Source organism: Glutamicibacter sp. NPDC087344 (assembly GCF_044744225.1).
Lineage (GTDB): Bacteria > Actinomycetota > Actinomycetes > Actinomycetales > Micrococcaceae > Glutamicibacter.
On sequence record NZ_JBIUXY010000013.1, the window covers coordinates 57,672 to 105,267 of the forward strand.

Annotated in this window: 52 protein-coding genes and 1 tRNA gene (1 of these 53 running past the window's edge); 33 read left to right on the plus strand and 20 right to left on the minus strand. The window is 59.9% G+C overall.

Annotated elements, in window-relative coordinates; all coding sequences use genetic code 11:
• The 3 genes from ACIOWL_RS18830 to ACIOWL_RS18840 all read left to right on the plus strand — a co-directional run.
• Positions 1-398, plus strand: partial view of a dienelactone hydrolase family protein gene (locus ACIOWL_RS18830; RefSeq protein ID WP_400388717.1) — the 3' portion only. It extends 190 nt beyond the left edge of the window; the window shows 398 of its 588 coding nt (coding positions 191-588); its start codon lies beyond the left edge, outside the window; it ends in the stop codon at positions 396-398.
• A gap of 46 nt (positions 399-444) precedes the next feature.
• Complete coding sequence (locus tag ACIOWL_RS18835; RefSeq protein ID WP_400388720.1) at positions 445-2,181, plus strand: MOSC domain-containing protein; 1,737 nt, start codon at positions 445-447, stop codon at positions 2,179-2,181.
• Positions 2,182-2,338: 157 nt separating this feature from the next.
• Positions 2,339-2,716 carry a hypothetical protein gene (locus ACIOWL_RS18840; protein ID WP_400388723.1) on the plus strand — a complete coding sequence of 126 codons (378 nt, stop codon included), beginning with the start codon at positions 2,339-2,341 and terminating at the stop codon, positions 2,714-2,716.
• Between the two features lie 509 nt (positions 2,717-3,225).
• Here ACIOWL_RS18840 and ACIOWL_RS18845 read toward each other — a convergent pair.
• The 3 genes from ACIOWL_RS18845 to ACIOWL_RS18855 all read right to left on the minus strand — a co-directional run bounded on the left by ACIOWL_RS18845 (position 3,226) and on the right by ACIOWL_RS18855 (position 5,768).
• Positions 3,226-3,567 (minus strand): hypothetical protein, encoded by a 342-nt coding sequence (locus tag ACIOWL_RS18845; RefSeq protein ID WP_400388725.1) that lies wholly within the window; start codon positions 3,565-3,567, stop codon positions 3,226-3,228.
• Positions 3,568-4,448: 881 nt separating this feature from the next.
• Positions 4,449-5,549, minus strand: coding sequence for a tyrosine-type recombinase/integrase (locus ACIOWL_RS18850; protein ID WP_400388727.1), 1,101 nt, complete (start codon positions 5,547-5,549; stop codon positions 4,449-4,451).
• Positions 5,550-5,630: 81 nt separating this feature from the next.
• On the minus strand, positions 5,631-5,768 hold the full coding sequence (locus ACIOWL_RS18855; RefSeq protein WP_400388730.1) for a hypothetical protein: 138 nt from the start codon (positions 5,766-5,768) through the stop codon (positions 5,631-5,633).
• Positions 5,769-6,424: 656 nt separating this feature from the next.
• On the opposite strand from ACIOWL_RS18855, the gene ACIOWL_RS18860 reads away from it, so the two are divergent.
• The 8 genes from ACIOWL_RS18860 to ACIOWL_RS18895 all read left to right on the plus strand — a co-directional run bounded on the left by ACIOWL_RS18860 (position 6,425) and on the right by ACIOWL_RS18895 (position 9,866).
• Positions 6,425-6,637: a helix-turn-helix transcriptional regulator gene (locus ACIOWL_RS18860; protein ID WP_400388732.1), complete on the plus strand. Its 213-nt coding sequence runs from the start codon at positions 6,425-6,427 to the stop codon at positions 6,635-6,637.
• Positions 6,627-6,860 (plus strand): helix-turn-helix transcriptional regulator, encoded by a 234-nt coding sequence (locus tag ACIOWL_RS18865; protein ID WP_400388735.1) that lies wholly within the window; start codon positions 6,627-6,629, stop codon positions 6,858-6,860. The genes ACIOWL_RS18860 and ACIOWL_RS18865 overlap by 11 nt, the downstream gene beginning before the upstream one ends.
• Positions 6,857-7,159 (plus strand): hypothetical protein, encoded by a 303-nt coding sequence (locus tag ACIOWL_RS18870; protein ID WP_400388738.1) that lies wholly within the window; start codon positions 6,857-6,859, stop codon positions 7,157-7,159. The genes ACIOWL_RS18865 and ACIOWL_RS18870 overlap by 4 nt, the downstream gene beginning before the upstream one ends.
• Positions 7,160-7,472: 313 nt before the next feature.
• On the plus strand, positions 7,473-7,658 hold the full coding sequence (locus ACIOWL_RS18875; RefSeq protein ID WP_400388740.1) for a hypothetical protein: 186 nt from the start codon (positions 7,473-7,475) through the stop codon (positions 7,656-7,658).
• 2 nt (positions 7,659-7,660) lie between these two features.
• Entirely contained in the window at positions 7,661-8,005 is a 345-nt protein-coding gene (locus ACIOWL_RS18880; protein ID WP_400388742.1) for a hypothetical protein, read from the plus strand.
• Positions 8,006-8,227: 222 nt separating this feature from the next.
• Positions 8,228-8,971, plus strand: a complete 744-nt coding sequence (locus tag ACIOWL_RS18885) for a hypothetical protein (protein ID WP_400388745.1) — start codon at positions 8,228-8,230, stop codon at positions 8,969-8,971.
• On the plus strand, positions 8,968-9,438 hold the full coding sequence (locus ACIOWL_RS18890; RefSeq protein WP_400388747.1) for a hypothetical protein: 471 nt from the start codon (positions 8,968-8,970) through the stop codon (positions 9,436-9,438). The genes ACIOWL_RS18885 and ACIOWL_RS18890 overlap by 4 nt, the downstream gene beginning before the upstream one ends.
• Positions 9,435-9,866 carry a helix-turn-helix domain-containing protein gene (locus ACIOWL_RS18895; protein WP_400388749.1) on the plus strand — a complete coding sequence of 144 codons (432 nt, stop codon included), beginning with the start codon at positions 9,435-9,437 and terminating at the stop codon, positions 9,864-9,866. The genes ACIOWL_RS18890 and ACIOWL_RS18895 overlap by 4 nt, the downstream gene beginning before the upstream one ends.
• A 203-nt stretch (positions 9,867-10,069) precedes the next feature.
• Here the strand turns inward: ACIOWL_RS18895 and ACIOWL_RS18900 are convergent, their stop codons facing one another.
• A complete protein-coding gene (locus ACIOWL_RS18900; protein WP_400388752.1) occupies positions 10,070-10,303 on the minus strand; it encodes a DUF2188 domain-containing protein in 234 nt (77 codons plus the stop codon).
• Between the two features lie 701 nt (positions 10,304-11,004).
• Positions 11,005-11,205, minus strand: a complete 201-nt coding sequence (locus ACIOWL_RS18905) for a helix-turn-helix domain-containing protein (RefSeq protein ID WP_400388755.1) — start codon at positions 11,203-11,205, stop codon at positions 11,005-11,007.
• Positions 11,206-11,952: 747 nt separating this feature from the next.
• Between ACIOWL_RS18905 and ACIOWL_RS18910 the strand changes: the two genes are divergently transcribed.
• From ACIOWL_RS18910 to ACIOWL_RS18935, 6 genes are all read left to right on the plus strand, one after another.
• Complete coding sequence (locus tag ACIOWL_RS18910; RefSeq protein ID WP_400388758.1) at positions 11,953-12,417, plus strand: hypothetical protein; 465 nt, start codon at positions 11,953-11,955, stop codon at positions 12,415-12,417.
• Positions 12,414-12,773 (plus strand): hypothetical protein, encoded by a 360-nt coding sequence (locus tag ACIOWL_RS18915; RefSeq protein ID WP_400388761.1) that lies wholly within the window; start codon positions 12,414-12,416, stop codon positions 12,771-12,773. The genes ACIOWL_RS18910 and ACIOWL_RS18915 overlap by 4 nt, the downstream gene beginning before the upstream one ends.
• Positions 12,770-13,312 (plus strand): hypothetical protein, encoded by a 543-nt coding sequence (locus tag ACIOWL_RS18920; protein ID WP_400388764.1) that lies wholly within the window; start codon positions 12,770-12,772, stop codon positions 13,310-13,312. The genes ACIOWL_RS18915 and ACIOWL_RS18920 overlap by 4 nt, the downstream gene beginning before the upstream one ends.
• A gap of 182 nt (positions 13,313-13,494) precedes the next feature.
• The gene (locus ACIOWL_RS18925; protein ID WP_400388767.1) at positions 13,495-14,157 is read left to right on the plus strand and encodes a hypothetical protein; all 663 of its coding nucleotides are present in this window, start codon (positions 13,495-13,497) and stop codon (positions 14,155-14,157) included.
• The gene (locus tag ACIOWL_RS18930; RefSeq protein ID WP_400388769.1) at positions 14,154-14,528 is read left to right on the plus strand and encodes an HK97-gp10 family putative phage morphogenesis protein; all 375 of its coding nucleotides are present in this window, start codon (positions 14,154-14,156) and stop codon (positions 14,526-14,528) included. Before ACIOWL_RS18925 ends, ACIOWL_RS18930 begins: the two co-directional genes overlap by 4 nt.
• A gap of 9 nt (positions 14,529-14,537) precedes the next feature.
• A complete protein-coding gene (locus ACIOWL_RS18935; protein WP_400388772.1) occupies positions 14,538-14,702 on the plus strand; it encodes a hypothetical protein in 165 nt (54 codons plus the stop codon).
• Positions 14,703-14,709: 7 nt separating this feature from the next.
• Here the strand turns inward: ACIOWL_RS18935 and ACIOWL_RS18940 are convergent, their stop codons facing one another.
• Positions 14,710-15,066: a hypothetical protein gene (locus tag ACIOWL_RS18940; protein ID WP_400388775.1), complete on the minus strand. Its 357-nt coding sequence runs from the start codon at positions 15,064-15,066 to the stop codon at positions 14,710-14,712.
• Positions 15,067-15,244: 178 nt separating this feature from the next.
• Here ACIOWL_RS18940 and ACIOWL_RS18945 point away from each other — a divergent pair, with 178 nt between their 5' ends.
• The 3 genes from ACIOWL_RS18945 (at position 15,245) to ACIOWL_RS18955 (ending at position 21,092) form a co-directional block, all read left to right on the plus strand.
• A complete protein-coding gene (locus ACIOWL_RS18945; protein WP_400388778.1) occupies positions 15,245-15,841 on the plus strand; it encodes a recombinase family protein in 597 nt (198 codons plus the stop codon).
• Positions 15,842-15,935: 94 nt separating this feature from the next.
• On the plus strand, positions 15,936-16,436 hold the full coding sequence (locus tag ACIOWL_RS18950; protein WP_400388781.1) for a hypothetical protein: 501 nt from the start codon (positions 15,936-15,938) through the stop codon (positions 16,434-16,436).
• A 99-nt stretch (positions 16,437-16,535) separates the two neighbouring features.
• Complete coding sequence (locus ACIOWL_RS18955) at positions 16,536-21,092, plus strand: phage tail tape measure protein (RefSeq protein WP_400388784.1); 4,557 nt, start codon at positions 16,536-16,538, stop codon at positions 21,090-21,092.
• Between the two features lie 117 nt (positions 21,093-21,209).
• Here the strand turns inward: ACIOWL_RS18955 and ACIOWL_RS18960 are convergent.
• Positions 21,210-21,282: transfer RNA gene (locus tag ACIOWL_RS18960), tRNA-Lys, on the minus strand.
• Positions 21,283-21,395: 113 nt separating this feature from the next.
• On the opposite strand from ACIOWL_RS18960, the gene ACIOWL_RS18965 reads away from it, so the two are divergent.
• From ACIOWL_RS18965 to ACIOWL_RS18985, 5 genes are all read left to right on the plus strand, one after another.
• The gene (locus ACIOWL_RS18965) at positions 21,396-22,061 is read left to right on the plus strand and encodes a hypothetical protein (RefSeq protein ID WP_400388787.1); all 666 of its coding nucleotides are present in this window, start codon (positions 21,396-21,398) and stop codon (positions 22,059-22,061) included.
• A gap of 73 nt (positions 22,062-22,134) precedes the next feature.
• The gene (locus ACIOWL_RS18970) at positions 22,135-23,346 is read left to right on the plus strand and encodes an MFS transporter (protein WP_400388790.1); all 1,212 of its coding nucleotides are present in this window, start codon (positions 22,135-22,137) and stop codon (positions 23,344-23,346) included.
• Between the two features lie 241 nt (positions 23,347-23,587).
• Positions 23,588-24,202 carry a hypothetical protein gene (locus ACIOWL_RS18975; RefSeq protein WP_400388793.1) on the plus strand — a complete coding sequence of 205 codons (615 nt, stop codon included), beginning with the start codon at positions 23,588-23,590 and terminating at the stop codon, positions 24,200-24,202.
• 5 nt (positions 24,203-24,207) lie between these two features.
• Complete coding sequence (locus ACIOWL_RS18980; RefSeq protein ID WP_400388796.1) at positions 24,208-25,227, plus strand: anion permease; 1,020 nt, start codon at positions 24,208-24,210, stop codon at positions 25,225-25,227.
• Positions 25,228-25,439: 212 nt separating this feature from the next.
• Complete coding sequence (locus tag ACIOWL_RS18985; RefSeq protein ID WP_400388799.1) at positions 25,440-25,718, plus strand: hypothetical protein; 279 nt, start codon at positions 25,440-25,442, stop codon at positions 25,716-25,718.
• 114 nt (positions 25,719-25,832) lie between these two features.
• On the opposite strand, the gene pstB is transcribed toward ACIOWL_RS18985, so the two are convergent.
• The 4 genes from pstB to pstS form a co-directional block, all read right to left on the minus strand.
• Positions 25,833-26,612 carry a phosphate ABC transporter ATP-binding protein PstB gene (gene pstB, locus ACIOWL_RS18990; protein ID WP_400388802.1) on the minus strand — a complete coding sequence of 260 codons (780 nt, stop codon included), beginning with the start codon at positions 26,610-26,612 and terminating at the stop codon, positions 25,833-25,835.
• 49 nt (positions 26,613-26,661) lie between these two features.
• A complete protein-coding gene (gene pstA, locus ACIOWL_RS18995) occupies positions 26,662-27,804 on the minus strand; it encodes a phosphate ABC transporter permease PstA (RefSeq protein ID WP_400388806.1) in 1,143 nt (380 codons plus the stop codon).
• Positions 27,804-28,739 carry a phosphate ABC transporter permease subunit PstC gene (gene pstC, locus ACIOWL_RS19000; RefSeq protein WP_400388809.1) on the minus strand — a complete coding sequence of 312 codons (936 nt, stop codon included), beginning with the start codon at positions 28,737-28,739 and terminating at the stop codon, positions 27,804-27,806. Before pstC ends, pstA begins: the two co-directional genes overlap by 1 nt.
• Before the next feature lie 112 nt (positions 28,740-28,851).
• Positions 28,852-29,973: a phosphate ABC transporter substrate-binding protein PstS gene (gene pstS, locus ACIOWL_RS19005; protein WP_400388812.1), complete on the minus strand. Its 1,122-nt coding sequence runs from the start codon at positions 29,971-29,973 to the stop codon at positions 28,852-28,854.
• A gap of 217 nt (positions 29,974-30,190) precedes the next feature.
• Between pstS and ACIOWL_RS19010 the strand changes: the two genes are divergently transcribed.
• Genes ACIOWL_RS19010 through disA form a run of 3 tightly spaced genes read left to right on the plus strand, consistent with a single transcriptional unit; the run spans position 30,191 to position 33,855 of the window.
• A complete protein-coding gene (locus tag ACIOWL_RS19010; protein ID WP_400388815.1) occupies positions 30,191-31,333 on the plus strand; it encodes an aromatic acid exporter family protein in 1,143 nt (380 codons plus the stop codon).
• A gap of 20 nt (positions 31,334-31,353) precedes the next feature.
• Entirely contained in the window at positions 31,354-32,748 is a 1,395-nt protein-coding gene (gene radA / locus ACIOWL_RS19015) for a DNA repair protein RadA (protein WP_400388818.1), read from the plus strand.
• 33 nt (positions 32,749-32,781) lie between these two features.
• Positions 32,782-33,855, plus strand: coding sequence for a DNA integrity scanning diadenylate cyclase DisA (disA, locus tag ACIOWL_RS19020; protein ID WP_400388820.1), 1,074 nt, complete (start codon positions 32,782-32,784; stop codon positions 33,853-33,855).
• A 4-nt stretch (positions 33,856-33,859) separates the two neighbouring features.
• Here the strand turns inward: disA and ACIOWL_RS19025 are convergent, their stop codons facing one another.
• A complete protein-coding gene (locus ACIOWL_RS19025) occupies positions 33,860-34,462 on the minus strand; it encodes a hypothetical protein (RefSeq protein WP_400388822.1) in 603 nt (200 codons plus the stop codon).
• Between the two features lie 84 nt (positions 34,463-34,546).
• On the opposite strand from ACIOWL_RS19025, the gene ACIOWL_RS19030 reads away from it, so the two are divergent.
• Entirely contained in the window at positions 34,547-35,455 is a 909-nt protein-coding gene (locus ACIOWL_RS19030; protein WP_400388825.1) for an A/G-specific adenine glycosylase, read from the plus strand.
• A gap of 24 nt (positions 35,456-35,479) precedes the next feature.
• Here ACIOWL_RS19030 and ACIOWL_RS19035 read toward each other — a convergent pair whose 3' ends face one another.
• The gene (locus ACIOWL_RS19035) at positions 35,480-35,986 is read right to left on the minus strand and encodes an amino-acid N-acetyltransferase (protein ID WP_400388828.1); all 507 of its coding nucleotides are present in this window, start codon (positions 35,984-35,986) and stop codon (positions 35,480-35,482) included.
• A gap of 131 nt (positions 35,987-36,117) precedes the next feature.
• On the opposite strand from ACIOWL_RS19035, the gene ACIOWL_RS19040 reads away from it, so the two are divergent.
• The 4 genes from ACIOWL_RS19040 to ACIOWL_RS19055 are packed head-to-tail and all read left to right on the plus strand — an operon-like array spanning position 36,118 to position 38,644.
• Positions 36,118-37,329 carry an MFS transporter gene (locus ACIOWL_RS19040; protein ID WP_400388831.1) on the plus strand — a complete coding sequence of 404 codons (1,212 nt, stop codon included), beginning with the start codon at positions 36,118-36,120 and terminating at the stop codon, positions 37,327-37,329.
• Between the two features lie 57 nt (positions 37,330-37,386).
• On the plus strand, positions 37,387-37,731 hold the full coding sequence (locus tag ACIOWL_RS19045; RefSeq protein ID WP_400388863.1) for a helix-turn-helix domain-containing protein: 345 nt from the start codon (positions 37,387-37,389) through the stop codon (positions 37,729-37,731).
• 47 nt (positions 37,732-37,778) lie between these two features.
• Positions 37,779-38,186 (plus strand): VOC family protein, encoded by a 408-nt coding sequence (locus ACIOWL_RS19050; protein ID WP_400388834.1) that lies wholly within the window; start codon positions 37,779-37,781, stop codon positions 38,184-38,186.
• 11 nt (positions 38,187-38,197) lie between these two features.
• Positions 38,198-38,644 carry an iron chaperone gene (locus ACIOWL_RS19055; RefSeq protein ID WP_400388837.1) on the plus strand — a complete coding sequence of 149 codons (447 nt, stop codon included), beginning with the start codon at positions 38,198-38,200 and terminating at the stop codon, positions 38,642-38,644.
• Here ACIOWL_RS19055 and ACIOWL_RS19060 read toward each other — a convergent pair.
• The 7 genes from ACIOWL_RS19060 to ACIOWL_RS19090 form a co-directional block, all read right to left on the minus strand.
• Positions 38,641-39,105 (minus strand): hypothetical protein, encoded by a 465-nt coding sequence (locus tag ACIOWL_RS19060; protein WP_400388840.1) that lies wholly within the window; start codon positions 39,103-39,105, stop codon positions 38,641-38,643. The genes ACIOWL_RS19055 and ACIOWL_RS19060 overlap by 4 nt on opposite strands.
• Positions 39,106-39,191: 86 nt before the next feature.
• The gene (locus ACIOWL_RS19065; protein ID WP_400388843.1) at positions 39,192-41,705 is read right to left on the minus strand and encodes an ATP-dependent Clp protease ATP-binding subunit; all 2,514 of its coding nucleotides are present in this window, start codon (positions 41,703-41,705) and stop codon (positions 39,192-39,194) included.
• Positions 41,706-41,973: 268 nt separating this feature from the next.
• A complete protein-coding gene (locus tag ACIOWL_RS19070) occupies positions 41,974-42,294 on the minus strand; it encodes an Lsr2 family protein (protein WP_400388846.1) in 321 nt (106 codons plus the stop codon).
• Positions 42,295-42,430: 136 nt separating this feature from the next.
• On the minus strand, positions 42,431-42,598 hold the full coding sequence (locus ACIOWL_RS19075; RefSeq protein WP_400388849.1) for a hypothetical protein: 168 nt from the start codon (positions 42,596-42,598) through the stop codon (positions 42,431-42,433).
• A 5-nt stretch (positions 42,599-42,603) separates the two neighbouring features.
• Positions 42,604-44,163, minus strand: a complete 1,560-nt coding sequence (lysS, locus tag ACIOWL_RS19080) for a lysine--tRNA ligase (RefSeq protein WP_400388852.1) — start codon at positions 44,161-44,163, stop codon at positions 42,604-42,606.
• Positions 44,164-44,238: 75 nt separating this feature from the next.
• Positions 44,239-46,212, minus strand: coding sequence for a M13 family metallopeptidase (locus ACIOWL_RS19085; RefSeq protein ID WP_400388855.1), 1,974 nt, complete (start codon positions 46,210-46,212; stop codon positions 44,239-44,241).
• 178 nt (positions 46,213-46,390) lie between these two features.
• Complete coding sequence (locus ACIOWL_RS19090; RefSeq protein ID WP_400388858.1) at positions 46,391-47,173, minus strand: SDR family oxidoreductase; 783 nt, start codon at positions 47,171-47,173, stop codon at positions 46,391-46,393.
• Between the last annotated feature and the right edge of the window lie 423 nt (positions 47,174-47,596).

Sequence of the window (47,596 nt, forward strand, 5' to 3'; positions counted from 1 at the left end):
TGGACAAGCTGTTCAAGAACTTGCCCGACGAATTGGTATACATCGGCACCTCGTGGGGTGCCGCCCTGGCTCAGCAGTGCGTCCAGCAACGCCCCGGAGCCCTGGGGGCGGTCCTGCTTGAATCCTTTGTTGATCTGGATGCCGAATGGAGCTTCGGCCCCTGGCCGACAGCTGTCCCGGTACAAATCCACGGCATGGACGACGACCCGTTTTTCGCCCACGAGGGAGACTTGGAAGCGGCCGAACGTTTTGTCAGCGACCAGGGTGAGGGGCTTGCCGAGTTGTTCACCTACCCCGGTGACCAGCACCTGTTTACCGACAGCTCCCTCCCTTCGCATGACCCGCAGGCACGTGCCCTGGTGATGGAGCGCATCAAAAAGTTCCTGGCCGAGCTCTAAGCTCCTCGACCTGCACGCCAAATACCCAGCCGACTAGACTCTTAATATGCGAATTGAGCGCCTGTTCCGTTTCCCCGTCAAGGGACTTCCCGCCGAAGAACTATCAAGCGCGACGGCGAGTGTTGCTGACGGGCTTCGTGGCGACCGTGCCGTCGCACTGGGAAACGGAAGCGTCCAGGTCGAGGATGGGGTTTGGCAGTCCTGCGGCACCTTTACCGCATTAAAAAACGACGTATCCTTGCAAAAATGGCAGGTCAGCTCGGCCCCGCCGTTCATCACGGTGACAGCTCCGGCAGGCAGCGGCGCCGAGCCGCTGACCTTTAATTCCGCTGATCCTGAGGATCGCCGCCTCGCGGCGGAGTACCTGAGCGGCCATATCCCCGCACAGGGTGGCTACCAGCGCACCCTGGTCGCGGCCTCCCAAGGCATGTTCGATTCACGGCTCGCCGGAATTTCCTTGATCAATCCCCGCACCGTTGAGGTCCTCTCCCGGGCCGCGGGAGTTGAACTGGATCCGCTGCGTTACCGTGGCAACATCTTGCTGGAGGGCGTGCCGGCGTTTGGCGAGTTCGACCTGATCGGCAAGGTGGTGCGGGTTGGAACTGCACGGATCGCCATCACCAAATCCATCGAACGTTGCCCCGCGACGTCCGTGAACCCCAGCACCACACAGGTGGATGTGAACGGCCCACGGCTGCTGGCAAGCCATTTCGGGCACCTGCACTGTGGCATCTACGGCACCGTTTTAGAGGCCGGAGCCTTCCAGGCCGGAGACGAAATCCACGTCGATCCCGAAGATTCCCGGGCGCTGGGCTTGGTTGGTTCCAAGCGCACCCCGCGATTCCTAGAGGTTGTTGAACGTCGCGCGCTGGATTCGGATGCCGTTCAGCTCTCGCTGCGTGATCCGCACGGGTGGATTCAAGATAATGACGAGCCTGGAACCCATCTGCGGGTTCATCTGCCGGACCCGTTGTGGCGTAATTACACCATTACTTCGGTGCACCAGGACATCATCACGATCGCCGTGCACACCGCAGGAACCGTGTCGCAAAGAATGGCGCAGCTTCAGCCCGGGGACAAACTCCTGGTCTCCGGTCCGCACGGCACCATGACCGCCAGCCGGGTGCTGACCGGACGTACCGCGCTGCTCACCGCGGGTATCGGCATCACCCCCACGCTGGCGTTGCTCCGTGGCGCGGACCAGGCACCCGAGCTGCGCGAGCTTCACCTGTTCCATACCGAACGCAGCCCCGGAGGCGAATTGTTCACCCAGGCGAGCGCACTCGCCCGGGAAACGCTGGCCGACGCTCGGATCACTCACGTCAACACCCGTGAACGCCGCCCAACGCTGACCGAGCTGGCGGAAGCCGTCGCAACGTGTGACAGCGTGATGATCTGCGGCCCTGCCGGTTTCACGGACCTGGCGCTTGCCGCCTGCCAGCAGGCGGGGATCGCCCCGGAGAATATCCACCGGGAGACCTTTGTTTCCCCCACGGCGGATCTGACCGAGCTCCTGGAGCAGTACACACCTGCACAAATTTCCTTCTCCTCCGGAGCAGCCGAGTTCACCTGGCGCCCGCAGGAAGGCACGTTGCTTGAATCCTTGGAATCCCACGGACTCAAGCCGAAAAATTCCTGCCGGGCCGGAGCCTGCGGCGAATGCGCGCTCACGGTGCGCCGTGGGAGCGTGAGCTATCTGTTGGACCCCAGCGCCAGGGTGCAAGGCAACCAGATTCTGGCCTGCGTAGCGGCGCCCACCGAAGATTTGGAGCTACAGCTCTAACCACGCAAAAGGGTACGAAGCGAGGAACTCCCGGCGGTGAATGCATAGCTTCACCTGTCTTCTAAACGTCGGTTCATTCAGGCAGTATGAGATCAGAGCGACTTCGCCCTGACAACAAACGGTCTGCAGACCGACTGACTGGAAAAGGTGCCACCGCATGGGTGCATGGGGAACAAAACTTTGGGAAAACGACGACGCAGCGGACTGGTTCACTAGTTTTTTCGACGGGATCGACGTTGGTTCCCGCATCAAGGCGACGCTGGAAGTCGAGGACGAGTACGACGAGATCCGGGCCGCGTGTTATATGCTCAGCGCACTCGGCCGGACCTATGTTTGGCCGGGAGATCTGGTAGTACTCGACGAACTTCTGGAACGCGGAGTCCAGCTGCTCTCTGCAATGCTCGAACCAGGCTCGGAATTCCGAGAGCTCTGGGAAGATGACGAGGAAGTGCTCGCCGACGTTGCGCAGGAGCTCGCAGACCTTCAAAACAGGCTCAATCCAAACGGCGCCGGCCAAGTTATCGTGGAGGGTTAGCCCGACGTTGACCGCACCTGTTTTCGATACCGATCGTGAATTCAATATCCATGGCCGGTAGCTTCGCAGGGACCAGATTCCGCATCCGCCAAAGAGCACACGATCCCACATCTCAGTTATTGGCACAGAAGAATTGCTCGTAGCCTGATACCGGTACTGCTGTTCATCGACCGCCAAGTTTGACGGCTCGGCGAGCGCATCATCATTGGTTACAGGGGAAGATTACGGTCAGTATTGACGCTGACCCTGATAAAAACCCGCCTTTCGCTTATCTTCCAAGTGAACAGTGGGATTTTCTGAGCGCACTCCCGGTGCCGAACCTGCAGGCAATGAACACTCAAGGCCTGACAGATCTGATGGACCGCGAAACCGCGCTGCCTTTACTGATCGATAAAACCTGAGAGTACGAGATAGCGAACGTCGGTCAGTTCAAGCTAAGAATCCGAATAAAAGCCCCGTATAAAAATGCCCCTATCTCGCTATGGATAGGGGCATTTGCTACTGAGTTGTTATTGCGACACCAACAGACGCTTTTGCGATGATTCGTCTACCTGGATTCGAGTTTCCCACCCGGAGACGGATCCACCAGCACTCCCGACGGCTTCGTGGACAAGCGCAAGGGCGAGCTTGCTAGCGCCTTCAAAGGTATCGGCCTGCAATGTCATTTCTATTTCAAGCGTCCGAGTGCCCGAATCGGCTCCAACGGTGGAGTCAAGCAGGCCATCATTCGAATCTTCCAAGTCGACCAGAGCGTCTGCCACCCCGAGTGCATGAGCTTCGAATTCGTCGTCGGGTCCATTGCCTTTGATGGTCAGAGAAGTTGTGTATTCGTAAAGCATAATTTCATCCATCTCCTTCGTAGCAAGGTTGACATTCCAGGTATTTGATTCTATTTAGAGCATAACGAGGGCTGCTGGGAGTAAGACGCACGGTTGTCATGTGGTGCCCGCAAGGGCACTTCAATTTGTGGTACTTGCTCCCTCGCTCAATTCTCCAGCCCTGACGATGGAAGAGATCTAGTAGCTCTTCAAGCTCTTTGACTGGGTGCTTTTCCAGTAACCCATTACGAGTGCCTCCCCAACCATCTTGGGCATGAAGTGTACGCCAACAGTGTGATATCCGTCATGCATCTTGCGGAAAGCCAATGAGGGCACTCCTAGCATTCGATAGTCGACGGGGGCAAGAGATTTTTCGATCAATAACGCATGAACGGGGCCAGCTAATGAGCCCCCGCGCAGTTCCACTTTTACGAAGAGCCCGGAGGGCTGGTTTCAGCGTACGGCTGGCGCTTCGTCACCGTCCGATACTTTCGGAATGCACGAAAGTCCTGGCTACTGACAATGGAACGCATCGCGTCCGATAACCGTGCGGTTGGGGCTTCCGGAGTCGACGCGGCCGCAACCTTCAAATGCGGCCTCTCTAGCTGACCGCTTGAACGTCCGACAAGCCGGAGCCTGAAATATAAATTGTGGTGGAATGGTGGTGTAAATCGGTCTTGTGCCGACAAAGAAGAAACCCGTCGTTCACTTGTTTTACCAAGTGAACGGCGGGTTTTGCTTGTGCGCCCTGCGGGGGTCGAACCCGCGACCAATGGAATAGCGAATCGTTCATAACGCTAGCTCACGCTGAAGCTCAAAATAACGACTTGACATGGGCATCAGGCCGCCAGTGAAGAGCAAGAGTAATCATTGATATACAACGGTAATAATAGTTTCCGCTGGGTAAACGCTGGCTAGCCGTCGCCAGTCGAACCGAACGCCTGCAGGATCTCAGCATGGTCCGGCGCCGCCAAGCTACGCTCCACATAGTGCCGCGACGTAATGGCCGTCGACGAGTGGCCCAACTGCGCAGCCGCGGCATCGATGCCGCTGGAATTGGCCAGGATGGTGCCCACAGACTTGCGGAAGGTGTGCGGCGTGACCCATGCGAACCCGAGATCTTCGCGCGCCTTGTTCCACTGCTTCCTGTAATTACTGGGGTCGCGCAACGTCCCCGTAGCCGAGGGGAACACGACATCGTAGGGATTCCTCACGACTTCCGTAGACCGCCTGAACAGCATGTCCCGGGCGAATGCCGGCAGCGAGTAAGTCAGTCGGGAACCTTCACTCTTTGGGTGGGCCTGCCACTTGAGCCCCTGTCCCTTGGCGAAGATAACCGTCCCATTGATTGTTGCAGTTGCCGGCGTGCTGGCCAGATCAATATCAGACCAGCGCAACGCCATCGCTTCCCCGATGCGACAGCCGGTCGCCAGCATCACATCGATCACGTCAAGGAGATCTTGCGGACGGGCGCGACCTGCGGCGTTCTTGCCTTCCTGCCAGATCTGCAACCCAGCACGCAGGGCGCGGGCCTCGTCAACGGTCAGAGCCCGCACCGCCTTGGAGTCAGTACGGATTGGTGAAACGTCGCGCAGCGGGTTCGCGTCGAGCGCGCCATGCCGGACAGCGAGACCCAGCATTCCGGACAGGATCGACTTGGCATGCTTAGCCGTGGACTTGCCGCTACTCGCGCTCAGCGTCTTGAGAAACCGATCTATGGCGGGGACTGTCGCCTCGCGCATGCGCAAGTTCCCTACGCCAGGGATAATGTGGTTATCCACAACGTCGGTGTACCGGTCGCGGGTCCTGTCGGCAAGGTTCTTTTCGCCTTGCTCGCCCCACCAGAGCGGCACGATGGAACTCAGGCGGCTCTCGCGGGTGATGTCAGCGCCGACGCTATTAGCACGGTCTAGCAGCTCGGCGACGAGCGCGCGCTCGGCAGCGGCGCCATTCTTGCCGGGCACCCGCCGTTCTACCTGGCGCGTCTTTCCGTCGAAGTCGCGGAAGCGGGCCATGGCGCGCCAGATTCCTGGCTCCACCTCTTTGCGGCTAATTCTTCCCCATGCGCCTATCGGCAACGGTGGCCTCGCCATGTCCTAACCCTCAATTCTTTCCCGTGGATTACTTGCCGCGCATTTCTTCCGCATGCATTGACGCATACCAGTCGCCGGCAGCCTCGATTTCATTTGGGCTTGGAGTTTCGTCATGCTCAGACTGGCCCTTTTCAACTGCACTCTCTACCGTCAGCTTAGAAACGTCACCAACGGAGCGGCGCGTCCAATCAGCAACACTTTCGGCGCGCGACGGTGCTTGAGTCATGTTTGCTTGCGAGCCACCGATGCCCTTGGCGCGCCGCGTGATTCTCGTTTCAGCTATCGGCGGGAGATCTTCAAGGCTAACCCTGTCCATTTTTTCGCGCATTGCATCATGGCTGGCTAGCAGTTGTTGGATAGCCCAAACAGTGTTCTCCCATTTTTCGCGAACAGTTGCGAACGCACTTTTCAGCTCCCGGGTTGCATGGAGTTCAGCTGGAACAGCCCAGAGCGAATCGACGGTGACACCCGGCTCGTCCAAAATGGCGACGATTTCCAGTGCCTCAGTCAGGCGTAGCGGACGCTTTCCGCGCTCCACATCCCACACAGTAGCTTGCGACCATTTGAAACCCCGCTGGCGCATCTTCTCACCTAGCTCCTGCTGGGTGACCGGCCCGCGCAATGTCGCCAGGTTTTTTCCAATTTGGTCGTCACTCGGTATCTGCATAAATCAACGATATACGTCAGATCAAAACAAATCTAGTCAAAACTAGTTGACTCAGACTAATTTTCCCTGTCATAGTTGAACTAGGAAAGACGATATGCGTCTTACCAGAAAATCTAGTTTGGAGGCTCGGGTGAACCAAGGACAAGCCGCACAGCTCCTCACCATGAAGGATGTTTCGGCGATGACCCAAATCTCAGAATCGACACTTCGCTACTACCGCAACCTTGGCAATAAAGGTCCGGCATCTGCACTACTCGGCGGCAAGATCATGTACCGCAAGCAAGACGTGGAGAAGTGGATCAATGAGCAATTCGAAAAGGAGGAAAAGAGCCATGGCCACTGACTTATCCACAGACGCACTGAATGAGCTGCAGACAGTTCATCTGTCCCCGGCCCAGCTCGCGGAACGTCTTAACATGAGCGTCCGGACGATCTACAACGTTCGTTCTCGTGGTGGTGATTTACCGCGGGCGATGTTTTATGGCGGACGGCCGCGCTGGCGCCTCTCGGACGTTATCGCATGGGAAGAGTCCCAGCTTGAGCCAATGAAAGGAACTCAGCCGTGAACAAGCAAAACTCCGGCATTGAAAAAGGCCGCAGCATCTCCGACCAAGAATCTGCTACGACCTCCGCCGAAACCCATAGCAAGGAAACGACTCACAGCCATTCTAACGCGCGGCGTTCGACGCAGTGCCGGATCCGTACATGCAGTGAAGTCTCGCAGTTTCGACTGACTACCCAAGGGCACCCCAACGGCGATATAGACGAGCTCTACTGCGCCGACCACGCCACGCTACCTGTGTGGGGAGAATCCCCAAAGCAGTACACGATCACCATCACCGGTCCGCTCGGCGGCACAAAATGAGCGCCGGCAAGAACTGGATCATCTGCCCACACTGCGACGTGTCATATCCCCCGGGTGACCGCACGGGCCACTGTCACGGATGCAAGTCCAATTTCTACGGCGAAGCAGCGTGGAACGCGCACCGGCGCGGGCCTCACGGCCCTGAGCGGCACTGCATCGACCCTGCCACCGATCAGAAACACAAATGGCGGCTCGACGATCAGGGAAGGTGGCGTCTCGGCGAACAGCTCACCGACGCCGACAAGGAACGTATATTCGGGAGCCGGTCATGATGACACCGCACACGCCGCCTGTACTCTGCAGCATCTGCAACGTGAAGTTCGCTGACCGGCAAAATTTCTGGGACCACCGGCGCGATACCGGCGTCACCGTGCACTGCGTTCGCCCCGACAGTGACTACGTTTTGGAATGGCATCTAGTCGACGGGGCATGGGAAAACTACGGCGTACTTCAGATAGTCGACACCCACGACATCCTCGACTTCCTAGGAGGCGAATAACCGTGACCGACCAGCTAGACCGTCTCCTGAGAATCGATGAGCGTAGCCATTTGCCGGGCGCGCCGCGCGGCATCCAGGCAGCATTTGCGAACATGCCCGAGACATGGCGTGATCACGGCCTAAGGCTCGCCCGCGAACTCGCAGACACCGGCCGCGCGTTTACCGTCGAAGATCTGAAACGTCAGGGCCTGCCCGAACCTGAGCACCCGAACTATTGGGGATCTCTGGTCGCTGGCATTCAGCGGCGGAAGATCGCCGCCTGCGCCGGCTGGACTTCACACCACGACAGGGAAGGCACAGAGCGGCCCATCAGGATATGGCAGCAGCATCAGGAAGGAACCCCGTGACCCAGGACCTCAGGCCGGCTATCGCCGATGGCATTCTCCGCAACCCCAAACTTGGACCGGACGAGCGGCGTATGGCGTTGATCCTGCTGCAATTTGCCGACCCAGACGGAGTTATCCGGGTGGCAGAAATCAACGAGCTGATAGACGAGGCCTTTAGCGATGGCCAGCTGAACCAACGAGCGCCACTGCCCCGAAATCGGCCCCTACGGAGAAGGTGATTATGTGGGAGCGTCCAACGTAGCCAAAGTGTTCATCCACTGGGCCGACAGTTCCCTGACGCCTCTGGAGAAGCTCGCACTAATCTACATGGCAAACGTCGCTCTAGATGCAGACGCGCCCCCTGTCTATTTTGGGGGATCTGCTGCTCTGGCCGACGCATTAGGTGAAGACGGAAACGCCCTGCGGAACCGATATGCGCCCGTTGACGATGAGGATGCGCAGAGGACACAGCAACGCAAAGCGAAGGCCGTAGAAGAGAAGGTTCGGCGCATCTTGACGGCTCTAGGGAAAGCTGGCGCAGTGGTGTCCAGCAACGACGCGCACAGGTCGCGCTCGAATGACTACGCTCTCTGCTTGGACCCCGGCATCTCGTACAAGCCGATCGAACGAGTACGTGTCGATAAATACCTCCGGATGGCTTGGGAGCCTGTGGATAACCGCAGTAGCCCCACAAAACTTGTGGGGCATCCATCCAAGGAAACTGTGGGGCATAAACACAAAACTTGTGGGGCATTATCCAAGGAAACTGTGGGGCAACACCCCACAAAAACTGTGGGGCCAAGGAGTAAGGAGGATCCAACTAATGAATATATGGAGGAGAAAATCCAGTCGGTCTCTCAACTCACTACCGCACGCGAAGCCGAATTCTTGGACGACGACGAACCACGCACCCCGGAGCAAGAACGCCAACGTCAATTGGCTGCACTCAAACCCATGATGCAAGCAGAAAGTGAGAAATCCGCGTGAACCTCCAAGAGCTCGTCCAAACCCACACCGAAGGTCGCAGCAAGCGCGCAATCGCCGAAAACAGCCGCGGCAAACTCAGCGCAAGCCAACTCAGCCTCCTCGCCACCAAACCAGTCGCAGCCTTCCCCAAGCCTGAAACCATCCGAGCCATCGCACGAGCATTCAGAATCCCACCCCTGACCATCGTGCTCGCCACCTGCGAGACCCTCGGGCTCGCAGACGACAACAGCATCACCGAGGAAATCACTTTTTGGCAGGGCCACGCTCAACACTATAAGTCCCAAATCGAGAACTACCGGCGCCAAAATGAGGACCTGCGCCGGCACTTCCGCAACCTCACCCCCATCGCACGCGAACGCCCCTACCTACTCGCCGGAACCGGACACAACAAAGACCACCTCGACGCGATCGACAACGAACAACCCAACCCCGTAGGGGTAGGCGCCAGCAAAAGGAGCGCAGAGTGACCGGATTCCACGACCTCAACTTGCTCAGAGACTACAGGTCCGTCATCACTCCAGAGGTTAGCTTTGCGATCATCGAAATGATCGGCCCCGACAAGATCCGCCGCATGTTCCGCGCCAACACGGACCCGGTTCTGACCAGACGCGTACACGAAAGCATCTCCAGCCTTCGCTCCGGGGCCAAAATCTACGCGGATGCACAGAGAGAGCCGGAAGCCCCTGCTAGGCCGCCTGTCACGTCCTGCAAAAGCTCAGAGGAGTGGATTACGGCGAAGGAAGCAGCGGAGATACTCGGCAAGGGGCCAAGGATGGTCTCCAACTACCGGGCCGCGGGCGACATCACCGGCCGAAAGAAAGACGGACGAACCTGGGAGTACGACAAGGCCAGCGTTGAAGAGTTCGCCCTGCAGCTCCAGTTGAAAGCCGCTTGACTCCCAACAACCCACAAACGGGGCCAGCTTTTGCGAGCTGGCCCCGTTTGAGTTTTGAGACGAATTACGGGAGCCACTATCAGCGCCCATGATCCCGAAGATGTCAGTTCGCGACTGGCATCAAGCAGTTCTCACTTATCCACAGATTTTGGGAGAACTGATGGCCACCTGACGTATGCCCAGTGACCATCAGTTCTTAGGAACTAACCCTTGATGCTGCGAGGGTCGTTCCCGTTGGGAATGGTGTTCTTGGCGCGAATCTGACCATTGCGACCGTGGATGCTAATCTCGCCGCCTCCGAGGTTGCCAACGATCTCCCGAGTGCGTCCATATGCCTGCTGCTGGGTATCAGCATACTGCGAAACCCGCGAATTGTTCTGGCCCTTGATAGCCCAGCCGTTATCAGTCTTGTAGATATTGTAGTTGTTGGAAGCCAATTGCTTCACCTTTCATACTTAGGAATGAGGTGTCGGGTCAAAGTAGTGAGTGCGTTACGATCACCCGACGAGGAAGACAGATCCGGCTAGCCGCGGACTGGCTGGATGCGGATCGTACGCTTGATCCGGATACGGATGCGACGAGTTGCCACCTTATTCACTTGACCCTTCTGAACGTTGTCCAAAACAGGGCGTTACGCAAGTCTCCCAATGCCTTTTCAATTGACATCGGCGAGCCGACACTCCTAAGCTGGAGAAACTTCGAACCATAAGAAGTTACCCGAGACTTAGCGTACGTACCTGTTCCTAGTTTTCGGTTATTGAGGTCGAGAAGGTTGCCGCCTTCTCGACCTATTTTTTTGACCTTCAAAAAAGTTTCCAGCGATAACTCGAAACTTTCTCCGATCTGGGTTAATCCTACATCTTGTGTCTGGTCGGTCAAGCGGCCACAAGATGATGTATTACAGCTAAGTCATCCCCCCACAGCACAGTCCACAGGAATTGTGGATAGCGGCCCCTGGTTTAACCTTGATTTCTCGCGGTCGCTCATGATTTGCCCACAGCTTGGGTTATCGGATGTAAAACATAAAATTACTTAGTATTCGACGTTCTTCGGAGCGTTGCGCCTCCCTCAACCTGCACTCTGAGCGAGACATCTGCAAATTCGTCGAAGTCATTGGTTGTAAGCCATTTCTCGGTTTTCACATCCGGTAGCCGTGTGGTTGGGAGTTCCGGTACTTGTCCAATGCAGCCCGGGGTATACGCCAGGCTGAGGTTCGTCCGCCGGTGCCGCCCTTGTATGCGCCGGGGAATTTGCCCCGGTTGGCGAGCTTGCGGACCATCGTGGTGGACTGTCGCAGCTCGGCCGCGACTTCCTCCACGGTCATATCAGGTTCAGCCATTCGTGAGTCCTTCCAAAATTCGGAAACCGGAAACCCGGACGTCGAGGTGAAACTATCTTTTGATCAGAATGACATTCCTGTATCCACTCAATCTAGCGGCAACGCTGATTCGGAAATCAGAAACCGACCACTTGTCGCTGACGGCATGATCAAATCATGATGCCGCACTTGGGCCGGGCATGACCCACACTTTCTTGGTAGGCATCATAGGGGCCACCGGACGAGCAACACCAACAGTCGCCAGAACACGGTGGCCCTACACCCTTACCGGAAATCGGAAACACAGGGCATGCGATGCACCTTAGCGTGGAACCAAGATGTCCTTGTTATCTCCTTTCGGAGGACGTCTACCGGGCCACTGCGCCGGGATCCGGCAACTTCGATTGCCGACAGCAGTGGCCCCACACTCTTTCAGAAACCGGAAACCGGGGGCAGACGCTGTCCCCTACATTGAAACCAAGATGCCGGAACTGTCCTTTCGGAGCATCTTCCCCAGGGGCCACCACGCCAGCTTTCCGCGTCACGCGGGTGGTGGCCCCACCCTTTTTTCAAAGACCTGGCGGGGCCGTTCGGCTGAATGGGGATTCCCCCGGCCCCGCCACACCATCCACGGAATCGAAGGTAGGCCCAATTTGGGAAAGCAGAAACACGACATCGGATACCAGAAACGCAAGCGAGCCGAAGCCGAATCCCAAGCAAAGGCCCAAACCGACACCCCACGCGCAACATCAGAAAGCAGGTAAAACCATGGCGAATCAAGCCAGAGAATCACGTGTGCACGAAACGCTGGAAGCTCTCCGCCCTGAAGGTCCAGTCGTCACTGAAGCGGCGCAAGCAGCTGCGGCAGAGTGTCGCATCAGGATGACAGGCCGCGGGACCAAACCACTCGAAGAACGACTGCACACCCGTATGCTCGTCGACAAGAGCTTCCACCTGACCGGGCTCGGTTCTGGAACCACCACCGAGTCAGAAAAAGACCATCTCTACGTCGCACAGATCAGCGTCGAAGTCGCAGCTGAAGCCATCCGGCTCGCGTTCATGCGCCAAAACACGGCCGCCACACCCCGAGCCGCTGAAGTCTACGCAGACCGAGAAATCATGAAGCTCTACCACGAAGCCGCAGCGCAAACCTCAAACGAGGTCAACCGCCTCGAATTCACGTCGCACAAGGCAGAACGCCTCGCTAACAACATCTGCGGAGGTCAGGCGTGAACGCCAAACAAAGCCCTGCATGGAACGTCAAACCTCTGCCGAATGGTGATTTGGATGTTCGTATCAATCAAGAATCCGCACTAATGTCCCGGTACATCATCGCAAGGCTCTGTGAAGCTCTAGAAATGAGCCATGAGCAAACGCGCGTCCTCATGGGGGAACAATCAGAACGACTCCCCGCTTCGCATATCGAGTCATTCTCGAATCTCGATGACCGCAGCAAGCTGCACTTCATGGTTGATACCCGACTCAGAACCGTTGCTGAGGTCAAACATCAGATCGTGGTAGAGCAGCTGGAAGAACAACGAGCGTGGAATGAAACAGTTGCTGTCGCGGTCAAAGAGGCCTCTCGATGAAGCGGAACAAGGTTACCGTTTGGATGCTGGAGCTAGCCGGGAAGGTTCACCCGCTGCTGGGTCCGATCTTCCGGACACGGCCGGGCGCGGAGATTGACGCTGAGCACGCGCCGAACGGGCTAGCAACTGGCAAGTGCGAAATGTGCCTGGTCCTTGGAATCCATACCCGCACTGAAACGGTCTTGCCCACCGGTTTGCGCAAGGATTCCGGCGTGTGCCTGCATCACGATCTCATGCTCAACCAGGCAGTGGAAGACGGAACCGAGCAGATTGTGGATAACTACACGGAGGAGATCTGCGCACGCTCCAGCGCTCTCGCAGCAATCCGTCCGTTCTGGATGCCACGCCGGATGTTCTTCGAACTGCGACAGCGTGCCCGCCGCCTGCACCGCAAGTGCGCAGCTGCGTACGTCTACGATTTCCTAATCCCTATCTTCGACCGGCGCGCAAACGAACGCACCCGGGAAGCAGAACTTCTCGAAGCGCAGATCGCCGCACAACGAGCGCAGAACATCACCGACGGAGCCAACGGGCCGTGAAAGATGTGCCAGCTCGCATCCGCGCATGGGGGGCGCGGGTCAGTCCGAAGCAACGGCGGGCCCGCGCCCAAGCATTATTCGATCAGCTCAGGGCCAACGAGGAGATCCAGCTAGACAAGATCGAAGCCCGAATCCAACAGATCAAACTCAACACGAACTACTACCGCCGGAAGGGATAACCCATGGCACTTTTCCAGACCCTCGAAAGCACCACCAAAGCACTCGCGGACGCCAACGCGGCCATTGCCGAGTGGGAGACCAAGCACGCGAACGCCATCGCCGAACTCACACAACTCGAATCAACGGCAATGGACGAGATCCTGGAGGACCCAGCGAAGGCCGAGACACACGCGTTCAAAGTCGGCACGCTCACCGCCCAGATCAACGTCTACGCCCGAGCCATCGAAGCCGCCCGCGCCAAGACCCTAGGCAAGCACCGCGACATGCTCGAAGCGGAAGCGAAAGACGAGGACAAGAAAGCCGCCGAAGCTGAAAAGGTCGTCGCCAAGCACGAGGCAAAGGTCAAGACGGTCATGGACGCGCTCCAGGAGCTCGAAGGCGCCGAATACCGACTCCAGCTGGTACGCGATGAACACGGCAACATCGACTACTCGTTCAACTGTGAACAAACCACGAAAACGCAAAAGCTGCAGTTCGTGGCAGATGACCACAAACTGCGCGCCCACGTCATCCGTGAATTCCTCGAAACCGGGAAGATCCGAGACAACGCGTACGGCATGGGTGACCTCCCAGGCGTTGGCCAGCGTTTCAACCCAGCTAAGCATGTGCCGGCCAGCGTCCGCGCCGCCAAAACCGCAGGGCTAGGGCAAGAGGTCAGCCCGTGAGCTTCAATATTGATTTCGATACATCCGAACTAGTGACGTTCGCCAATGAACTACTGGCGGTCGTGCAGAAAGTGCCCAGCCAAACTCAAAGCGTGGTGAACAAGACGGCGAAAGATATCGAAGCAACCGCAAAGGCCATCGTCCCCGTTGATACTGGCAATCTCCGCTCGTCGATCAACACCCAACCGAGCCGGGGTGCATCTCGAAGCTCAGTGACCATTGGGGCCGATGTCGTTGCCGGGACTAAGTATGCGAAGTACCTAGAATTCGGGACCAGCCGCATGACCGCACGACCGTTCATGGGCCCAGCATCCGCGAAGCACGAGCCGGCGTTCTTGGCCGCGATGCAGCAACTCGTCAGCAAGATATAAGGTGGTGACATGAGCGACAAGAACGAACAAGTCGAGACCATCATCAACGAGGTCACCTCACTGCTCGAAACAGACCCTGAATACGCGAAAACCCTGGGTGTCAACGCCCAGGGTATTTCGTACCTCCACGGGGCCGCGGCTGGCGTGAACGCTCAACCTGGCAACGAAGCATAGTCGCCGTTCAGACGGTCACCCAGGCCCGCTCCAACTGACGGTGACGAAGCAGGTAGAACGCATTCCGACTGGTGGCCAAGCTTGCCGAAGCGATGTCAGGATCCGCAGCGTACGCGCGTTCAATCGCATCGACTGTACGCGCCTGCAGCTCGTTGAACGCGACTCGATCTGTGATTTGCATGCGGGCTGCCAGGTCTTCAAGGATCCGCACCATCGACTCGCGGTCGCCGAGGGACTCCGCGTAGGCGAGCGACAACTTCGATATCAGGGCCTTGTGTTGGCCACGGGTGAGGTTGAGCGTTCGCGTGCTTCCGATGATAGGCAACAGCTCGTCGGCATCTTGCGTGTTCTCTGTGTTAGTCATGCAACCAAGGTACGTTCGATGGTCCCGCGGACGTTTCCCGTTTCCGAAAGTCTTGGCTTGGTAAGAACGGCTTTTCTCGTTCTCAAAAGTTTTTCCTAAAACCTATTGCACTCTCACAACTCGTTCCCGTAAGCTATTCCCATAAGCAAAACGGACCAACGAGTTACTTGGAGAAGGCATGGCGAATCTAATCGGCTACGCTCGTGTCAGCACAGCCAAACAGGCCGTACACGGCACATCGCTAGAGCATCAAGAACGCGCACTCACCGAAGCTGGCGCATTCAAGATCTTCACGGACCGCGGTATCAGTGGCGCGAAAGCCCAGCGCCCTGCACTGGACGAGATGCTCGGATACCTCCGCCCCGGCGACACGGTACTGGTAACCAGGCTAGACAGGCTCGGGCGGTCCATGCGACACCTCGTGGAGCTCGTGAACGACCTCAAATCACAAGAGGTCGGTTTCCGATCTCTGCAGGAGGGCATCGACACCAGCAACATCAATGGCCAGCTAGTATTCAACATCTTCGCTTCGCTGGCAGAGTTCGAACGCGGACTGATCCAGGAGCGCACGGCTAAGGGTTTGCAGTCCGCCAGGGAACGCGGCAAGCTCGGCGGTCGGCCTCGGAAGTACGACGCGGAAAAGGTCTCCCTGATCAAGCAAATGCACAGCGAAGGGCACAAACCACAAGTTATTGCGCAAGCTGCCGGCGTGAGTGTTTCCACGATGTACCGGCTGCTCAACATGAACGACACCGTCGAGAAATCGACAACCTAACCCGGGGTAGCTACCCCATATAGAAAAGCGATGCCGGATCTCCGCTACAGATCAACCGGCACCGCATCATCACCCTCACGAGAAAGTCAGGATAATGACTAATTCTACGCTCACCGCGCCAACCTCTCAATACACCCCTGCACCAGTCACAACCATTAAGACCTGCCGTTCGGCCCGCTGGTGGAACTTCAACGCTTGGAACCTTGAGCATGAGCTCCTCAAGTCGCAGTACATCGGGCGCGTGACCTACACAGACAACGCCGAGGACATCTCAGGAGAAGGCTTATTCTCCTACGAAATTCGCACGACCGTTCCAGGCTACGACTTCGAGCTTCTGCCATTCGTGCAAATGACTGTGCTGCGAGAATTCAGTTCGCGCTACCACGGCAAATTGTCGGACTACGAAATTCTCGGCCACGCAATCGTTCACCTCGAACGAGGCACCGAATGCACGGCAAAGGACCCCCAATACTGGGATGAAGAGTGCAATGCAGTCGAATTTGAATCTTCCAACCGCATGGGGTTCGGCCATCACCTGTGCAACACCCGAGATCCACAGAACAAAAAGTGGATCTACTACTACCCAACACACTAATCACTAGAAAGCACTGAGCCCGTTGGCGCTTCCGAAAAATCGGATATGCCGACGGGCTTTTTCGTACCCAAAAACATAACTGAATATGGAGGTGTAGCTTTGGCGGATCAGAACCTTGTCGTTCGCGTTCGCGCCGAGATCGGTGCGTTCAAACGCGATATGGAAGCTGTTGTTCAATCAGCGAAGCGAGCCGGTGAAGAGTCAGAAAAAGCCGGGAAAAAAGCTGACAAGGCCGGTAAAGGTTTTGACAATGCTGGCAAGTCATCTAAGGCTGCAGGTGAAGCCCAAGAACAGGCCGGGTCAAAGTCAGAATCAGCTGGCAGGAAAGCCGAAGAAGCCGGTCGGAAAGCCGAAGAAGCCGGTCGGAAAGCTGAAGAAGCTGGCCGTAAGGCGGAGTCTGGTATTGGCCGGATGGCACAGACAGCGCAGAAACACCAGCAAGCCTGGGACACCGTTTCGACGACCCTCATGGTTGGTGGCGCGGCAGTTGCTGGCGGTCTAGCACTAACCGCGAAGGCCGCAATCAGCTGGGAATCCGCGTTCGCTGGCGTGAAGAAAACCGTAGATGACTCCCCGGCCGGTTACAGACAGTTGTCCGACGAGCTGCGTGGACTTGCCCGCACACTCCCGGCCACTCATGAAGAGATTGCTGGTGTAGCTGAAGCTGCTGGCCAGCTCGGTGTGGCCCGCAAGGACATTACCGGGTTCACCAAGACGATGATCGACTTGGGGGAGTCCACAAACCTGACCGCTGAGGAAGCGGCCACGAACATCGCGCAAATCTCGAACGTGATGGGCACGATGGAGCGTGAAGGCTCCAAGGGTGTGCAGCGTTTCGGTTCTGCTCTGGTCGCACTCGGTAACGACGGCGCATCGACCGAAGCCGAAATCTTGTCAATGTCGCAGCGTATTGCTGGTGCTGGTGCGACGATTGGTGCGTCCGAAGCTGACGTACTGGCCTTGTCCAACACCCTCGCATCCATGGGCGTGAAAGCCGAACTCGGTGGCGGTGTTACCACCCGTGTCTTGCTGAAGATGCGCACGGCCGTTGACGAAGGCGGCGAATCGCTGCAGTCGTTCGCGAAGGTCGCCGGCGTTTCCGCCGACGAATTCGCTTCCAAGTTCCGGTCCTCCCCAATGGAAGCCCTCGACTTGGTGTCGAAGGGCATCGACCGAGTCAATGAAGCTGGCGGCAACGTGACCGCCACGCTAAAGGACATGGGCATCAAGGGCACTGAGGAAACCCAAGTCATGCTCGCCCTAGCCAACTCGGGTGAACTGCTTGCCGACTCGCTGAAGCTGGGCGCGCAGGCATGGGATGAAAACCTCGCCCTCGTCGCCGAAGCAGAGCAACGGTACAACACAACCGAGTCGAAGATCCGCATCGCGTGGAACAACATCAAAGACTCCGGTATTTCGGCGGGCGCAGCATTGCTCCCAGCCGTGTCCGGTGTCTCGGATGTGGTCGCGAAAATGGCTGGTGCTTTCTCTGACCTACCCGGACCAGTGCAGACGGCGTTCACTGCTCTTGCTGGAATCGGCGGCGTCTCGGCGCTGGCTGTTGGTGGCGGCATGAAGGTCGTCGGCATGCTCGGCGATTTGGTTCCGAAGATGCAAGCTCTCGGTATCGACACTCCACGCTCCACTCGTGCTCTGGGCTTGTTCGCCAAGACCCTCGGCGGAATCACAGCTGTAGGTGCTGGCATCATCGTGGGCAAGATGGCCATCGAAGCGATCAACGAAGCTGCACGATCCGGCCGACCCGACGTCGAAGCCTACTTCAACTTACTCGCCACCGGCGGCGATGTCGTAGGTGCTCTGGATCTTGATCTGGGCGGCAGTAATTTCATGTTCCCTAACTCCTACATCAAGGGGGTAAAGGAATACTACGGTGCCCACACCGAAGGTGCCGCGGCAGCCATGCAGGCGATCGACGCTGGCGACCAAAACGGATTCGTTCGGTGGGTGTCGCAAAATCTTGGCATGGGTGATGTGCGCCGTGCCTCCGAGGACTGGTTGCAGATCGCTGAAGCTGGCAAAGCTGTGGCCCGGGCATTTGACATGGGCGAAACGGACCTAGGCCTCGACAAGCTACAAGAGCTGCAGGGTGCGTGGCAACTCAACGATGAATATGTCGGGAAGCTGATCAACAATGTTCCCGAACTGAAATCGGCACTTACCAACTTAGCGACTGAGAATGGCATCCAGATCGATCCGAACAATGAGCTTGGGTTAGTTGATCTTGCTCTAGGACGTATTGCGCTGTCCGCACCCGAAGCGGCAGACGCGATGGCAGACGCTGGAGGTGCCGCAGATGATGCAGGCGCGTCGTTCGAAACGGCCGCCGAGAAGGTAGATAAATTCTACGAAACGCTCGTAAATGCTGGCTTGGTTGTCCTGAACGAACGCGAGTCACTGCGAGCTTTGGAAGAATCATTCGATGCCGCGGCTGAAGCTGCGGAGAAAAACGGCAAGACCCTCGATACCAATACCGCGAAGGGCCGCGAGAACCAAGCAGCTCTGGACGCCATCGCTGACCGGACGCTGAACTACATGGAAGCCCAGCGGGCAGCCGGCGCAGGTACCAAGGAGCTTGCTGAGGGAATGGCCCAAGGCCGCGAAGGTTTCATTCAAGCAGCTACAGCGATGGGCATGTCTGAGAAAGCTGCTGGTGCGCTAGCCGACAGTTTGAACCTGATTCCTGGCGCCGTGTACATCTCATTCGATTCGAACACGGACAGCTTGGCGTCGAAGCTTACTGAGATTCACGAGCTGGTGCAGTCCACTCCGGACGGTAGCGTCACCATTGACGAGAATAGCCCGCAAGTGATTGGGGCTCTCGAAGCTCTCGGTTACATCGTCACCACGTTGCCGGACGGCCAGATCACGGTCTCCGAGACCGGAACTGATGCCACAGGTAAAAAGATCGACGCGACTGCGGGTAAGAAACGCACCGCAAAGATCAACGCGGAAGGTATCGTCAAAGCTGCCAATAACCAGCTGGACAACGCCGCGAAGGATCGGAACTCTACGATCTTCGCGACCGCATCCACTGGCGCGGCCGAAGGTCAACTGAACACTGCCGCGCGTGACCGCAGCTCTACGATCTACACTCGTGTGGTCACAACCAACGTCACTTACGAGACGACTGGGCGGGGCGGACGAGGTGGCATAACCCGCGCGTCGGGTGGTTCCGTATTCGGTCCGGGCACTGAAACGTCCGACTCGATCCCGGCGATGCTCTCAAACAACGAGCACGTATGGTCGGCCCGTGAAGTCCGCGGAGCGGGTGGACACGGAATGGTCGAACGGATGCGCGCCCTAGCACGCTCCGGCGCACTACCAGCGTTTGCTACCGGTGGTCGCGTGGGATGGTCGCAAGAGCAAGACCGCAACCTGTCGAAGCGGTCAGCTAACGCCACCATCGACCGGAAACGTGCTGAACGACGAGTCAAAGCTGAAGAGAAGCAATACAACGCGATCAGCTCAAAGAAAGACGACTCGGCGCGAAAGAAAGCCGCCAAACGGCAGCTAGACTCCGCGAAACGTGACCTTGACCGGATCAAAAAGATCGAAGACCGCGCCAAGGAAGCACTGCGCGAATCGAAGGAACGCACAGCACGTCTGAGCGACCAAACCTTCGACCTGCGACGTGACCTGAAGCGTGGCGACATCGTCGACTCCTTCACCAGCGGTTCAGGCATGTCCATCGTCGATCAGATGTTCGAACAGTCCAAGAACAAGGACCTTTCCAAGACACAACGCTCCCGACTTCGGTCAACCGCGTACGGCATGGAAAACCAGCTGATCCAATTGGAGAAGCGCTCCGAGAAGCTCACCACCCAACTGGACAAAGCCACCGAAGCCCGCGACCGGCTACTAGACGCGAAGAACTCGGCAGCATCCGGCCTGCGCAGTGAGTGGTCACTCGAATCAGTGATGCAGTGGGACACGTTGAAGAACGGACCCCTGACAGCTGGTGACATCAAAACCCAAGCACGGGCAAAAGTCTCCCAGTACAAGACGTTCGCGAAGAAGATCGACGAACTCCGTAAGAAGGGTTACAGCGGGGCTGTAATCCAGGACGTCATCGAACTCGGCGTGAACGAGGGAACGTACGCGGCGGATGCTCTGCTTGGCGGATCAAAGTCCGACATGCGAGCCATCAACCAAGCGTACAAGGACATGGACTCCTACACGAACGCGACTGGCACTTACCTGACTGACGCGATGTCTAAGGGTGGTATCAACGCCGCCGAAAGCCTCGTCAAGGGGCTGGAGTCGAAAGCTGATGCTGTCGATGCGGCGTTCTACTCGCTGGGTAAGCAGGCCGAGGGCGCATTCAAACGTGCCTTGGGTATCAAGTCGCCTTCCCGGGTGTTCAAGGGTGCCGCCAAGGACACCATCGACGGCGGCATCGTCGGCTTGGACGAGAACAAGAACCGGCTATTCGGCGCGTACGAAGACCTTGGCCAAGGTGTTGTCAATGCATACCGTCCGAGTACACTCAAGGCGGCTCTCATGCCAGGCAGCGTCGTGTCGAACGGGGCGTCGGCTACGAAGATTGGTCCGAGTATCTCGGTAGTGAACTACTACCCGGTAGCTGAGCCAGCTTCGAAGACGATCGATAGGGCGAACCAGCTCGCGCAGCTGTAGTGAAAAACAGCCGAAGTTCAGAGTTTCCGCTGGGTAAGCGCTGGATTAGGTGATTTTTCACCAAAAAGATAACCCCTCCTGACATGGATTATTCCAAGTCAGGAGGGGTTTTGTCTGTGCGCCCTGCGGGGGTCGAACCCGCGACCAATGGATTAAAAGTCCAGTGCTCTACCAGCTGAGCTAAAGGCGCACGGCCTACGGCCAAAAACCATATTACCCGAAGTCGGCGCACATGCTTAATCGGGTCGGATTGATGTCACATTGCACCCTGAGAACATAGGAAAAGGGAGTAACCTAGTCGCCATGAGAGGTGCACGTTCCGGATCCAAAACTGCCCACGACTCGGGGTATCGACATCACAAACCCCGACCATTCGCCCCCATCGATTTTGAACCCTATGAAGGTGGGGCGGATCCTGCGCGGGTATCCGAAGCCGCCCATCTATCGGCCCGAGCATTTGTCCAACGGGGGCTGGCCAATGAGGACCCCGAGGTGACCGAGCGCCTGATCGCCGTGGCGGAGGATGAAGGGATCGAGGTGCTGGCCGAGCTCTGGAGCGAAGCGCCGGCGCATTCGCTGCCCGGCGCCCTGTGGCGCCTCTACGCGGTGCGCGCCGCCACCCTGAACACTCCCGAGGTTATGGCCGCCCGGTTCACCGCCGGCGCGCACCGGGCCGAAGTTGAACGCATCGTCGCCGGTGTGGCCGAGCCGCCAAGTGCCGAAGAGCTGAAAAACATGACCAGCTCGATCCTCACCGGAGCATTCAATGGTGATTTTGCTCATGCATTGGAACGGACCGCGGCCTACTGCCGGGTGCTTGCCCTGGGCATGACCGAGCACGCCGATGCCGCGGATCTGGCCAGCAGCGAGCGCGGCACAAACCTCACCCTGCGTGCCCGGTCGCTGGATAAAACCGCCAGCGACCTTGAAACCTGCGCCCGCTTATGGCGTCAGGGCACCCTGGACTAAGCAACAAAAACGGCCCGCCGGCCGACCAGCCGTAGGATTGGGAAGGCAGAATTTTTCCACGAAAGGCCGGCGCGTGACCAAGAACGAGAAGAGCGCATCGCCGGGCACCCTGCGCTGGCTCCTGGTACTGATCGCCACCGCGCTGTTATCCCAAACAGCCTTGAACCTGATCCGCCCCGTCACCACCTACAAACTCATTGCCCTGGATTCCGGCCCGGTGACCGTGGGCGCGGTGACCGCGGCCTATGCGTTGCTCCCGCTGGTGACGGCTATTTCGCTGGGCCGCATCTCCTCGCGCACACGCCAGGTGCGCTACATGATGCTGGGCGGCATCATCCTGCTGGCCCTTGGCGGAGCCGGTATCGCGCTGGCGCCAAATGTCGTGTTGGTTGGCGCCGCCAGCGCCGTGCTGGGCATGGGACACCTGATGTTCACCATCGGCGGGCAGTCTTCCATTGCACGTTTCCTGCCCGACAGCGAGCTGGATAAGGGTTTCGGGTGGTTCACCGCCGCTTACTCCGCAGGCCAGTTCCTCGGCCCGCTGGTTGCCGGCTTGATCCTGGGCACCGGCACCTCGCCGGACTCCCCGGAACGCGTCGCCAGCATCGGGATCTCGCTGTGGATCGGTGTGGCCTGCTCGATTCTTGCCACCCCGCTGTTGCTGGCGAACTTGCAGCCTGCCACCAACAAAAACAACGCGGCGGCAAGTCCCGAGCGTCCCAAGACCTCCGCGCTGGGGATCCTTCGGGTGCCCGGCATGAGCTCGCACATGTTCGCCTCGCTGACACTGCTGTCCATGCTGGACATCCTCACCGCATTCCTGCCGCTGGTCGCCGAACAGCATAACGTCACACCGGTAGCGGTCGGTGTGCTCTTGGCCATTCGAGGCTGTGCCTCGGTGGCCTCCCGTTTGGTCATTCCGCAGCTCTCCGCCCACTTCAGCCGCCCGGCCCTGCTGAGAACCAGCTTGTACGTTGCGGCGCTGACCCTGGCCGTGGCCCCCTTCTTTATCGATTCACTGTGGATCGCCGGCAGCGCCATGCTGGTCGGCGGGTTCTTTTTGGGCCTAGGCCAGCCGCTGACCATGACCATGATCTCCACCTCGGTTGCGCCCGCAGACCGAGGCGCCGCGCTGGCCGTTCGCCTGATGGGAAACCGCCTAGGACAAGTGGGGCTGCCGATCCTCGCGAGTACCGTCGCGGCGGGCATGGGCCCGGCCGGCGCGATCTGGTTTTGCTGCGCGCTGCTGGGGATCAGCGGGATCGAGAAATCGATCCGGCGTTAACGTGATAAACGGCACGCCGCGATGCCCGCGGTTGACAGCAAGCGCTTGAAGCGAGAAAACTAGGAATCGGTGCCGGGCTGCTGGTAACCCCGGGCTCCAAAACTCTGCCGCCCTGAGCGGCCTTCCGCCGAGAGGCGTTCCCGGTCCGGCACCACCAATATTTTCTGTTTACCTCAACGACGTAAACTATTCCCAGTTGCTACCTGCTCTCAAGCTCTAGTCGAATGGTGCGCCGTACAAAGTGAAGTTCCAGATCTTTCCCTCAGCCTCGCGCGGCATTGAATTGCTGCGCGACCTTGCCGCGACGATTCGGCGGTCGGTAGCCGGTGTCTCTGAGATGATCGGCAACCCGGCGGGGCGCACCCAACAGCTACGCGACCTTGCCGCGGCGGAGGCGGAGGCCTACGACCTGCTCCACGCCGTGATGACCCACCTGCGCACCAGCTACATCTCTCCGCTTCCCCGCGAGGACATGTACACCCTCTCCCGGTTGCTCCACGAGACCATGGAGCAGCTGCGCGGTACCGGCGAACTGATTGTGAACATCGGCTCCACCCCGCTCTCCGAACGGTCATCCGAGCAGCTTGAACTGATTTCCCAGCTCACCGACCTGGCCTACGACTCGGTCCAGCGCCTGAACAACTTGGATGACCTGGAAGACAACTGGTTGCAGATGCTGCAGGCCTCCAAACGCGCCGCCCGCACCCACCTGGTGTGGATTGGCGAAATTTCAACCTTTTCCAAGGCCAGCACCATGCACCGCCACCAGCAGGTGGCCAACCAGCTGCTGCTCACTTCGAATACCTTGCGGCAGTTTGCCGATCACCTGGGCCGCGTGCTGGTCAAGGAGTCCTAAGACCCATGACCGTCCTCTCGGCCTTCACGGCGGTCGCGGTGCTCCTGACCCTGGCCTACGCCGTGCTCAACGGCTTCAGGGATGCCTCCAACGCCGTCGCAGCCGCGGTCCGCACCCGGGCGCTCACCCCGGTGGTTGCGGTTGTTGTCGCGGCCTTTTTCGCCTTCCTCGGCACCATCGCCACCTCCGGGCTCAGTGCGGCCCTGGTGGATGCCCTGGACATCCATCTTCCCGACGGGGTTGGCGGGCTCAAGCTGCTCATCTGCGGCCTGCTGGCGGCCGGCGCATGGGGACTGTACTGCTGGTGGCGCGGGTTGCCGATGAGTTCCACCCACTCGCTGCTCTCAGGCCTGGTGGGGGCCAGCGGCGCGGCGGCGTTTACCGGGGACGCCTCCATGTCCGGAGCGTGGGCGCTGCTGCTCGGCTCGGTGCTGCTGCCGCTGCTGCTCTCCCCGATCCTCGCCTACACCCTGTCCTACCTGCTGGTGATCCCGGCGATGTGGCTGGTGCGGCACAATACCTCACGCACCGTGAACGAGGTTTCTCGCGCCGGGCAGGCGGTCACCGCGTGCGCGGTGGCCCTGGGCATGGGGCTGCAGGACGGCCAGCGCACCGGGGCGATGATTGCCCTGGTGCTGATCACCGGGCACGTGATGGATCCCGGACCGGTCACCTGGGCCATCCAGCTGGCCGCCGGGGCGGCGCTGTCCTTTGGCGTCCTGTTGGGCGGCTGGCGTATCACCCACACGCTGGGACGGCGCTTGGTGAACTTCGACCCGTTGCGCGGCATGATCGCCCAAGGTGTCTCCGCGGTGATGCTGTTCCTCGGCTCGCTGGTTTTCCACCTCCCCCTCTCAACTACCCAGGCGGTCACCAGCGGCATCGTCGGGGCCGGAAAAAACCAGGCCTTCGAATCGGTTTTCTGGCGCAATGCCATCAGGGTCGCCTGGCACTGGATACTGACACCCGTGGTGTGCGTTTTTGGCGGCGCGGTGCTCGCGTTGGCCACCAGTCCGTTGTTCTAGCGGCTCTCCCCGCGGCCTGGGGCACTAGTTTGCATCGGGTATGAACAAGCCCTCGACGGCGCAGCCGAACAGCGCGGCGAGCCTGGACACCGGCGGCAGGGGCGGATCGCAGGGGCCCTTCTCCAATGAGATGATGCTCTGGCTCGAGATCCCTTTGGCTTTGCGCCGTTGCGCCAGTGAGTTCTGCGCTAGCCCTCATGGACAGCCTCCTAATGAAACCACCAACGCCAAGCACCAACAACATGTTGCGGAACACGCCGGCCGACGCACGATCGCTCCAACGGTATTCCACCGAGTTCTCGACGTTGCGTGGCGCATTGCGCAGGGTGCCGCGGTCGACCAGCGGCCGCCAGAACAGCGCGGACAATGGCGGCCAGAAACTGAATCCAAACGCCAGCAGCGTGAGAATGAACCGGGACTCAGGCTCCGTGGCGGCGCTGAGCGCGGCCAAGCCCAGCGCCGTGGCCAAGAGAGCAATACATTGTGCTTAAAAACCAGCGGCGCACCTAGGTGCGCCGCTGGCGGTGATCCCCTCCAGGATCCCCGGAAGACCCCCCTTCCGGTTCACCTACCGACCTGCGATAAGCAGGCGGTAGACGAAATCTTTATCCGAAGCGTCCGGAGACGTAATCTTCGGTGGCCTTCTGCTCCGGGTTGGAGAAGATGGCGGCAGTCTCGTTGTACTCGATGAGCTTGCCCGGCTTGCCGGTGCCGGCAATGTTGAAGAACGCGGTCTTGTCGCTGACACGTGCGGCCTGCTGCATATTGTGGGTCACGATCACCACGGTGTAGTCGTTCTTCAGCTCGTTGATCAGGTCTTCGATGGCCAACGTCGAGATCGGGTCCAGGGCGGAGCACGGCTCATCCATCAGGATCACGTCAGGCTTCACCGCGATGGTCCGGGCGATGCACAGGCGCTGCTGCTGTCCGCCGGACAGGCCCGAGCCCGGCTTATCCAGACGGTCCTTGACCTCGTTCCACAGGTTCGCGCCGCGCAGCGACTTCTCCACCAATGAATCGGCGTCGGATTTGGAGATCTTTTTGCCGTTGAGCTTCACGCCGGCCAGCACGTTGTCCTTGATGGACATGGTGGGGAACGGGTTCGGGCGCTGGAACACCATGCCGATCTGGCTGCGCACGGTCACCGGGTCAACCCCCGCACCGTACAGATCATCGCCGTCCAGCAGGACCTCGCCCTCCACGCGGCCGCCGGGGATGACCTCGTGCATGCGGTTCAGGGTGCGCAGGAAGGTCGACTTGCCGCAGCCCGAGGGGCCGATGAACGCGGTGACAGACTTCGGTTCGATGTTGATGGAGACACCTTCAACAGCGAGGAACTTCGAGTAGTAGACGTTCAAGTCATTGACGTCGATACGTTTTGCCATGATGTTTATCCTTGAAAAATGTGGGGAGTTCGAAGGCCGGAGCTAACGCTCAACGACCCTTCTTGGGGGCGAAGATCTTAGCGATCAGTCGGGCGATCAGGTTCAGCGCCATCACCATGAGGATCAGCAGCAGGGCCGCGGCCCAGGCGCGCTGCGTCGACGGGTCGACGTTGGTGGGGCTGGTTGGCGTCATGATCTGGTAGTAGATGAACGTCGGCAACGTGGACATCCAGTTGGCGAACACGTTCATATTGATGTTGCTGGCGATTCCGGCAGTCACCAGGATCGGTGCGGTTTCACCGATCACGCGGGCGATGGCCAGGGTCACGCCGGAGGCAATGCCGGAGATCGCGGTGGGGATCACTACCTTCAAGATGGTCCGCCAGCGGCGCACACCCAGTGCGTAGGATGCTTCACGCAGCTCGTTGGGGACGATCTTGAGCATTTCCTCGGTGGAGCGGACCACCGTCGGGATCATCAGCACACTCAAGGCCACCGCGGCGACGATGCCCATACGGGAGTTCGGTCCCATGATCAGCCCGAAGAATGCGGCCGCGAACAGACCGGCAACGATCGAGGGAATACCGGTCATCACATCGACAAAGAAGGTGATTGCGCGGGACAGCGGACCGTTTTTGCCGTATTCAACCAGGTAGATCGCGGTGAGCATGCCCACCGGCACGGAGATCACGGTGGCCCACAGGGTGATCAGCAAGGTGCCGATCAGCGCGTGGTAGGCGCCGCCAACCACCGGGGTGCCGTTTTCGACGGTCTGGTTGTCAACCGCGCCGGTCACCCCGTTCATGGAGCTGAACAGGAAGTGCGCGTTCATCCCCGGCAAACCCTTTTCCAGCACGGTGTACAGCACCGAGGCCAGCGGGATCAGCGCCAGGATGAAGGAGGCGTAGATCAGGTAGGTCCAGGTCGCGTTGGTACCGCGGCGTTTGCCTTCCACCACGGTGGTGGTCACCGAGGCGGCAATCAGGAAAATCACCGCGGAGTAGATGGCGAAGGTGGCAATCGCGAAGCCGGTCAGCGTGGAGGCGGCGGCACCGAGGATGATCGACCCGCCGGCGATGGCGGGCAGGGCCCACTTCGGCAGTTTTCCCTTGGCCAGGGTGTTGCGTTTGCGACTTGGCGGGGTGGACTGCGTGGTGGTGTTGCTGCGTTGCGAAGTTGTCATGGCACTCATCAGTTGGCTCCGGAGAATTCCTTGTGGCGGGCGATGATTGCCCGGGCGATCATGTTCACAACCAGGGTGATCAGGAACAGAACCAGGCCGGCGGCGATCAGCTCGGCCAGACGCAGCCCGAAGGCTTCAGGGAAGTTCAGCGCGATCTCCGCGGCAATCGTCTGGTTGCCGGACTTGATCAGCGACGGGATGAGGTTGCCGGTGGAGAGCACCAGGGCCACGGCCATGGTCTCGCCCAGTGCACGGCCCAGGCCGAGCATGGTGGCGGAGATGATTCCGGGGCGGGCGAAGGGAAGCACCGCGGTGGTGATCATTTCCCAGCGGGTGGCGCCCAGTGCCAGGGCCGCTTCCTCATGCAGCTTCGGAGTCTGCAAAAAGATTTCGCGGCTCAGCGAGGTGATAATCGGAAGCACCATCACGGCCAGCACAATACCGGCGGTCAGCATGGTTTTGCCGGTCTGGCTTGCGGGGCCTTCGAAGATCGGGATGAACCCCAGGTTGGTGGCCAGCCAGTCGTAGCCGGGCACCAGGGCCGGGGCCAAGACCATGTAACCCCAGGCGCCGTAGATGACCGACGGGATGGCGGCCAGCAGGTCGATCACGTAGCCCAGCGGGCCGGCGATCTTGCGCGGAGCGAAGTGGGAGATGAACAGTGCCACTCCCAAACCGATAGGGGTGGCAATCAGCAGGGCGATGGCCGCCGCGATCACGGTGCCGATCACAATCGGCCAGATGTAGGTGAAGAAGCCGGCGCCGCCGGAAATGTCGGCCGGATCGGCCGTGAACGTCGGCAGGGCCTGGATGAGCAGGAAGACCGCCACCGCGAAGAGGGTGATCAGGATCAGTACACCGGCGCCGAGCGCGGCGCCTGAGAAGATCTTGTCCCCGGCGCGGCCGGAAGTCGATGACTTGCTCGTCAAAGCATTGGTAGTCATTGGCTAAAGCCTTTTCGGAATTTGGAGGGTGTTGCAGCAGCAGCTGCGGGGGTGGAGGGGGTTGGTGCGGGCGGTTTCCCGCCCGCACCGGGTGCCGGTGACCGGCGTGGTACTACTGGGCTACGGTGATGGAATCGATGGCGGCGGTCGCCTTCTCCTCCATGCTGGTCGACAGCGGAGCGTTGCCGGCCGAATCCGAGGCGACCTGCTGGCCGGCAGCCGAGACGGCGTACTTGCCAAAGGCCTTGACCAGGTCAACGGTCGCCTGATCCTTGTAGGTGGTGCAGAAGATGTGGTAGGAGAGCAGCACGATCGGGTAGGTGCCGGCCTCGGTGGTGTCGCGTTCGAGGTCCAGGGCCAGGTCGTTCTCGGCTGCGCCCTCAACCGGGGTTGCAGTCTCCAGCGCCTTGGCCGCCGCCTCGGCGGAGATCTTGGTGTATTCCTCGCCGACCTTGACGTTCACGGTGGACAGGTCGCCCACGGCGGAGAAGTCGGCGTAGGTGATGGCGCCGTCGGTCGAGCCGGCGGTGGAAACCACACCGGAGGTGCCCTTGGCGTTCTCCGACTGGATATCCGATGGCCAGTCGCCGGAGACGTCGTAGGTCCAGACATCGCCCGCTGCGGCCTTCAGGTACTCGACGAAGTTCTCGGTGGTGCCGGACTCGTCGTTGCGGTGCACCACGGTGATCGCGGTGTCCGGCAGGGTGGCGTCTGGGTTCTGCGAAGCGATTGCCTCATCGTTCCAGGTGGTGATCTCCTTCTTGAAGATCTTCGCGATGGTTGCCGCGTCCAGGTTCAGCTCCGAAACACCATCCAGGTTGAATGCCACGGCGATCGGGGACACGTAGGCTGGCACGTTGAAGGCGCCGTCCGGGCCGCAAACCTGCTTGGCTTCCTCGGCCTCTTCCGGCTTCAGGTAGGCATCCGAGCCTGCGAACTGCGCGCCGCCGGCCAGGAACGCCTTGCGTCCGGCACCCGAACCATCCGGCGAGTACTGCACGTTTGCTTCCGGGTTCTCAGCCTTGAAGCCGGTGATCCAGGCTTCCATGGCCGACTTCTGGCTCGAGGCGCCGATGCCGGTCAGCGTGCCGGTGACCGCGGCGTTGGCGCTCGGCGTCTCACCGGAGGTCGAGGCCCCGGCGGCACCGGTTGGATTGTCGGAACCGCAAGCGGTCAGTGCGAGCGCTGCGACGGAAAGAACAGCAGCGGCACTGCCAAAACGATTGAGCTTCACGAGAGTTACTCCCCATAAAATTGGTAGATCTTGATCTGAACCTTGCAGCGGACATCTGTCTCGCTTCATTTATGAGGCTAAAGAGCCAAAGTAACCAGCTACCCCAGCAAAGGTGAACGAAAGGTTAACACCTGCTTTTGTTCGGCGTGATCCTGATCACCGCAATTGTTGTGTCCCTGCCAAGGCTCCCGGTGCGCCTCATGAAAGACTTAGGACCATGGCCACCGCCCGAACCACCGGCAGCAAACGCCGAGGCATCTCGAACTTTCTCACCCGGCGCAATGCCGCCGGCCTGGTCCGCGCCAAAAATTCCCTGCCACGGATCATGCGGATGACCCTCGGAGCCATCGGCGCCTTTTGGGTGGCCGAAGCCCTGCTAGGCCACACCCAGCCCATTTTCGCGGCCACCAGCGCGTTGATCTCCTTGGGGTTCGGCGGCGCGACCACCATCCGCCGCACCGCGGAGGTAGCCCTTGGCTGCACCTTGGGTGTGGCCCTGGGCGACACCCTGATGCACTGGCTCGGCCAGGGGATCTGGCAGGCCGCCGTGGTGATGTCGTTGAGCCTGGTGGTGGCCCGCTACCTCGACTCCGGCCCGATTTTCTCTACCCAGCTGGGAATGCAGTCGGCCCTGGTGGTGCTGCTGCCGATCAGCGTGGACGGGCCGTTCTCACGCTCCCTGGATGCGCTGGTCGGTTCGGCGCTGGCGTTGCTGATCATTGTGTTGTGGCCCTCGGACCCCAGGCGCACCCCCGTGGCCGCGCTGTCCGCCCTCTTCAAGGAGCTTTCCGAAGTGATGCTCGAATGCTCCTGGGCCATCCGGGACGACGATCGCCGCGCGGCCTTTCACGCGCTCATCAAGGCCCGAGCCACCCAGAAGCACCTGGATCAGCTGCCCGGCACCTTTAAAGCCGCCCACGAGATCGCTACCCTGTCCCCGGCCGGACGACGGCACCGCGAAGAGCTCACCAGGCTTTCGGAACGTTTCAACCACTACGACTGGGCCGCGCGTAACGCCCGCGTTTTCGCCCGCAGGCTCTCCGCGGTTCTAAGCAACAGCGCGTTGACCCCCGAGGGGTCGGCCAATTTGGCGCCGCTGCTGCGGGAGATCTCCGAAGGGATCAATTCGCTGGCCCATTCGGTGCGCGAACCGACCCTGGCCGGGCAGCACAAGTTCGAGAAGGGCGCGTGCAACCAGCTTGAAGCCGCGGCCGCTCAGCTGCACCCGCGCACCTTGGAAGTTGAAGGGCTGCAGGGAGAGGGGCTGGTGCTGTTGCTGCGCCCGCTGCTGGTCGACCTGCTGGAAGCCTCCGGGCTCAGCCACGAGGCGGCCATCGAGGCGTTGCCCAAGTTGTCCTAGCCGGTCGTTAACATTAACCCATGGCCAAAACTTCCACACGCAGCAAATCCACCGCGAGCTTCAAGTGCTCCGAATGCGGCTGGACCACGGTTAAATGGGTGGGGCGCTGCGGCGAATGCCAGGCCTGGGGCACGGTAGAAGAGGTCGGGGTGATCTCCTCGCGCACCGTCGCCGCGGCCAAGGTGGCCCACCCGGCTAAACCCATCGCGCAAATCGACGGTTCCGAAGCCGCTTTCAGACCCAGCGGGGTCTCCGAATTGGACCGGGTGCTCGGCGGCGGGCTGGTCCCGGCCGCCGCAATCCTGCTGGCCGGTGAACCCGGCGTCGGCAAGTCCACCCTGCTGCTTGATGTCGCGGCCAAGGCCGCCCACACCGGGCTGCGGGTGCTGTACTTGACCGGCGAGGAGTCGGCCGCCCAGGTCAAGTCCCGCGCCGAACGCATTAATGCGGTAGCGGAAAACCTCTACCTGGCGGCGGAAACCGATTTGTCATTGGCCCTGGGGCAAATTCAGGAGATCAACCCGGACCTGCTGATCCTCGACTCGGTGCAGACCTTCTCTTCGGCGGAGGTCGACGGCGCCGCCGGCGGCGTCTCCCAGGTACGCGAGGTCGCCGCGACCATCATCAATTCGGCCAAAACCCGGGCCATGACCACCATCATGGTTGGCCACGTCACCAAGGAGGGTTCGGTTGCCGGCCCGCGGCTCCTTGAGCACCTGGTAGATGTGGTGTGCCAATTCGACGGAGAGAAGCATTCCCGGCTGCGCATACTTCGAGCGCTGAAAAATCGCTACGGAGCCACGGACGAGGTTGGCTGTTTCGACCTGAATGAAGACGGCATCGAGTCGCTGACCGACCCGTCCAAACTGTTTGTCACCCGTACCCGCAACCCGGTTCCGGGAACCTGCATCACGGTGACACTCGAAGGACGCCGCCCCCTGGTCGCCGAGGTCCAGACCCTGCTCTCGCGCGGCGGCGGCCCAGCCCCGCGCCGGGCCACCAGCGGATTGGATGCAGCCCGCACCCAGATGGTGGTTGCCGTTTTGCAGGCCCGGGCCCACATGGATTTGTCCGCCATGGATTCCTATATCGCCACCGTCGGCGGGGTTAAGATCAGCGAACCCGCAGCCGATTTATCCTGCGCGCTGGCCCTGGCCTCCTCACTGAATGAATTCCCGCTGCCGCAGGACTTCGTCGCCTTCGGAGAGGTGGGGCTGGCCGGTGAGGTCCGCCAGGTTCCGGAGATTTCACGGCGCATCACCGAAGCCCAGCGCCTGGGTTTCTCCTTCGCCATGGCCCCGGCAACACCCGAGCCGCTGAAAAACATTCCGGAAGGGATTCGAGTCTTCCAGGTGGAAAACATCGCACAGGCATTGGATATCGCTTTTAACCAGCGGCAGAAACCCGCACGATAAAATGATTGTTGCTGCCCGCTGAAAGGACGCACGGTGAAATTGCATCCCGCACCCGAACTACTGACCACCCTGGCCCGGATCGCGCCGGGAACCGAACTGGCGCAAGGCTTGGAACGTATCCAGCGTGGACGGACCGGTGCTTTGATTGTGCTGGGGCACGACAAGGAAGTTGAATCCATCTGTTCCGGCGGCTTCCGGATCAACACCGACTACACCCCTACCCGCTTGCGTGAACTGGCCAAAATGGACGGGGCGATCATCCTGGACGCCTCAGCGCGCCAAATCCTGCAGGCCGGGGTGCAGCTGATGCCCGATGCACGGATCGAAACCCAGGAATCCGGTACCCGGCACCGCACCGCCGAGCGTGTTGCGGCGCAGACCGGTTTTCCGGTCATCTCCGTTTCGCAGTCCATGCAAACCATCACCCTGTACGCCGCCGGCGAGCGCCACGTGCTGGAGCCGGCCGAGCGGCTGTTGGCTCGCGGCAACCAGGCAATTGCCACACTTGAGCGCTACCGTCACCGGTTGGACCAGGTCACCAGCGCGTTATCCGCCGCTGAGATCGAGGACACGGCCACCGTGCGCGAGGTTTTGGCGGTACTCCAGCGCACCGAAATGTTGCGCCGCACCAGTGAAGAGATTTCCCGTTCGGTGCTCGAGCTCGGGGCCGACGGCCGCCTGCTCGCCTCCCAGCACACCGAACTTTTGGCTGGAATCCAGGTGGACAACCAGCTGCTGTTGCGCGACTATTCCCACGCCGAGGGCCAGGAGCTGGACATCGAGTCTGCCCTGGAAAAACTGCACGAAATTTCAGATGCCCAGCTGATCGAACCCGAGGCGCTGACCAAGATCCTTTTCCCGAATTCGACCGCGGACCAAGAGGATACCCTCACCCCGAAGGGATACCGGCTGCTCTCGCAGATCCGCGCCGTGCCCAAGGCGATCGGTGAGCGTTTGGTGGCGTCTTTCGACAACCTCCAGCTGTTGATGGCCGCTTCCACCAGCCAGCTGATGGAAATTGAAGGTGTCGGCGAACAGCGTGCCCGCTCGATCCGCGAGGGGCTGGCGCGGATGGCTGAATCCTCGCTGCTTGACCGCTACATCTAGGGGCCTACTTCAGCACAAACGTCGCCGGGTCGCTGGTCATTTCGCCGATCGCGGCGGTGAATTTGTAGGTTCCCGGCAGCGGTTGCACGTTGACCGCCTTGCAGCCGGGTGCCGAGCGGTTGCGGTTCCAGGTGAACTTCGCATTTTCCTTTTGCCCGGCCGCGAAGGAAAGCAGCACGTCCTCACCGTTGTCCAGGCAGTCAACCGTGGAGAAGATCCGGTCGGAGCCGCTGGAAATCAGGAATTCCTGCTGGCTGGTTCCCACGTTGACCTCGCACTCGCGCTCAGAGGTGTTTTCGATCCCCAGGGTGAGCACCGGTTCCTCCCCGGAGGCATAGGAGGACTGATCGGTGGTGGCGGTAATCTTGATTTCTTCGGCCTTGCAGCTGTTGGAGTCCGCTGGCGGGGCGCTTTCACCGGCGCTGGGTGAGGCCGTCGCGGACACCGGGGCCGCGGCCTCGGGCTGATCGTTTCCGCCAAAGATTCCCGCAATCGCGGTCGCACCCCAGATGATGAGCCCAACCAGCACCAGGGCCAAAACGGCCACGGTGATGCGCCGGCGCCGATAGACGCGGGCCGATGGCTTATCCCCCGAAGTGTTGCTCATGGCTTAAGGCTAGTTCATTCTCCGGCCGCTCCGTGTGATTTTTACCGGTTCTGCACCGTGAATCAGCTGACTTAGAGTGGATGGGTGCAGCAAATTCACGAGAAGATCAACCACTGGTATCTGAATAACCAACGCGACCTGCCCTGGCGCCGCCCCGGGGTGACCGGCTGGGAGGTCATGGTCAGTGAATTTATGCTTCAGCAAACCCCGGTTGTCCGGGTTCTGCCGGTTTGGGAAGCTTGGATGCAGCGCTGGCCCAGGCCGCAAGATCTTGCGGCGGAACCGTTGTCTGAAGCGCTCAAGGCGTGGGGCCGGCTCGGTTACCCCAGGCGTGCGCAGCGCCTTCATGCGGCGGCAGTTGAAATCACCACCGAATACAACGGGCAGGTTCCGCAGAGCGAAGCGCAGCTTCGGGCGCTGCCCGGAGTGGGAGACTACACGGCGGCGGCGATTGCCTGTTTTGCCTTCGGCGAGCCGACGGTGGTGGTCGACACGAATATCCGTCGGGTGCAGGCGAGGCTTTTCGGCGGCATGGCGCTGCCCGAACCGAATCCCCGCGCCAGCGAGTTCGCCCGAGCGCGCGAGGTGCAACCGGCCGAGCCTCACACCGCGAATCTCTGGAACATCTCGGTGATGGAGCTTGGCGCGTTGGTCTGCACCGCGCGCAGCCCCAAATGCGAGCAATGCCCGGTGTTCGAGCAGTGCGCGTGGATTGCCGCCGGCCGGCCTGACCCGCACTACACCCCCAAGGGGCAGGCCTGGCATGGCACCGACCGCCAGGTGCGCGGCGGAATCATGGCCGTGTTGCGCGAACACGACGAACCGGTTCCCGAAGCTTCGTTCCTCACGGACTTATCGAGGCAAACACACCCGAAGTATGTGGCCTTGGGCAAGCTCCAGGCCCCGCTGCAGCAGCGCGAGCGTGCGTTGGCCGGGCTGCTCAAGGACGGCCTTGCAATGGCCGAGCCGGAAGGAATCCGCCTGCCGTCCTAGGCTCACGGCGGCGCAGGAGGCGGACTACAAGGAAATGATCATCCGGGTGTTACCCAGGGTGTTGGGTTTCACCCGTGCCAGATCCAAGAATTCTGCCACACCTTCATCGCGGGAAAGCAGGATTTCCTGGTAGACCGAAGGATCTACCGCGCTCTGGTCAGCCATGACGCTGAAACCCTGTCGTTCGAAAAATTTCACTTCGAAGGTCAGGCAGAATACCCGGTGCACCCCGACCTGGCGCGCGCGCTGGAGCAATTCGGTGAGCAGCACATGCCCCACACCCTTGCCACGCTGTTCATTGGAGGTGGCCAAGGTGCGGATCTCTGCAATATCTTCCCAAATCACATGCAATCCGCCGCAGCCGACGACGTTTCCCGCCGCGTCTTCGGCAACCACAAATTCCTGAATGGACTCGTAGTAGGTCACCGCTTCCTTGTCCAGCAGGATACGTTCCTCGGCCAAAGGTCGCACAAGGTTGCGGATTGCGGGAACGTCGCTGGTCTTCGCTGAACGGACGGTAAAGGTATTCACCTTCTAAATCCTATGCCCGCGCGATTCCAGATTCGAGCTTCGTACCCGATGTGTCATGGAGGGCACCATGCCACGTGACCTGTGCCAAACTTGGTTGCGGTGAGAAGAATCCACCGAACCAAAGGATGAGAATGTCGCAGAGCACAGCACGCCCGGGTATGGGGCTGCTTTCCATCCTGCTTGCCGCGGTGGGCATCGCGCCGCTGCTGAACTACGGGCTGAGCGCAACCAGCGACCTGATCATCAACGACCTCGGTATCAGCGAGACACAATTCGGGCTGCTTGCCACGGTGTGTTTTGGTTGCGCGGCTCTCGGCAATGCCGCTTTCGGCACGTTCGCCGACCGCCAGCCGGATACCCGGCTGCTGTTGATCGTGTTCGGGTTGGCCGCCGCGGCCATGGGTATCGCGGCAATTCCGGCGGGTTACGTTGTTCTGCTGGTTGCCGCCGGCATCTCCGGTTTCGCTCAGTCTTTCCCCAATGGGGTGACCAACCGCATCCTTGCCCAGCGGGTTCCACCCGAGAAGCGCATCGGCTGGACTGGGGTGAAACAGTCGGGTGTCCAGGTTTCCCAGCTGATCGGCAGTGTGGGATTCCCCCTGTTGGCGGCCGTCATTGGCTGGCACGGCGCCTCGCTGGTTGGCGCGGTGCTGGCCGCCATCGTGGGTGTCCTGGCAGTTCGGGTGCTGGCCGTGGTTCCGCTGCTCCAAGTACCCAAACCGGCCGCGCCGCGGTCCAGCCAATCCACCAGCACTGATAGTTCCTCGCCGCGTTTTATCATTTTCGCGCTGACACTTTTCGGCTTCGTCAACGGCATCGGGGTGCAGGCCACCAATTTCTACCTGCCATTGTTCGCGGTACGCGAGTTGGATTTCTCGCTGGTCGCCGGCGGGATGACCGCAGCCGTAGCTGGTGTGGTGGGGGTCAGCGCCCGGGTGGGCTGGGGCCGGATGATGTCACGAGGTGTCGCCGCGCCCAAGCTGTTGCTGCTGCTGGCGGCCCTGGCCGCACTCGGAGGTTGCGGGTTCTTGCTGGCCCAACAGACCCATTCAACGGCCGCGCTGTGGTTAGCGGTCCTGTTGCACGGGGCCTCGGCGCTGGGTGTCTCGGTGGTGTTGATGGCCGCATTATTGCGTTCAATTCCGGTCAGCCGGATGGGCAGCGCCAGCGGTATTGTCTCCGCGGGGCAATTCGGCGGATTTACCGTCGGGCCGTTGCTGATGGGACTGCTCATCAGTTCGCCAGGCGGGTTCACCGCAGGCTGGATCACCGTGATAGGCATCTACCTGTGTTGCACGGCGCTCGGACTGTTCCTCGTATTCCGGCGCCGGACAAGGAGCTGAGCCTTGGACCACCAAGCGTTAAAAACTCTCGCACACCTTCGCCGGGCGCGAGACCTGATGGACCGGCACTTCGCGGACCCGCTGGATGTTCCTGCGATGGCGCAGCGTGCGCTGATGTCTCCTGCGCATTTTTCCCGCGAGTTCAAACGGGCCTATGGTGAAAGCCCGCATTCCTACCTGTTGACCCGGCGTATCGAACGGGCTATGCATTTGTTGCGTGCCGGACACAGTGTCACCGAGACGTGCATGCAGGTGGGATGGACCTCCCTGGGGTCGTTCAGCACCCGTTTCACCGAGGTGGTGGGTGAATCTCCGTCGGCTTACCGGGAACGGGAACACACGCAGACCGAACAGATTCCTGCCTGCATCGCAAAAATCCTGTTGCGCCCCGAACGATTCTGAGCAGTTTTGAAGAAGCGCCGGTGCGCCGGCGCCCCTAGGCTGAAGACATGACAAACATTTCAGTGCAATATATCCCCGTGACCGTGCTGGACGTTGATGAAGCCCTCGGGTTCTATCGCGACGGGTTGGGGTTGGAAGTCGTCTCCGATGTGGCCAATGCGGGCTTCCGTTGGGTTTCCCTGGCAGTGCCCGCACAGGGCGGGCTGAACCTGGTGCTTTCTGCCCCGGGCGCCGGCCGCTCCGATGAGGATGCCCAGGCGCTCGGCGAGCTGGTGGCCAAGGGCGCGTTGGGTGGTTTGGTGCTCACCGTGCCAGAGCTCGACACGTTGTTCGAGTCGCTCTCGGCCAGCGGAGCGGAGGTGCTGCAGGAACCGATGCAGCAGCCGTGGGGACCACGCGATTGCGCCTTCAGGGATCCTTCGGGCAACATGGTCCGCATTAATCAGGCAGCTTAGGAGACCAGCACATGGCGACAACCGACCAAGAAGGATTCAGCGCCGCTGAAAAGGCCGCGATGAAGGAACGTGCGGCAGAGGTCCGCGCCCCCAAAAAGCGCATGACCAAAGCCGAAAAGGCGGCCCAGGCACGCAAAGACGTAGAAGAGAAGATTGCTGGTTATTCCGGAAGCGATCAAGAGATCGCGCAACGCTTGCACCGCATCATCACCAGCACCGCCCCGCAGCTTGAACCAAAAACCTGGTATGGAATGCCGGCCTATGCCCTGGACGGCAAGATTCTTTGTTTCATCCAGGATGCCCAGAAATTTGAGGCCCGCTACCTGACCCTCGGGTTCAACGATGTGGCGCGGCTGGATGCGGGCACCATGTGGCCGACCTCGTTTGCCATCACCGCGCTGGATGACCAGCTGGAGGAACAGATCGCGGCGCTGGTGGCTCAGGCTGCGGCAAGCTAGGACAGGCTCTCTCGTTGCGCGGCGGGCAGCACCCTGCTGAGCACCACTGCCGTGAGGCTGAAGCCGATGAGCAACGCCAGCAGCCCCCAGCCGATCGTGCTCGCACCGTCTGCAGGAGCCTGTCCGGCGTTTGCGCTGGCCATCGTGCCCACGCCGAGCCCCAGCACACCGTACCCCGCGGCGAGGGAGCACACAACAATTGATTTGTTTCCGGTGTACCAGTGGCCCAGGCTCGTGAAGTCCAGGCACGTCCAGGCCCCGATGCCGAAGGCCAGCACCGCAATCCCGGCCGCGCTTCCCACAACAACCAGCGTTGAGGTGTAGCCGATTCCATCGGGACCAAGGTGGCGGGCGAGCGCCTGAGGCAGGTGTTCCCGCAGCTGCAGGTAGAGCCCAGCGTATGCTAGCAATGCCACGCAGGGCCCGACCAGGAGCAGGTAATATTTGCGCACTGTGGACATACCCAACAGCCTAACAGCACAAAACCCGCGGGGCGCGGACTTGGATTTCTCCAGGTCCGCGCCCCGCGGGTTTCAGGGTCTGCGGCTTAGCTTTCCAGCGCGGCCGGTGCCGGCTCGCCTTCAAGCTCGCCGGTGCCGCCTTCGGCGTGGAATGTGAACTTCCGGCTCTCGCCTTCACCTTCGACGTCAACGGTGACCTTCTGGCCGGTGACAACCTGGCCGAACAGGATCTTCTCGGAGAGCTGATCCTCGATGTCGCGCTGGATGGTGCGGCGCAGCGGGCGGGCGCCCATGGCCGGATCGTACCCGCGCTGCGCCAGCAGGCTGCGTGCGGCGGCGGTCAGTTCGATCGTGATGCCACGCTCGTCCAGGCGCTTGCGCAGGCGGCCGATGAACAGGTCGACGATCTCTTCGATCTCTTCCTGGCTCAGCTGCGGGAAGACCACGATGTCGTCAACACGGTTCAGGAACTCCGGACGGAAATGCTGGCGCAGTTCCTCCTGGACCTTTGCCTGCATCCGCTCGTAGCCGGTGCGGGTATCTCCCGAGGCCTGGAAACCGGTCATCACACCCTTGGAGATGTCCCGGGTGCCGAGGTTCGTGGTCATGATGATGATGGTGTTCTTGAAGTCCACCACACGACCCTGCGAGTCGGTCAAACGGCCGTCTTCCAGAATCTGCAAAAGCGAGTTGAACAGGTCCGCGTGGGCCTTCTCGACCTCGTCGAAGAGCACCACGGAGAACGGACGGCGGCGAACCTTCTCGGTCAGCTGCCCGCCTTCTTCGTAACCGACGTAACCTGGAGGTGCACCGAACAGACGTGAAACCGTGTGCTTCTCCGAGTATTCGGACATGTCCAAGGTGATCAGCGCGTCCTCTTCACCGAAGAGGAATTCCGCCAACGCCTTGGCCAGCTCCGTTTTACCCACACCGGTTGGGCCGGCGAAGATGAACGAGCCGCCGGGGCGGTTCGGATCCTTCAGGCCCGCACGGGTACGACGGATCGCCTGGGAGATGGCCTTGATGGCCGAATCCTGGCCGATCACACGCTTGTGCAGCTCGTCTTCCATGTTCAGCAGTCGCGTGGACTCTTCCTCGGTCAGCTTCACTACCGGGATACCGGTCGAGTTAGCCAGAACCTCGGCAATAAGCTCCTCGGTGACCTCGGAAATTTCATCCAGGTCGCCGTTGCGCCAGGCCTTTTCCTTGTCGTTGCGGGCCTCGATGAGCTTGGACTCCTTGTCGCGCAGCGATGCCGCACCCTCGAAGTCCTGGGCGTCGATGGCCGCTTCCTTCTCCAGGCGGACGGTGGCGATCTCCTCGTCCATCTCCTTGAGCGCAGGAGGGGCGGTCATCCGCTGGATGCGCAGGCGGGCGCCGGCCTCGTCGATCAGGTCCACTGCCTTGTCCGGCAGGAAACGATCCGAGATGTAGCGGTGCGCCAGCTGCGCGGCGGCCTGCAGCGCGCCGTCGGTGATGGTCACCCGGTGGTGCGCCTCGTAGCGGTCACGCAGGCCACGCAGGATCTGCGTGGTCAGCTCAACCGAAGGCTCCTTGACCTGGATCGGCTGGAAACGGCGCTCGAGCGCCGCATCCTTCTCGATGTTCTTGCGGTACTCATCCAGGGTGGTTGCACCAATGGTCTGCAGTTCACCGCGGGCCAGCATCGGCTTCAGGATCGAGGCAGCATCGATCGCGCCCTCGGCGGCTCCGGCACCCACCAGGGTGTGGATCTCGTCGATGAACAGGATGATGTCGCCGCGGGTGCGGATTTCCTTGAGGACCTTCTTCAGGCGTTCCTCAAAGTCGCCGCGGTAGCGGGAACCGGCCACCAGTGAACCGAGGTCCAGGGTGTACAGCTGCTTGTCCTTGATGGTTTCCGGTACGTCGCCACGCACGATCGACTGGGCCAGGCCCTCGACAACCGCGGTCTTACCAACACCAGGTTCACCGATCAGTACCGGGTTGTTTTTGGTACGGCGAGACAGAACCTGCATCACACGTTCCATCTCGTGCTCGCGACCGATCACCGGGTCCAGCTTGCCTTCGCGGGCGGCTGCGGTGAGGTTGCGGCCGAACTGGTCCAGGACGGCAGAGCCTGCCGGCACACCTTCGGCTTGGCCGCCCGAGCTGACGCCGGCCGAGGCGGTTTCCTTGCCGCCCTGGTAACCGGACAGCAGCTGGATGACCTGCTGGCGCACCCGACCCAGATCGGCACCGAGCTTCACCAGCACCTGGGCGGCGACGCCTTCGCCTTCGCGGATCAGGCCGAGCAGGATGTGCTCGGTACCAATGTAGTTATGCCCCAGCTGCAGCGCTTCGCGCAGCGAGAGCTCCAAAACCTTTTTGGCGCGAGGAGTGAACGGGATATGACCGGATGGTGCCTGCTGGCCCTTGCCGATAATCTCCTGTACCTGCTCGCGGACGGCACCCAACGAAATATTCAGTGACTCGAGCGCCTTGGCGGCCACACCGTCACCTTCGTGGATTAGACCGAGCAGCAGGTGCTCGGTGCCGATGTAATTGTGGTTGAGCATGCGCGCCTCTTCTTGGGCGAGCACGACAACTCGACGGGCACGGTCGGTAAATCTCTCAAACATCTTCGGCACACTCCTTGCTTACCAATAGTTCGATGCTACGCACCCACGGCCCGCAATTCTCCCTTGTTCGCCACGGGGATAACCGCGGTAGATACTTCACGATCGCTTCAGATCGGGCGCATCACTCCGGACGGCCGAAATGAATTCATTTGCACACCAACTAAATAACACGCAATATGATGACCTAATTCGGTTTAAAAAGCGATAGAGAGCCCGTACTCAAAAAGTACGGGCTCTCTACTCAGATGCCTATTTCATAACGCCCAATTTACTTGGAGCGGTTACGTCCACCTTTACGCATAGCTGCGTTGTAGGCGTCAACAACATCAGCATTCAAACGCCCACGAGCGTTGACCTTAATGTTGTTATCCTTAGCCCAGGCGCGAATTGCAGGGGCTTCGCTAGTCGCGGTCTGCTTCGATGAACGTGCAGCCTCAATGTAAGGCTCCAGTGCCGCATGGAATTGCGCAGCGTGCTCATCGTTCAAATCAATCTCGAAATGCTGACCTGCAACACTGAAAGCAATCGACTCGGTCGCTTCGCTACCATCAATATCGTCAATCAGTGCAATTTGAACCTGACGTGCCATTTGAGAATTCCCTCCGGCTCTATTCCTGTAAAGTACCGCTTGTAAGCACTACTCTAATTTCGTAGCTCAAGTATAGACATTGCCGCGAAACATTTCGAATTAGAAGATCTATTCACAAGAAATTATCAGGATTTGCTTATTCGCTTGCTGGGCGCGTATCAGAATCGGTCCGGTTCTGGATTAACGCATCAGCTTCTGCTTCCGCTTGTCGTTCTTTACGGTCCGCATTGGTAAGCCCTTTCATGACATACCAAAAAAGCAGGCCTAGTGCGATGCTGGGAACGAACGCCTCAACAAATGGCATGTTAATTACGCCTCCGGCTTGAGAAGTGGGAACAAAATGGTCTCACGAATACCTACATCGGTAAACAACATCACCAATCGGTCGATGCCTAGGCCGATGCCGCCCATGGGTGGTGCACCGTATTCCAGCGCCCGCAGGAAGTCCTCATCAAGCTGCATGGCTTCCGGATCGCCACCTGCAGCCATCAGCGACTGCTCGGTCAGGCGTTCACGCTGGATCACCGGATCAATCAATTCGGAGAATGCGGTACCGCGCTCCATACCACCGATGATCAGGTCCCAGGCCTCGATGACGCCGGGCTTGGAACGGTGCGGGCGTGCCAGCGGCTGAGCCAACGGCGGGTAGTCGCAGACGAAAGTTGGGTCGATCAGGGTCGGCTCAACGATCCCACCGAAAAGCTCAATGACCAGCTTCTGAGCGCTCCAGGCCGGGTCGAACTTCACCTCGTGCTTGACCGCGATCTCGCGCAGCACCGAGGCATCGGTTTCGGGGGTGATTTCTACTCCAACCGCGTCGGAAAGACCCGGATAAACGCTGACCCAGCGCCATTCACCGTCTAGATTGACGGTGCCCTTGGAAGTTTCAATGGTGCGACCGGCGCCAATGGCATCCGCGGCGTTGAGGATGATCTCCTTGATACGCTCCGCCATGACAAACTGGTCGGCGTACGCTTCGTAGCACTCGAGCGTGGTGAACTCCGGCGAGTGGGTCGAGTCAACACCTTCGTTGCGGAAGATACGTCCCACTTCGAAAACGCGGTCGACCCCGCCAACGACACAACGCTTGAGGTACAGCTCGGTCGCGATGCGCAGGGTCATTTCCTGGTCAAAGGCGTTCAGATGGGTCTTGAATGGGCGAGCCGAGGCGCCACCGTGCACCAGCTGCAGCATCGGGGTCTCAACCTCGACGTATTCATGGTTTTCCAGCGTATTGCGCACCGCGCGAACGATTGCCGCACGCTTGTAGACCATTTCGCGGGCTTCATTGCGGACGATCAGATCCGCGTAGCGCTGGCGCACACGGGTTTCCTCGTTCAAGTCGGCATGCAGCACCGGCAGCGGGCGCAGTGCCTTGGAAGCCATCTGGAACGAATCCGCCATGATGGACAGCTCGCCGCGGCGTGAGGAAATCACCTTGCCGGAAACAAAAACGTGGTCGCCCAGGTCAACCAGCGACTTCCATTGGGCGAGGCGCTCCTCACCAACATTGGCCAGCGAAAGCATTACCTGCAGGCGGACTCCGACACCCTTCGGGCCACCCTCTTGCAGGGTCGCGAAGCACAGCTTTCCGGTGTTGCGCATGAACACGATACGGCCGACGACACCCACGACGTCCTCGGTTTCGTCGCCTGCTTCTAGGTGCGCGTATTTCTCGCGGACCTCCTGCAGACTGTGGGTACGGGCAACACCAACTGGGTAAGCTTCCTCACCGAGCGCCTGCAACTGGTTGCGCTTATCGGTGCGGACCTGTCGTTGGTCGTTCGGATCAGGGGCCTGTGCGGAATTATTTTCGGAAGTCACAATATCCCATTCTACGTGTGATTCCGGGGGCGATGAGCTGATCATGATCAGACTTACATCGCACCATAGGTTAACACCGCGGGCGCGGAAGTCGTTCGACTTCCGCGCCCGCAAGGTGGACTACCAGATCACTACGCGCTCTTCTGGCTCCAGCCACATCCCGTCACCCGGCTTCGTGCCAAAAGCCTTGTGGAAAGCATCAAGGTTTTTTGGCACCTGGTTGCAGCGGAATTCACCGGGAGCATGCGGGTCGGTAGTCACCCGGACCACTGCGGTCTCCGGGCGGATCAACGTACGCCAGCATTCGGCCCATGAGTAGAAGAAACGCTGGTCTCCGCTGACCCCGTCGATGACCTCGTCTTCAATGATTCCATTGGCGGCAAGTTCAAGCTTGTACGCCTTGTAGGCAATACCCAGACCACCCAGGTCTCCGATATTTTCGCCCAGGGTCAGCGCCCCGTTGACCTGATGGTCTGGGGCTTCGGTCGGGCTGAGCGCGTTGTACTGGTCAACCAGCTTTCCGGTCAACCGTTCGAACGCTTCACGGTCCTCATCGGTCCACCAGTTTGTTAGCTGCCCGCTACCGTCGTATTGCGAACCCTGGTCGTCAAAACCGTGACCAATTTCGTGGCCAATTACCGCGCCAATCGCACCGAAGTTCGAGGCAACATCACGGTCGACGTCGAAGAACGGCAGACGCAAGATCGCGGCTGGGAAAGCGATCTCGTTCAGCAACGGGTGATAGTACGCGTTGACCGTCTGCGGGTACATAAACCACAGCTCGCGATCCACACCGTCGTCAATCTTTTTCAGTTCGCGCTTGAATTCGAACTCATTGGTAGCCGCGCGGTTGGCAATCACATCCAACTCATCGGTTTCAATTGAAGAGTAGTCAATCCACTGATCCGGGTAACCGATCTTTGGACGGAATTTCGAGAGCTTGTCCAGTGCCTTCTGGACGGTGTCAGCACCCATCCAAGGAAGGTTGCTGATGGAAATCCGGTAGGCCTCAATGAGTCGCTGAACCAGTGCGTCCATGGCGGTTTTGGCTTCGGGCGGGAAATTTTTTGCCACGTAGAGCTGGCCGAGGTCTTCACCCACAGCGCCCTCGGTGAAGGACACTCCTCGCTTCCAGCGGTCCTTGAGCTTCTCAACACCACCGAGTTTTGCCGAGTAGAAGGCAAAGTTCTCATTCACGAATGCGCTGGACAGGTAGGGTGCGAACGAACGCAGGACCTGCACGGTTAGCCAGTTTTTCCAAGCTTGCAGCGGTTGTTCCTGAAGCAGGGTGGAGAGTGCCTCGATGTAGCTTGGCTGCCACAGAACCACCTCTTGGAAGTATTTGTCAGTGATTCCTGCGCCGGCCAGCCAGTCGCGCAGACCTGGCATGAGACCGAACAGATCTTCACCGGAAAGCAGGTTGTAGCGGGCTTGCGCGTCTCGCACCTTAACCCGGTCCCAGTGGTGGGATGCGAGGGCAGTCTCGAGCTGCACCACGGAAGCTGCAGCTTCTTCAGCCTGATCATGCCCGCCCAAGCTCAACAGGCGCTCCAGGTGTTCACGATAGTCTTCTACGGTCTGGGCGAACTGTTCTTCGCGGTAGTAGGACTCATCTGGAAGCCCCAGCCCTGCCTGCAGGAACGTGAGCAGGTTGCGCTCTGGGTTCCCGGCATCATTCATGGCCCCGATGTCAACGAATCCGCTGATCCCCTTGCGGTAAAACGCGCCGGATAGCTCCAGCAGGCCCTTGACGTCATTGACCTGTGCAATGGACTGAAGGTAACTGGCAACAGGAGCGGCACCGCGTTCCTCAATAATCTGTTCATTCATGAACGATCCATAAAGGTGAGCAATGCGACGTGTTGCAGCGTCGATTTCCTTACCGGATTCGTGCGCCGCTACGGCATCTTTGATAATGGCGTGGACTGCCGACTCCGCTTCATCACGCAATTCCATAAATGAACCATAGATTCCCTGATCGCTGGGGATCGTCGCGGTTTCAAACCATTTACCGTTGCTATGGCGATACAGGTCATCCTGCGGGCGAATGGAGTCGTCACGGTACTTCAGCACATCAGGCAATTCGGTCGTCAAGAAACTACTCCTTCATAGAAGATCGGGCTAAACCTATTACACACTGTAGCCAGTTCTTGGGAAATAGTGCCCTTCGCATTGAGTCATCCACCAACGGCTTAAACGGTTGTTGCCCCGAACACCGCGGTGCTCGAGGCAACAACAACCTCAGAAACGGGTTAGCTCGATGCGTCTAGGCCTAGCTCCAGATATCATCACCGCGCAGTGAAGCATCAGCGCCGCCGTCAATATAGATGGTCTGGCCGGTCACGTGGGTATTTTCCTCGCTGGTCAGCCACAGCAACAATTTCGCGATGACAACGGCTTCGGAATGGTAGTTCAGTGGCATCGGCACGTGAGCATCGACGCCGGCTCGGCCTTCCTCGGTGGCGAGCAGCTCGCGGGTCATGTTGGTGATCACGGTGCCGGGCGCTACTGCGTTCAGTGGGATGCCGGCGCCAGCCCAACGAGGGGTGATGCATTCGCGTCGAACCCAACGACTCAGTGCGCGTTTTGACGACGGATAGTTCAGGTAGCCGGCTCCAGGGCCTTGCTCCTCCAGCGTTTTACCGATGGCCAACGCTGCCTGTTCGTCCCCGTCCAGCAGTGCATCGACAAGCTCAGCGGAATTGGGCTGGAGGGAAGCCATAGAAGAGACGACCGCGACGCGTGGTGCGTCTGCCGTGGACAAAGCTGGCAAAAGCCCCTCGAGGTATTCAGTGACGCCGAAGTAGTTCACGGCCACGGTCAGTGCTTTGGGTGCAGAAATTCCAGCAGCAGCAATGACAGCATCAACCCTGCCTTCACTCAATCGCAGCGTTTCATCGATTGCAGCCTGCCGACCTTCAGCGGTGGACAGATCAGCGGTGATTTCTGCACCGCGAAGATCTACCCCGATGACCTTTTGGCCGCGTTCTCTCAGGAGTTCTACGGTCGCCATGCCGATTCCCGATCCCGCGCCAGTTACGATGTAAGTTCTCAAAACCAAAGCCCACAATTCATCTCGTTGTCTACCGCTAAACCGCTATTGAAGAGTAGCGGTGAGCGCTTAAACGACAGACTAACGACGAATGCTTGAATAGCAGGAAATCCTGTTCCGTCCAGACCATCATTGTCTAAGGCAACGACCGGGATTTAAAGATACGAACAGGGCCGCGCTGGCCCGTCGTCAGGCAGAGAAAACACCGTTAAACACGAAAAAGAGGGCCCCACCAGGACCCCCACCAACACCACACCCCACAAAGAGCAACACCCCACCCCACAAGGAGCAAACCCCGGGTTAAACAAGAGAAGGGCCCCAACACACACACTGTGTTAGGACCCTCCCCCTATCAAGTTAAGTCCGGCGGTGACCTACTCTCCCACACCCTCACGAGTGCAGTACCATCGGCGCAATGGGCCTTAG

Coding starts and splice junctions, on each gene's coding strand:
- ACIOWL_RS18835 (WP_400388720.1), top strand. CDS start 445: ATGCGAATTGAGCGCCTGTTCCGTTTCCCCGTCAAGGGACTTCCCGCC.
- ACIOWL_RS18840 (WP_400388723.1), top strand. CDS start 2,339: ATGGGTGCATGGGGAACAAAACTTTGGGAAAACGACGACGCAGCGGAC.
- ACIOWL_RS18845 (WP_400388725.1), bottom strand. CDS start 3,567: ATGGATGAAATTATGCTTTACGAATACACAACTTCTCTGACCATCAAA.
- ACIOWL_RS18850 (WP_400388727.1), bottom strand. CDS start 5,549: ATGGCCCGCTTCCGCGACTTCGACGGAAAGACGCGCCAGGTAGAACGG.
- ACIOWL_RS18865 (WP_400388735.1), top strand. CDS start 6,627: ATGGCCACTGACTTATCCACAGACGCACTGAATGAGCTGCAGACAGTT.
- ACIOWL_RS18905 (WP_400388755.1), bottom strand. CDS start 11,205: ATGGCTGAACCTGATATGACCGTGGAGGAAGTCGCGGCCGAGCTGCGA.
- ACIOWL_RS18910 (WP_400388758.1), top strand. CDS start 11,953: ATGGCGAATCAAGCCAGAGAATCACGTGTGCACGAAACGCTGGAAGCT.
- ACIOWL_RS18920 (WP_400388764.1), top strand. CDS start 12,770: ATGAAGCGGAACAAGGTTACCGTTTGGATGCTGGAGCTAGCCGGGAAG.
- ACIOWL_RS18925 (WP_400388767.1), top strand. CDS start 13,495: ATGGCACTTTTCCAGACCCTCGAAAGCACCACCAAAGCACTCGCGGAC.
- ACIOWL_RS18935 (WP_400388772.1), top strand. CDS start 14,538: ATGAGCGACAAGAACGAACAAGTCGAGACCATCATCAACGAGGTCACC.
- ACIOWL_RS18940 (WP_400388775.1), bottom strand. CDS start 15,066: ATGACTAACACAGAGAACACGCAAGATGCCGACGAGCTGTTGCCTATC.
- ACIOWL_RS18945 (WP_400388778.1), top strand. CDS start 15,245: ATGGCGAATCTAATCGGCTACGCTCGTGTCAGCACAGCCAAACAGGCC.
- ACIOWL_RS18950 (WP_400388781.1), top strand. CDS start 15,936: ATGACTAATTCTACGCTCACCGCGCCAACCTCTCAATACACCCCTGCA.
- ACIOWL_RS18965 (WP_400388787.1), top strand. CDS start 21,396: ATGAGAGGTGCACGTTCCGGATCCAAAACTGCCCACGACTCGGGGTAT.
- ACIOWL_RS18980 (WP_400388796.1), top strand. CDS start 24,208: ATGACCGTCCTCTCGGCCTTCACGGCGGTCGCGGTGCTCCTGACCCTG.
- ACIOWL_RS18985 (WP_400388799.1), top strand. CDS start 25,440: ATGAAACCACCAACGCCAAGCACCAACAACATGTTGCGGAACACGCCG.
- pstB (WP_400388802.1), bottom strand. CDS start 26,612: ATGGCAAAACGTATCGACGTCAATGACTTGAACGTCTACTACTCGAAG.
- pstA (WP_400388806.1), bottom strand. CDS start 27,804: ATGAGTGCCATGACAACTTCGCAACGCAGCAACACCACCACGCAGTCC.
- pstC (WP_400388809.1), bottom strand. CDS start 28,739: ATGACTACCAATGCTTTGACGAGCAAGTCATCGACTTCCGGCCGCGCC.
- ACIOWL_RS19010 (WP_400388815.1), top strand. CDS start 30,191: ATGGCCACCGCCCGAACCACCGGCAGCAAACGCCGAGGCATCTCGAAC.
- radA (WP_400388818.1), top strand. CDS start 31,354: ATGGCCAAAACTTCCACACGCAGCAAATCCACCGCGAGCTTCAAGTGC.
- ACIOWL_RS19025 (WP_400388822.1), bottom strand. CDS start 34,462: ATGAGCAACACTTCGGGGGATAAGCCATCGGCCCGCGTCTATCGGCGC.
- ACIOWL_RS19040 (WP_400388831.1), top strand. CDS start 36,118: ATGTCGCAGAGCACAGCACGCCCGGGTATGGGGCTGCTTTCCATCCTG.
- ACIOWL_RS19045 (WP_400388863.1), top strand. CDS start 37,387: ATGGACCGGCACTTCGCGGACCCGCTGGATGTTCCTGCGATGGCGCAG.
- ACIOWL_RS19050 (WP_400388834.1), top strand. CDS start 37,779: ATGACAAACATTTCAGTGCAATATATCCCCGTGACCGTGCTGGACGTT.
- ACIOWL_RS19055 (WP_400388837.1), top strand. CDS start 38,198: ATGGCGACAACCGACCAAGAAGGATTCAGCGCCGCTGAAAAGGCCGCG.
- ACIOWL_RS19060 (WP_400388840.1), bottom strand. CDS start 39,105: ATGTCCACAGTGCGCAAATATTACCTGCTCCTGGTCGGGCCCTGCGTG.
- ACIOWL_RS19065 (WP_400388843.1), bottom strand. CDS start 41,705: ATGTTTGAGAGATTTACCGACCGTGCCCGTCGAGTTGTCGTGCTCGCC.
- ACIOWL_RS19070 (WP_400388846.1), bottom strand. CDS start 42,294: ATGGCACGTCAGGTTCAAATTGCACTGATTGACGATATTGATGGTAGC.
- ACIOWL_RS19075 (WP_400388849.1), bottom strand. CDS start 42,598: ATGCCATTTGTTGAGGCGTTCGTTCCCAGCATCGCACTAGGCCTGCTT.
- lysS (WP_400388852.1), bottom strand. CDS start 44,163: ATGATCAGCTCATCGCCCCCGGAATCACACGTAGAATGGGATATTGTG.